The sequence below is a fragment of the Vibrio sp. 10N.261.46.A3 genome (genome assembly GCF_041472995.1).
Taxonomy (GTDB): domain Bacteria; phylum Pseudomonadota; class Gammaproteobacteria; order Enterobacterales; family Vibrionaceae; genus Vibrio; species Vibrio coralliirubri.
Window position 1 is genome coordinate 1 of sequence record NZ_JBFRRH010000079.1, and the last position, 55908, is coordinate 55908.

Consider the following 55908-nt stretch of genomic DNA (forward strand, 5'->3'; position numbering starts at 1 on the left):
CTTCTCTCTTCTCTCTTCTCTCTTCTCTCTTCTCTCTTCTATACAGGTATATACAGTACTTTTCTGTCAAAACCACTGTATACACCTGTGTAAAGCTCACATTTTTTCAACTTATGAGACAAAACAGCAAATTCATTCAAATTTAATTTATCAAATAATTTCAATGGCTTAATTACATTTCACCCATAATTCCAGACAAAATCGTCCAATAATCCCGCAAAAAACGCTTGATCTTATAAGTAACTAAAACTACTGTATACACATACAGCATGTATATAAGGACAGCAAAATGATTCAAGCACACGTTAAAGCCCAACACTCTAGCCCGCTAGTTCACTGCGCATTTACATCAGTTTCTCGTAAAAGCAAAAATTCAAACGAGGAAGCGTTGTTTGCAAGAATGGCGTTGCTGTCCAATCAACACCAGTGGCTACTTTTTACGGCTCAAACACCAAGACCATCGGCTAAGCAGCTTAAGCAACATAATGTTTGCTGCGACCGTGTTATTCATATGAAAGCCTCTCATCAAATGACTGAAGTAGAAACTGTTGAGAAAGCAATCCGCTCTAAGAATGCAAGCGCGATAGTTGCAAGTTCATCGATTGATCAGTTCAGCCAACAGTACCTAAGAACATTAGGGTTACGCTTTCAATGTGAAGTCTTCTTTATGGATGCAAATTCAGAGCGTATTCACTAGGCTATATTGCTTAATAACATTTTGGCTCAAAAACATGGTCCACAAACTTAGCTTAATCTTTTAGCTAACAAACTTAAGTTAACTTAATAAACAATTCGCCAAAACACAGTCCAAACATACTGCCTTCCCCTGCCCTACAATTCGCCAATTTTTTAGCGGATTGTTAGGCGGGGGTTTTTATTTAAACAATAGATTTAGCAATCGTTTGCTTTTTCTCTGGAAGCAAATAGTAGATTGGGTATAATGCCCGTCTAATCATGTGCACACCGCACTTCTCTGTATGACGTTTGATAAAAGATAGGAATGTCTAAATGAGCCTTGCTGATCAAGTTCTTGCCGTAAATGATGACCTACCAATCCGTACTGATAAACCTGTCCACAGCGGCAAGGTTCGTTCGGTCTACTGGTTAACTGAAGAAGATAGCCAACGACTAATTAAAGAGAAAGGCTACGATGTAGCACCAGATGCGCCTTTAGCAATCATGGTGATCAGTGACCGTATCTCCGCATTTGATTGTATCTGGCGTGGTGAAGGGAATCTTAAAGGTGTTCCAGGTAAGGGAGCGGCTCTGAATGCTATCTCTAACCACTGGTTCAAATTGTTTAAAGACAACGGACTTGCTGACAGTCATATTCTTGATATCCCTCACCCGTTTGTATGGATTGTACAAAAAGCTCGCCCAGTCATGATCGAGGCGATTTGTCGTCAATACATCACAGGTTCAATGTGGCGTGCATACGCAAACGGCGAACGTGAATTCTGTGGTATCGAGATGCCTGAAGGCCTTGAGAAAGACAAGAAGTTGCCTGAGCTACTTATCACGCCTTCAACAAAAGGGATTCTGAAAGGTATTCCTGGCGTTCCAGAAGCTGACGATGTGAACATCACACGTAACAACATCGAAGATAACTTCGCAGCATTCAACTTTACTCAAGCAAGCGACATCGCGCATTACGAAAAACTTCTTAAAGAAGGCTTCAACGTAATCAGCCAAGCGCTAGCAAAAGTAGACCAAACCTTTGTTGATACCAAATTTGAGTTTGGCTACGTCAACGATGCTCAAGGCAAAGAAAAGCTTATCTACATGGATGAAGTGGGCACTCCAGATTCATCTCGCATTTGGGATACTCAGGAATACAACAACGGCAACATCGTTGAGAATTCAAAAGAAGGCTTCCGTCAGTTCTTGCTTAACTACTTCCCTGATGCCGACATTCTTTTGAACAAAGAACGTATGCCAGAACGTGAAGCATTGGCTCGTGACAATGAACTTCCACTGGATTCACTAATGTCTCTGTCTCGCACTTACCTTGATATCGCAGCGAAAATCACAGGTGCGGAGATCGTACTGAGCGAAAATCCGAAGCAAGAGATCATCGATGTACTACGCGCTGACTATGGTCTAATCGACTAGTTGCTTTATTGCTTTATCTCAAAATAGAAAGCTAATAAGCTCGTAGACACAAGTTTTAGATACTAAAAGGGCCTCAATATTGAGGCCCTTTTTACGTGTACGTTTTACTATTCCTGAGAGAGGTTATCGGCGAACTGAAGTTACAGCCTAATCGTGAACTCTTCTCCAGAATTACCCGCAATCACTAAATGACTGCGCGATTCAATATACTCGATCTGATCTTTTTCAAGTGAATATGGCATCACCACTTTAAGCTCATTGATCCCTTCCAGCTTAGCAAGCTTGAGTAAGGTAACAATGTTCGACTCATCACTTTTACGCGTCGACATTGATTTCAATGCCATCTGCCATAAACGATCTTCAGGGCTTGCTAGCTCTTTAATGCTATCTCGCCAGACGGTACTGAACACTGGCGCAATTGTGGTGAGTGCTTCCAGAAAAGTCCATTTTTTACTGCATGAGGCGCCAAGAAATGTTGTGTAATCGAACTCTACACGCGTCTCTTCCTGTTTATCCATGATGTCCCCCGACACTTTGGCAACACAATATACTAAATATCTATCAACTCTTTCTTTATAGCAATAGGATATAGAAGAATAGTCTTTTATGACCTTTTGATTGGTTAAAAAGGCATATAAAAATCAAATTTGTAACAAAATAAGCACTGAAAAATCATATATGCACCTATTTGATTAATATTTTAGAGATAAAACTTATCCATCTATTTGATATCAATTATCCGGCTCGCTTTTTTGTACTGAATACGCCAGCCAGACCATGTCGGTAGCTCCCAACGTTTTGGCGATAACTTTCGACTACCCGACTGATAGTGGACGTAAATCAGCTTTCTTGCGGGCAAGTATTCTACATCGAGTTGCAAGTCGGCAAGGCTCAATGCAAACGGAAATTTTTCCGAAAATTCTGAGTAGAGCCAACTTGGAATGCCATCGAACGGTATGTCTGCATGATCGAACATTTCCAATTCGCTGACATCAGTAACACCTAGTACTTCAAGCTGCTCTATAAACCATAGCTCAAAGTTAATGTTCTCAATTTCTGGTGTGTATTGTGTGTTTTCATCGAGACCAAGTTTCACATACAGCTGCCAGTGTTTGATTTCTTGAGTGCGAGCCTTTGCAAAACCCGGAAGCTGGTCTCCATTTAACACAAGGTCGACGATAGGTTTTAACGATAATTGCCCTTCGGCCGCGACGAGCTTGGTTGTAATCGTGCGGCCTGCGTACACCAACGCCATCTCGGTAAATACGCCATCGTCATTCACGACGGTTTCACCTTGCTCCCACTCTCCTAGTTCAGCATCAATGATAAGCTCAAGAGGAATGGGTGCCGTGACCGTCGCTAAGGTCAGTGTTTGCTTAACGCCTCTTCCCGGCAAGCTGTGAGTATCCAACACCAACATCGCTTGTGCATAATCAGGGAAACGGTTCTGACGACCGAGTACCACTTCTAACGCTCCATTGGCAAACGCTTCTTTCCTTTTAAGTCGACGCACAAACACCAGTTCAGGATGCAGATTCACAATGGTCTTGAACAGTTCAATGCGTTGGAAACGTGACGCGACTTCTAGCTGAGGAAGTTCAAACACCTCCCGCATTTGCTTAGCTAGACTTTGAGCTTCATTCAGTGCCTGTTGGTCGATGTCTAAATGCGGATATTCACGACCACGCACAATCTGAATCAACAGGCTTAAATCACACCCTTCCTTCTCTTGTTGCGCGAGCGCTTCTAGATGTTCTGCATTGTTTGGTAACTGATACAAGCGAGCAGGAACGGACAACGCCGCAGTGAGATCGACCATCGCCTCTTTTAATGCTTTGGTTTTGATTCGAGTAACGATATCGGCATACAAGGCATCAATTGGTAGTGGATACAGCTTTTTGCCATGCTCGGTAACTTGATGGTTGGCGTTAATCGCTTCCATCGTCAGCAAGGTTTGAGTTGCACTGTTTAGTGATTTCTCTGGAATAGGATCAAGGAAAAACAAGCTCTCAAGCGGAGCACCACAACACGCTGCGGCCAGCATAGGTTCGGTCAGCTCTTCACGCTGCAATTCAGGCGGTGTGACTAACTCTAACGCCGCATGTTCTCCATATAGACGCACACAAACGCCATCCATTACCCTACCTGCGCGGCCAGCTCGCTGTTTGGCACTCGCTCGTGATATAGATTTAAGCATCAGTGTGGTTCTGCCATTACGTTGAACGGTGCGTCTCTCTAATCCTGAATCTATCACCACGCCAATGTCAGGAATGGTTAATGAGGTTTCGGCAACGTTGGTCGCAAGGATGACCTTTCTCAAATCATTACCTTCAGTATTGATATTCCGACCCGATAACGCTGAATCTCGCTCTTTATCACTGACCGACGCATGCAATTTAATAACTTGGATATCTGGATTTTTCGCTAAGGCTTGTTCACATTGCACGATCTCTTTTTTACCCGGCAGAAAAACCAACATATCGCCAGAAGAAGCGATCAACTGATGATTCACTTCTTCCGCAATGCGTTGCTCTAGATGTCGGATATCAGGCAGTGTTCTGGATTCGTTCGCTCTGTGCTCAATCTCAACTTGATAAGTTCGTCCTTCACAGCTTATTCGATTGGCATCCAAATACTGAGCAAGGCGCTCACCCTCAATGGTTGCTGATGTAATCACCAAACGATGACTCGCTTTTTGCTTCAGAATCGCCACCAGCAGATCAATGTCCCAGCGCCTCTCATGAAACTCATCCACCACGATCACATCAAAGTTAGCTAATCCATCTTCTGATAACCAACGCAGCGCGATACCGGGTGTCACAAAAACGACGCTAGTTTGCTCGTTGTACTCCGATTCAAGCTTAATCGCGTAGCCCACTTTGTTCCCAAGCTTCTCGCCGGATTGCTGTGCGAGATATTTAGACAATGATGTACACGCGATGCGTCTTGGCTCCACCACTAACACTCGCCCATGTTGAGAGGCCCAAAGTGGCAGGCGCGTTGACTTACCCGATCCAGTTTCCGCCTCTACGACAAGGTGAGAATTAGCGATTTGTTCGTGGAATACATTTTGATAAGCATCGATGGGAAGTAATGACATAAAAAGGGAGCGTCGCGAAAAAGTGTGAGCAAAGTATAACGAATTATCGTGTTGAAATTCGATAAGTGTGGGACAGAGGTAAGAATATCATTTTGTTTGCTCAGATCGCGGAGAAACTATTTACAATTGAATAACTAAACCGTTATCATTTTTCAGTTACCCTTTCTCCCATATTAGGCATCCAATGAACAACGATAAACGCCCTCTATATATCCCTTATGCTGGTCCTGCTCTACTAAGTACACCTCTTCTAAACAAAGGCAGCGCATTCTCTGCTGAAGAGCGCAGTTCTTTCAACCTTGAAGGTTTGTTACCGGAAACAACCGAAACAATCCAAGAGCAAGTAGGACGTGCATACAAACAATATTGTAACTTCGAAAGTGATATGGATAAGCATATCTACCTTCGTAACATCCAAGACACTAATGAAACGCTTTTTTATCGTTTAGTTCAAAACCACATCTCTGAAATGATGCCTATCATTTACACGCCAACGGTTGGCGCAGCATGTGAGAACTTCTCAAATATTTACCGTCGTGGCCGTGGTCTGTTTATCTCATACCCGAACCGCGATCGTATCGATGACCTACTGAATAATGCGACAAACCACAACGTTAAAGTTATCGTGGTTACGGATGGTGAGCGTATTCTTGGTTTGGGAGACCAAGGCATCGGTGGTATGGGTATTCCAATTGGTAAGCTAGCACTTTACACAGCTTGTGGCGGCATCAGCCCAGCTTACATGCTACCAATCGTGCTCGATGTGGGTACTAACAACCCTCAACGTCTTGCTGACCCAATGTACATGGGCTGGCGTCACCCTCGTATTACGGGTGCTGACTACGATGCATTCGTTGAAGAGTTCATCCAAGCGGTTCAACGCCGTTGGCCTGATGCATTAGTTCAGTTCGAAGATTTCGCACAAAAGAACGCAATGCCACTGCTTGAGCGCTACAAAGATCGCATCTGTTGTTTCAACGATGACATCCAAGGCACAGCAGCCGTAACGGTTGGTTCTCTACTTGCAGCATGTAAAGCAGCAAACAGCAAACTGTCAGATCAGCGTATCACCTTCTTAGGTGCGGGTTCTGCAGGTTGTGGTATTGCTGAAGCTATCATTGCTCAAATGGTGTCTGAAGGTATCAGCGATGCACAAGCTCGTTCTCAAGTTTACATGGTTGACCGTTGGGGTCTGCTACAAGAAGGCATGCAAAACCTGCTTGATTTCCAACAGCGTCTGGTTCAAACCAACGAAAACACCAAAGACTGGGAAAGCGACGGCACTGGTTTCTCTCTACTAGACGTTGTTCGCCACGCGAAACCAACCGTATTGGTTGGTGTATCTGGTGCTCCAGGTCTATTCAGCAAAGAAGTCATCAAAGAGATGAACCTACACTGTGAACGCCCTATCGTGTTCCCACTGTCGAACCCAACAAGCCGTGTTGAAGCAACGCCGAACGACATTATACGCTGGACTGATGGCCAAGCACTTGTTGCGACAGGTAGCCCATTTGAGCCAGTCGTTCACAACGGTACCACTTACCCAATCGCTCAGTGTAACAACAGCTACATCTTCCCAGGTATTGGCCTTGGTGTATTGGCTGTGAATGCTTCACGCATCACTGACGAAATGCTAATGGAATCAAGCCGTGCACTTGCAACGTGTTCTCCACTAGCAATCAATGGCACAGGCGCTCTACTTCCACCATTGGAAGAGATCCACACCGTATCTAAGAAGATTGCTCTTGCTGTAGGTAAGAAGGCGATTGAACAGGGCGTTGCTCTAGAGATCACTGAAGATGCACTGCAACAAGCGATTGACCAGCACTTCTGGCAGCCAGTTTACCGTCGCTACAAGCGCACGGCATTCTAAATAAAGAGCGTTAACTACTCTTCTAAGAGCCTCTGCAATTGCAGGGGCTTTTTTCTTTACACTGTCTTGTCTTTTTAACTGATTTTTCTCATTTTTATTTGGTATTATCGAGCACTCAAAAATTAATGCTCAGTGAAAGGACCATACCGAGAGTGAAATTTGATTCTCACATTATCCGTAGCTACATAAAAAAAGCTTACAAAAAACTGCAAGGTTTTCTGTTTGGCGCTTTCCTCGTGTTCTTAGTTGGCAGCGCTGCGGTTATTGCGATCGATTATTGGGTTTCATGGCAAGCGGAAGATCGCATCATCTACGATATTGATGACGTGCCCGAGCTTGAGGTCGCAGTTGTGCTTGGCACGAGCAAATATTTGGGTAGAACACTCAACGACTATTATAAGCACCGAATCGAAGCCGCGATTGAACTCTTCGACCGTGAAAAAGTCGACCAGTTTCTGTTAAGTGGCGATAACGCTCATCGCTCTTACAATGAGCCGTGGACGATGAAACGCGACTTGTTGAAAGCTGGCGTCCCCGATGAACGTATCAATCTAGATTATGCTGGTTTCAGAACCTTAGACTCGATTGTTCGCGCCAAAAAGATATTCGATACTGATAACTTTCTGATCATCACCCAAAAGTTCCACTGTGAAAGAGCACTGTTTATCGCCAATTCTTACGATATTCATGCGCAGTGTTTAGCGGTTTCAGGACCGACTCATCACTCGGGAACCTCAATACGTTTACGTGAAGTGTTTGCACGCACAAAAGCATTCCTTGATCTGTATATTATGGGGACAACGCCAAAGTTCCTTGGACCTAAAGAGCCGATTCAACCCAGTCCAAAACCGGAATCATTTCCGATCCCAAACCCTATGACTGACCCCACTGTAAACCCTGTTGTAGACCCTATAACAAGCCCGATTGCAGACCCAGCAGAGACCGATGTGTAGAAAACTACACATTTTGAATTTGTTGCCTCACACTTCCCCATTGTTAAGCAAAAACACACCAACACTCCTTTATTAACTTGAGTAACATTCTTCCAACAAAGTCTGACCCTACATCAAGCTATATACCTCGAAAATAATAAGCACAACTCAATGAAGTCGTGCACCAGTACAACGAGGATAAACAAAAGGAGCGTCTTATGACGGCACTTGTTACTACACTGAAACACTGGTTGTTTACCCGCAACAGCATGATATTAATTGGTAATTTCACGCTATTTGCAGTTTTGCTCAATACCCTGCCATTCGAAGCGCAAGTGAATACAGGTTTAAGTATTCTCGTGTTCGTTGCCATTCTATGGTTAACAGAAGCTATTCACGTCAGCATCACCGCTTTGCTCGTTCCCCTATTGGCTGTCTTGTTTGGTGTATTCAACACGCCCGCAGCGCTGGCTAACTTTTCAAACCCAATCATCTTCTTGTTCATGGGTGGCTTCGCATTAGCAGCCGCACTGAACAAACAAGAGCTAGACAAAGCAATTGCTGACAAAGTACTGCTGATAGCAAAAGGCAGAATGTCGGTCGCTGTGTTCATGTTGTTCGGTGTGAGTGCGGGTCTATCCATGTGGATCTCAAACACGGCCACCACTGCAATGATGCTTCCTCTTGTTCTTGGCATCATGAACAAAGTCGACCAAAGTGAAGACCGCAACACCTACGTGTTCGTGCTACTGGGTATCGCTTACTGTGCTTCAATCGGCGGCATCGCAACCTTGGTTGGTAGCCCACCAAACGCAATTGCGGCGGCAGAAGTTGGCTTGAGCTTCACAGAGTGGATGGCACTTGGCCTGCCTATCTCAATGATCTTACTGCCAATCGCGATGATTATTCTTTACGTGATGACTAAACCAAAGCTTGACCACAAATTCGAGCTAGACCACGCTCCCGTTGAGTGGACAAACAGCAAGAAAATCACACTGTCTATCTTCCTTTTAACCGTAACGCTTTGGATATTCGGTAAACCAATCAACGCAATGATTGGCGGATTCTCTAAATTTGATAGCTTAGTAGCGATTGGTGCGATTGTACTGCTTGGTGCTTCTAGAGCGGTAGAATGGAAAGACGTTGAGAAGACAACGGACTGGGGTGTACTTATCCTGTTCGGTGGCGGTATCTGTTTAAGTAACATTCTGAAAGCGACAGGAACCAGCGTATTCCTAGCACACTCACTAAGCGGATTTTTAGAAACAGCAGGCGTACTGCTTACGATTCTAGCCGTGGTAGCGTTTGTGGTATTCCTAACGGAATTTGCAAGTAACACAGCAAGTGCAGCATTGTTAGTACCAGTATTCGCAACCATTGCTGAAGCGCTGGGTATGTCTCCGGTAATCTTGTCTGCACTGATTGCGGTTGCTGCATCTTGTGCCTTCATGCTGCCAGTAGCGACACCACCTAACGCAATTGTATTTGGCTCGGGTCACATCAAGCAGAAAGAGATGATGCGAATCGGTATGGTGTTGAACCTAGTTTGTATCCTAGTTCTGACTCTGTTCGCTTGGATCTTCTGGTAAACACTAACGTCCTATAAGCGCATGCTTACAGGAATGCTCCCCTAAACTGGTTGAACTTCCCCCGGTTCAACCAATACAAAAATGCCCGTTCAGCGTAAGCAAGCACTGAACGGGCACATAAAAACAAGAAACGCTTTTCCCTTTTGGTGGCCCCGCGTCACCTTTTTTGTTTTTGGCTATTGGCTATTGGCTATTGGCTATTGGCTATTGGCTAAAATAAACAACTCATAGCACTTCAGAACAACAGCATTAAATTGCGCTTGGTACCAAACGCGTCCAACCTAGCAACAGCATAGAAGCACACAATACCCAAACTAAGGTCGCTAACGAGAGCGTCGATACCAAGTTATAGCGATAACTGAACACGTACACTGCGCCAAGATAAGCGGCGTACGGCACAAGCGAAAACAGACCAAACAGCGCTGTGGTGCGCAACTCGACCATGGTTTGTTCCGTGCCAACTATGTAGTGAGCAATCAGAGCAAAGGTCGGAAACAGCGGCACTAAACCAGAGATGTAAAAACTCTTACTCTTCGACAATAGTGCAATCAACAAAACCGCCGCGGCACCCAGCAGACATTTAAAGAACAATGAGATCATTTTTATACGTTATCCAAGCAAACCAACAAAGGCTCTAGAGGGTAAACTCATCGAGCAGCCATAAAAACGCCACACGTCACATGTGCACGTGTGGCTTATAAACTCATCAAAACAATTTTCAGATTAGTGACTCAAGATCACCTGATTTCGACCTGAATGCTTTGCTTGATATAAAGCTTCGTCCGCGCGAGCAATGGTCTCTGTCACCCGCTCTTGCTTCATCTCGGCAATACCAATACTGCATGTAAGTGGGTCGCCATGAACCCAGAGGTGTTGGCTGACTAAAAGTCGGATTTTCTCGGCCTTTCTTTGTGCTTCGCCAAGATCAGTCTCAGGGCAAAAAACAATGAACTCTTCACCGCCCCAGCGCACCAATTTATCTGTCGCGCTGATCGAACTGCCCACAACCATGCTGAACTCACGTAAAATATGGTCACCCATTTGGTGTCCGTACTTGTCATTCACGCTCTTGAAGTAGTCGATATCGAGATACAACATACCCAACTTGCCATGTCCTTGCTTCACCTGTTGTGACTGCATTTTCAACCAATCACGAATCGCGTGGCGGTTTAGTATTCCGGTTAATTCATCACGGTGAGCCTTTTCAGAAAACTCAAAATTTTGCTCTCTCAATGCTCGGTTGACGTTCTTTAGATGGTTGTGTCTCTTTTCAACAATCACCATGCGCTTCCTAGAACGGTGCAATTCTGAAATCAAGAACACGGTGCCCGTCCCCACCCAGATAAACAGCAAAATTAAGAACAAGCTCTCGCCAGTGATATAAGAGCCTTCAAACTCAATGCTACGGATAACGATTCTATGATGGCCAAGCTTCGCCCCGGACGCAGTAGCAAACTCAACCATATTCACGTTCGAATATTCAGGCGCGGAGTGCTCTAACGCAATATCGTTATCCGCTAACCACCATGTCATTACTTGCAGGTTTTTGATCGGAATCTCAATCACACCGCCATCGACTCCTGGAGAAAACTCCATCCCGTTGTATTTATGCGTGTACTCGTCATCAGGAACCGAATAAGCAGGATTATAATTACGCAGGTAAGTTCGCAAACGACCGCTAGAATCGGCCTCCGCATGGTAATCAATATTGACTCTAAAGGTGTGATATTGGGAAAGATCAAGACCCGCGGTGATGTCTCGGTTGATACGAATCGATAGGCCGCAATAAGGCCACGGATACTCAGACTTTTTAAGCTCACAGTCGAGAATATACTGGCCATTTTGATAAGATAATTGGGACGTACTGACTCCTCTATCTACTTGATCGCTGGTCGCGATAAACTCATATTTATCAGGGGTAATTGCCGTTATCACACGATTTCCGCTCACACGGTAATACTGGACAATCGCCAGCGTCGTGATAACTAAAAAGATGACTATTTTATGGATCCACTTCACGTCTAAGCTTCCGGCTTAAGGTCCCTATAGTTGGGATTTCACGATAGAAAATAAGTTAGGTAAATTAGTGATCTTAATGCCAATAATTTACTAAAAAACGTTATATCACGCCTGAACAAAATGTCATACCATAATTTTGAGCGAGTGTTTGCTCATCAATTATCCATCGCAATAATCAAGTAATATTGCGTATAAAAACAGGCCCTATTTGTTATACTCATCGCATAATCATCGTTAACCGTATCGCCTGTTCACAAGGCGAGCGAGTGGACGAAATAATAATCAAAATACAACGAGTAATGTCATGTCTTTATTAGCAAAAGGTACACTCAAGAAGATGAGTGCTTCCCTTGATGGTGCGGTTACTTACCGTTTACCTGTAGGTGAAGAGTTTGTAGAACTAAACCCTCTGATTGGTAAAACCATCAACCTCACCCATACCGGCAATATTTTTTGTTGTTCGTGTGGTAAGAAAACCAAGAAAAGCTACTCTCAAGGCCACTGTTTTGTGTGCATGAAAAAGCTAGCAAGCTGCGACATGTGCATCATGAAGCCAGAGACTTGCCACTACGATGAAGGCACTTGTCGTGAGCCTCAATGGGGTGAAGAGAACTGCATGGTTGATCACTTCGTTTACCTATCGAACACATCAAGCCTAAAGGTGGGTATCACTCGTCACACTCAAATCCCTACCCGTTGGATTGACCAAGGCGCGACTCAAGGTTTGCCTATCTTGAAGGTAAAAACACGTCAGATTTCTGGCCTGATCGAAGTAGAGTTGGCAAAGCACATTGCTGACAAAACCAACTGGCGCACGCTGCTAAAAGGCGACGGCGACGATATGGAGTTGGTAGAAAAAGCCAAAGAACTGTTGCCATTGGTTGAGGATAAAATCCAAGAGATCAGAGCTAAGTTTGGTGACGATGCTATCGAGATTCTGAGCGAAAACATCACTTCATTGAGCTACCCAGTTGAGCAGCACCCTGTGAAGATTGTATCGCACAACTTTGATAAGAACCCTGAAGTGACCGGTGTACTTCAAGGTATTAAAGGTCAATACCTAATCCTAGATACTGGTGTGATTAACATCCGTAAATTTGGTTCTTACGAAGTTGAGGTTTCTGCTTAATCAGCTGAGCGCCATCACAAGTGAGATACAAAAATGCCCTGACGCTTTAGCTTCAGGGCATCTTTCATTTCAGATGAGACGATCAGCTTTAATAAAGCAACGTACAAATACTAGAGCGCAACCACATCTCCGTCGACACAATTCTTGCCATTGGCTTTCGCGCGATAGAGAGACTGATCGGTTAAATTCACGAGTGCGTCAATAGTGACACCGTCTTCACAAGCTCGACTATCACTGATTCCGATACTGACACTCGAATTAAATCGAACCTGTTCATCAATTTTGAACTCAACGTGATGGAACTGTTGGCGAATCTCTTCTGACACCTCGTATGCTAGTTCAAGAGACGCATTTGGGATAAAGATAATGAACTCTTCACCACCCCAACGGCCTGCGACTCCACCCACTCTATCGGCATTGCGCTTGGCAATATTAGCCAAAGCACAAATGACCTCATCACCGACCATATGACCGTAAGTGTCATTAATCGACTTAAAATCATCGATATCCAACAACATACACACAAGGTAATTTTCAGAGATAATATGCTCTCTTAGCCATTCATAAATAGCCCTACGATTGAGCAAATCCGTCATTTCATCGTAATTAGCTTGGTGAACCAACTGCTTTTCCAACATCACCTTTTGCGTCACATCTTCGAGCACAACCTGAACCGCAGGCTGACCTTTCCACGTAATCGCATTGTCGTAAATATTGAAAAATCGATGCACACCGTCAAACCCAATGTTTTCGACCACAGTGCTCGTTCCAGACAACTCACCAGACATAAGCGCATGATAGTGCTTATTGATGCCATCAGTGTTCTGCTTGGGTACCAACTCAAGGATCGAATCCAGCGCTAATACTTGCTCTATGGACGATCCACCTTGTAATTTGACCCACGATTGATTGACCATCAAAGGTTTAAAATCTCGGTGAACCAAGATTCCCTGCCCTGATTGCATGATCATGTCGTGATACATCTTATCTTGCTCACGCACCGCATTTTGCAGCTGAATCGCAGGGGAAAGATCGATAACCGTGACTTGCAGTGCAGGCCTTCCCTGCCACTCCGTCACATGGTCGATAGAAAACACGGTGAACTCTCTGCCGTTACGATCAACATTGGTATAGGTATGAACCTGAGGGTCGCGTTGACCACTCACCGTTTCAAGGTAATTTTGATAGGCTAGAACATGGTAATCTTCTGAGATTAAATCTAGAAAGCTATCGATATTAGAAAGTAGTTCTTCGGGCGATTGGTATCCGTAGATGCGAGCATAGTTAGCATCAACACTAACTACATTCATATCTTGAATAGTTATCACACCGTACGTGGATTCGAAATTTATTGAAGACATTGCCAACTCCGCACTCTAGCTACACTTCATAAACTGGAGCATAACAACACATCCTGCCAACGCTTCCACAGAATCTTTCACGCGTTAGGGACATTAATATGGTATCTAGTATATCGTACTGTTGCGGGCTTCTCTACAATTCAATCACTAACACGAGTTATCAAAAGTAGACAAGCATCTCAATCCTATTACGCGCGTCAAAAAACAAAAAAAGATAATGTATATCTATGTAAGCATTAACTTTTCTGTTTTCGGCTTTAAAGTGCGTAGCTAGAGTTAATCACGACTCTTTCCAAATCCCGTTCAGTATTAACTTCTGTCTTGTTGGCTGCCAGCTTGAAACCTTGTCGCTTATTCATTCCAATCCGAAAAGTATGCGACTAAGAAGTCGATCGCCAGTCGTGCTCTTTGGGGTAAAAAACGACGGTTTTGGTATACGACCCAACTGCTGGTTCCTGCTCCCCAATACTCTTCAAGCACCGGGACCAGCTTTCCATTAGTCAGACCGCCATTGAAACTGCTTTTAGGAAGATAAACAATCCCAAGTCCCTCTTCACATGCTTTGAGTACTGCGCTCGAATTGTTACTGCGCCAGCGCCCATGTACTCGTACTGCATTTAACGATTTTCCCTCTTTCTCAAATAACCACTGATCACTGTTAGCGATAATACAGCTATGCATTTTCAACTGCTCTGGATGAGTAGGCGAACCAAATTGCTCGATATAGTCTTTACTGGCTGCAGCCGCCATTGGACGATCGACCAACTTTCTTGCCACCAGCCCTGAATCGTCTAATCGACCATAACGAATGGCAAAGTCGATACCATCTTCGATGAAGTTCACCATCTTAGTATTGAAGTTCATTTCTATGGTGAGTTCAGGATGATCTTTGGCAAATTCCATCAGCGCTGTCGCAACATGATTTTCTGCAAATGCACCCGCAGCACTAACACGTAATGTACCGCTAAGCTGAGTTTGTTGAGACGTGACTTGTTCATTCGCTTGTTGCAGCCCAATGACCAAGTCTTTGCACTGCTGATAATAGGTATGACCCGATTCGGTCAGGCTCACCATCCGTGTTGAACGCGCAAGCAACGCCACGCCAACTCTCTCTTCCAACCTTGAAACTTGGCGACTGACATGACTAGTACTGCAACCCAACTGTTTTGCTGCTGCAGAAAAGCCGTGACACTCGGCTACCGCAACAAACTCATTAATACCTTCAAAGCTGTCCATACTTAATCTACCCGTATCTTATCTTTGCTATATAGCAACAATGTTTTGCCTGTTTAGTATATTATCACCTAATTGGTTTGGAACTAGTATTAGATACAACAAGACGGCGATAGCTAAGTAACAACACGATACCTAGCGCTTAACGAAAAGCGTCAGCATCTAATTACAGGCATCGTTTCTAAATAAAAAAACAGCAGCTCAAAGGGATGAATCATGAAAAAAATACTAATTCCAGTAACTAACCACGCAACACTTGGCGATACAGACCAAGCGAACGGTACTTACGCTCCAGAACTAACCCACGCTCTGAAAGAGATCATGGCTGCTGGATTCGAATACGACATCGCTTCTATCAATGGTGGCAAAGCCCCACTCTACGGAACGGATATTGAAGGAGATGTGGTTAACGCTGAGATCTTGGCTGATGATGACTTCCAGAACCGCATCAACAATACGATTCCAGTAAGCCAAATCAATACTGAAAGCTACGATGCTATCTTCTACCCAGGTGGATTCGGTTTGCTTTCAGATTTAGCAACCAATGAACAGTTCGCTAGCATCGCAGCAAAGCATTATGAAGATGGTGGTATTGTCGCGGCAGTATGTCACGGCCCTGCGGCGCTGCTTCCGATTGTTCTGAGCAACGGCGAGAAGCTACTAAGCTCTAAATCGGTGACTGGCTTTACACGTGAAGAAGAGATCGACTTTGGTACGATCAACGACATTCCATTCCTACTGGAAGAGTCGCTTGCTCGTAGCGCAGCACGTTTCAACAAGGTTCAACCTTGGCAAGAGCTTGTGATTGTTGATGAGCGAGTCATTACAGGTCAGAACCCAACCAGCGCACATGCTGTGGGTGTCGCCATTGTTGAGCAGCTGTCTTGATTAAAAGCGGTCTTAATCGAATCACTGGCGTTACGTAAATAAGTAATAAGCGCTGTGAAACGAAAAAGAGCATACTCCCACCTCAATATTATTGAGAGAAGCATGCTCTTTTCTAATTCTGTCGATATTAAGTGCTAGTAACTTCTCGCTAGTGACTTCGCAAGATCCCTTCAAGCACATTGAACAGTAAGTCGATCTCTTCAATCGAGTTGTAATGCATACAACCAATACGCACCACGCCCTGCTCTTCAATACCCAACTGCTTCACCAACCCTAATGCGTAGAAGTGACCATTCCACACACAGATATTATGCTCACCCAGCTTCTTAGCGATGAACTCTGGAGAATGGTTTTCAAAGGTAACGGCAAAGGTTGGCGTTCTTAGGTTCGAGTCAAACTCGGTTTTTCCATAAAGCTTTGCCCCTTCAAGATCAGACAAGCGTTTAAGGAAGTACTCACTCAGTTGGCTTTCATGCTTATTATAAAGCGCGTAGCTTTGCTCTAAACGAGAACGCAATGAGTCGGTTGGCTCGCCTAACTGCGCCAAGTAATCTACTGCTGCAATCACACCGGCAAGGCCTTCAAAGCTTTGCGTACCTGTTTCAAAACGGCCTGGGCCAATGTTTGTCGCTGGCTCAACCTTATAAGGCTTTAACGTGTGTAGCCATTGAGGTGCAACATAAGCAATGCCCACATGCGGGCCAAAGAACTTATAAGCTGAGCACGCTAAGAAATCACAATTCAGTTGCTGAACATCGATCAAGTGATGCGGTGCGTAATGCACGGCATCGACATAAACCTGCGCACCATGCTGATGTGCAAGTTCAATAACTTTTGCCATGTCGACAATAGAGCCTGTCGTGTTCGAAGCAAACGTCACCGCGACAAGCTTGGTTTTCTCGTTCAGCAGCGACTCAAAATGCGCCATATCCAAACTGCAATCCGACTCGTCTACTCGAACTTGGCGAACAATCGCGCCTTTGTCGTCTGCCGCTTGCTGCCAGCTCGATACATTCGAATAATGATCTAAAGCCGTGACGATAACTTCATCGCCCTCTTTCCAATCTCGGCTGATCGCTCGGCTCAGTTGGAAGGTCAGCGATGTCATGTTCGCACCGAACACAACGTTGCCAGAAGACTCCGCATTAAGCAGTGCTTGCGCCGCTTCTCGCGCTTGCTGCATTAAGCTTGTGGTCTTTTGGCTAGAAAAATAGTGTCCGCCTAGGTTTGAATTGAAATGCCCTAGGTATTCGGTCATTGACGCTAAAACATTCTCAGGCACCTGAGAACCACCCGGCCCATCAAAGAAAGTGACAGGCTTACCATTATGATATTGGCCTAACGCGCTAAACTGTTGGCGCACATCATTAAGAGTGAAGGACATTGCGCGCATCCTTAGCCGTTAGAACAAACACATCCATGTAGCCCATCTCGCCGTGGTCTATGGTACGAATCGGTTGTGCATTGTGCCAAAGCTTACTATCTGCAAGCATTGCCACTTCGCCATCGCCTAACACTTTTCTAAAGAATGGTGCTTCGTGGCTATCTTGATACAGCATCACTTCACCACCAACGATGTTGTGACGAGTAACACCAATGATCGCGATGTGGTCAAAACCGTCTTGGTGAACACCTTCTGGGGCAACCTGAGTTTCTTCAAAAATAGCGGCAATGCGGATTTGATGGATTTCGATTTCTTGTCCGTCTTCAAGCCCGTTGGTTTCAATAAACAGTTCACACATCTCTTGCATGCCTTCGCTGCTTAGAATTTGTGCTTCAATCGGCTCGAATTGACGAACAACGTCACCTTGAAAGTGATTAATGTCTTCAGACTGAACAAAGTTATGTTTGTCTAGCTCAACGACTTGTCCATTACTGAATTCAACCACTGAGTACCTTCTCAATCGGAACTGGCCATCCGCATGCTCTGTGCTTGGTAGCTTAGAGAATGAAGGTGACAACTCCTTAACCGCGTGGTTACTGAGGTGGGTAATATGTAGGGTATTTTCGTGAGCATGTAACATCATCGACTCCTTAATGATTGTTAATTAACTTTCGATATTTAACGTTTTATTTACATAAAGGATACTTGAAGATCTTGCCAAATCAACATTAAACAATCATTTATCCCGTCAGATTTAATAATTCAGACGCTAAATCTAATTTAGAAATAAAAAGCAGTGTATAACACCAGAATAAAAGATGACCAACTCTTAAAACTAGCACACTCCACTAGCTAGTTATAAATCCCTACAAATTTAAATTTAACGATATTATTAACTAGCAAGCCAGGTTTCATATTGTGTCAGCCCTTGCCCTTTAATACGCCAGCATCCTTGCCTGAGTTCAGCCCTCACACTCGTCATCATTCATTTCTATGCTTTTGCACAACGAAATACGACCTACCTATCAATTGCCAAGCTATTGATTATTTACACAACAAACTGAAATTGGTTAATTTATGAGTACGCCAGAAACCAAACGCCTTTGCTTGCGCGTCTGGAACAGGTCGAGTTCGGGGGGAACTCGGCCGCCCTCAAATGGTTTACTTCTTTTAAGAGAGAGAGTTGATGGTTCTCTCAGTCGCGAAAGTGCTTCAAGTAGAGTAATGTGAAGGGATTTACTTCATGGTTGTTGGCAAGCGAGAGTTTGTAGCTTCATAACAACTGACACCACTTTGAACTCATCAGCAGGGTCTCACAAATATTAGATAATATTCGCTAACACATTTATGTCCCTTAGCGAGTTAGAGACAAATAGAAAGACGCGAATCGATTGTGTTTCCTGCTAGTCTGGTAGTGGGTATGGTCTACCAGATAACTGTTGTAGAGCATCAATTTTAAATTTTTGAGAATCAGCTATTTTAGGTGACTTTAATATATCAAAAGCTAACTCCATTCTTATTGAATTAGGGTCATCTAGAATATCATCAAAGATTTCTCGATCCACACAACGACGGTATTCATACCGTTCATGAAACTCCATAAACCATTCTTTCGAAGAGTCTTGATTATAAACATTTTCAATTTTGAAAAAATCTATATTGTTATCAATTTGTTGCCCTAATTCATTTACAGTGATATTTAAATTTTCTTTTTCGTACCCATTATGAAACGAAAAATTAAAGTTAAAAAGGGCATCACTACCAACTCCATCCAAATATGGGTGAACTTTGTTTAACATTATTTTCGATTTCTTGTATGTCTGATTGCAACGGTGTCCCGAAGGAATTAAATTAGAAAGAGTTAAAGCAAGAAAAGGAAATTTTGATTTAGGATGAAAATGGTCGAGATCAGGTCTTGATCTAGCAGATGCGGCTGTTATTGTCTCGGTATTTTCTTGATTGCAGTAAGGACAAAAGTTTATATGTAAAGAACTAGTCATTTCATTACCAAAATTTTTAGCCATCTGATTATAATTGAATATATTTGCAAATTCATTTACCCAGTTAGGGAAAAGAGCTTTTTCTTCTCTGGATAATAAATTATTTCCTGACATCATACTTAGTAGTTTTTTTAAAGTTATCCTGAGCCTTGAAGCCCGGTTTTCCGATCTTAAATCATCAATTATTCTCTGTATTAGTACTGATTCTCTATTTTCTATAAGTAACAATAATCGGTCAACGACCCTATCCCTTTCTTCTCTCATCCATATTTTATTTTCATTAGGCATCAAGTCTATATCAACAATATTTTCACTTAGAACTAAACCTTCTAAATAATACTCAATACAATACCTTTCAGATAAAATTGGAACCGAATCATAAATATCTACAATTTTATCTACTAACTCCTCTGGATCTAAAAAAACAATATCATGTAGAGATTCATTACAAAATAGCCTACGCATATTTTCTTCAAAAGGGAAAGGAACATCACCTAGTAACTCGTTAAAAGCTGGATATAAAGTTTCAGTCAAGATGCTTTGAGTGTAACGTGTTATAAAGTCATCGCTATAATTCAACTCAACTTTTATCATAATCCCCCCAAAATCATATTTTGAATGTTTTTGCTCTTAATTTTTCTTACCAAGTCTCTATCATTCTCCGTGAGTTTTCCTGCATTTCTATTATCAATAATTGAAGAAATAACTTTTTTAGAATGCTCACCAAAAGTTGAATTCAAATGCATTCCATCAAGATAAAGATCTGTAATATGAGTTCCAAAACCAAATGACTCAACAACCTTTGTCTGACCCTGTTCATTTACATCCAGAGAAACAATATCCTCAGGTAGAAAGTCTCCAATAATTATTGGGGAGTGGGAACTTAATATTAACTGTACGCGATCTTGTGGAAATTCACTTTTTAAAAAATTAAGTAGCTCAGAAAAGAAAGTCCGCTGCCAATCAGGATGTAGGTACAAATCGGCCTCATCCATTACTATCAAATGATTTTCATTGCCTTTTATTTTCTCATCATTAATATAATTGTATAGCTCAGAAAAAACATTTAACTTTGCAAATTCACCTGTACTTAAACCAGACCAACCATAAGAGAAATTACTTGATATATTTGAAGGCAAGCATGAAATAAGGTAAGTCAAATCAATTATAAAATCGGTATTAAAAGACGAAACTTCATCTTCTTTATGTATTTGATATAGACTAGGGTCATGTGTCAACAAATTAGATATATGTGTATATACTTCAACAATTTTATTATATCTATTAGCAAGAATAAATGAATCTACACTGCTAAATACTGAGTCATTTCTTCTGTAAAAATCGGAACCTTTTCGTTTAATTAAATCGCTAAGTGAATCAACATTAAAATCACTCTTAATAAACAATATTAAAATAGCAAGAAAAAATGAATCCCTATTATTTTTTTCAATACAAGTTGATTGTGATATATTTCTTAGAATTGAAAGTATATTGTTTTTAAATAACGTATAAAAAGTAAAATCAGGATAACCTATTTCTAAAAATTGCTCTGGCTCTGACGGATTAATGAATTTTTTTATGGAGTCCAGCTCTTCAGAGTACTCTGAGACGAGTTTTTTATTGCTTAATAAAGAATTAACATATGCATTGGAAGAGGATTTGAATTTAAAGTTAAATTTAATTTTTGTTCTCTCAAAGCCATCAAACCAACGACTTTCACTGAAAAAGCGCATCAATCGATTTGTTCTTTTTATAAGTGTAGTTTTACTACCACTAGTATATTGAGAAAGTGAAAGATCATTTATAAAACGGCCTGAATTTTTACGTGATTCGAAAGTACTTTTTTCTACACCCGTTAAATTATTAGACTTAACAAGTCTAATTTTATTACGATTTATAAACAAACGATAATCAGGATCTATAGCGTATTCAGTAGAACTATTTATACAGTCTTCATTTAAGGCAAAGTTAATGGGGCAGATGTGATACTTACCACCTATTGAATCAAAGAAAACAATCAAACCACTTGAATCTGTAGTTTCATATGATGATTCAATAAAATTTAAAATTGTACTTTTTCCAACACCATTCTTTCCAATTATTGCACTGCAAGATAGTCCATTATAATAATCGACTCTATCTGATTTTTCATTTAATGTTAGAGTCCCATTTGAATACTTTCCAAAATGATCACCATTGATAGGGATATCAATATTGCTAAGTATCTTATGCTCCGCTATAAATATATAAGCTAACTTCATTGAATTTGATTTTCTACTCATATTTCACTCAAATAAAAATGGGGGATTATCTAATTATTAAATCACTAATAAAATAGATCCTGTCTTATTTACATATTTATCCTTATTCCTAGTTGCAACTTTAACCTCTTAAGGTTTAAACGTGCAGGAACTAATCTAGTGTTTTGCCATTTCGTTCATTATTGATAGATAATTAATAGGGAGAGCTTCAACAAAGAACTAGACCAAAAGTTCTAACTCGCCTGTTAGTCACATCTTTCGTTAGCAACTGCACTTGCTTTTGCCAGCAGTATCTCATTCTTTTGTTGCTCCAACTTTGTTTTGGTTTCTTCACAAGATGTGGCAGCTTTTAGACCATCTAGAAACTCGACTTTATCAGTGTATTCTCTCTTGTGATTTATCATTCTTACTTTGTAACGCAGGTAAGAAAGGAGGATGGTCATAGAAAATGAAATTAAACCGGCTGAGAATGCAATGGTTTGCTCGCTGACATAATGAGTGAATACAGACTCTTCAGTGAGTGTTTTTGACCAAGTTAAAAGTACGAATGTAGCAACACTTGTTAAGGTTGCGCTACTTGCTACGTCTGTTTTGTTAATGCTTTTGCCACTGGTAGCCAAATATTTAGACACTTTGGCTCCTTTTGTGACTTTCTATGGTTTCCCAAAGCGGGTCATCCTGGTGCAGGTACAGTATCTTTGAGCTTTGTTTACCATCAATATCAACAACAATTTTTACTTTTCGTGTTTTTAAACGATGCGCAATCAATGGCTTGAGATACCAAACCAAGATTACGATTACAAAAAAAAGTAGAATTGCTATATGAGCTTCCACTGTTTATCCTCTGCCGGTAAGTGCTGTTTGACCTCTGTGACGGTGTAATTTGTTGTTACTTTGCCTGTCAACTTTGTTTTTTCTTTAAACCACACACCATCAATCTCTAGTAAATCATCTTTTGCGAATATCTCTTTGTTGTCGGATACTCGCTTGAGAAACGTTGGGTCTGATATCAAAACTGTGATGCTTCGTGCTGGATTATCGCGGTCGATTAGCTTCCATTTTGACTTTGGGTTGTAACTCAATGTATCAATATAGTAAAACCCAAAAAGTTTGCCTTCATCCTCGATATGTTTATGGTTACGCCTAATCACAAGCTTATCTTTGTCTTTCTTGTCAATCTTGATTGATTTCAGCTCTTTTGAACCCTGATTAATTATCAGCGAATCTATACCATCTTCCGTTAGTGGAGTAGCGACATCACTAATTGCTGCCCTGATTTTGGAGTTTGTAAGTATTGCGCACTCAAGTTCATCAAGCACAACGCGTTCACCATCAATATCAATGTTGTACCCATTGTTATCATGCTTTATCACAATCTCAGTTGTCGATAAATCCATGCTCTTTAGGACAGTAATGACTTTATTTAATGAAGTGTAGACAGAATTATAGATTGAAGGCTTATCAATAGATTGTTGTGATTCAGATTCTGCAGTAAATAGCTTTAGCAACCACCATAGCGAGCCATCACGAAACCCGCCATCGAGCAGTATCTCTGTAGATATCTTTGAGTTGTATATACGATTGGCTTCTTTGAAAGCTTCCAAGTAAATAGTTTCAAGGCCAGACATACTGCCAGTCACATGCGACACTTTCATTTGATGATGCTTGATTCTTTCGCCGCTACCATCGTAGTGCACTTTTACTGATTGCTCGTTGCTATTCATTAAGCTTACGACGTCAAATTGTTTGAAATATCCTACAAATATGCCACTTTTCAGATAGTAAGAGAATGTGTATGGTCAATTTATTTCAACTTATGGCTCTCAAAACCACATTTTCGTAAGCGAAGCAACCTGAAATATTTAAGAGTATTTAAAGAACTTTTAAGTAATTTTGTCATCTCATACTGCCGACAAATCTTCGCCAGCTGAGTCCATGTATGCACGTTTTGGACGCAGAGTACTCTAAATTCGTTGGCTATATAGTCCAATTGTGAGCTTCAGAACCTACCCCCCCTCTTGCACCTGCTAAAACATACAATTTTCTTCAAAGTCGATTTCAAAATCAACGGGCGGTAGGTTTACTAAGTGCTTGTTTGTAGCATTCAGTTGTTCGACTTTCGCGGGCTTCCCTACTTCGTTTGTGTAGATGGTCGCGAGGTAAAGCTTGTCTGAACGGTGGAACGCATCGTGAAAGCCCACTTCTTTGTTTAACAAGCTGGCCAGCAATGGTTTGGTTATCGGAATGTAAGCCCACTTGATGCACTGCCCGTTGTCGTAGTCCCCACTCCAATACACCATAAACCTTTGGGTATTTTCATTCTTAACCGTGAAGCACTTCGGCCCTAAGATGTCTTGATACACTTCCAGTAGTTCCAATTTACCTAACTGTGTGCCTGTTGGGAGTAAGTTCATCGCTCGTTCCTCATCTTTCTAACGTTGCCTATCAAACCTCGCCTATAATCTTATAATTAAATACTGTTTTTATATACAGTTATTTGGGCGTATTTTGGTATGCCGGTTCGAAACCGAAAAAGCGGCAGCAACAATCCATGAGGAAGACGGTGGTTTCGCCGATCTTCCAGCCACGAAAACGTTTGTCTCCATTAAGTTCTAACGTATAACGATTAATTACACTTCAGCCCTTGTTTAACCTTTTATTGCCTCCATATTTTCCATACAATCCTAAGCGATTATAAATAAAAACAATTTCAATTTCGGAGTCCTCATGAGCGACGTAAAGCACTGTAATTTATTGATTCTTGGTTCTGGCCCTGCTGGCTATACAGCTGCAGTTTACGCTGCTCGTGCAAACCTAAACCCAGTACTTGTGACAGGTATGCAGCAAGGTGGTCAGCTTACAACCACAACAGAAGTGGAAAACTGGCCGGGTGATGCTGAAGGTTTAACGGGTCCAGCACTGATGGATCGCATGAAAGAGCACGCAGAGCGCTTTGAAACAGAGATCCTGTTCGACCACATTAACGAAGTAGACCTTTCAAACCGCCCTTTCCGTCTTAAAGGCGATTCTGGCGAGTACACGTGTGATGCGTTGATCATCTCAACGGGCGCATCGGCTAAGTACTTAGGTTTAGATTCTGAAGAAGCATTCAAAGGCCGTGGCGTTTCTGCTTGTGCTACATGTGATGGTTTCTTCTACCGCAACCAGAAAGTTGCAGTTGTTGGTGGTGGTAACACGGCTGTTGAAGAAGCACTTTACCTGTCTAACATCGCGTCTGAAGTTCACCTAGTTCACCGCCGTGATACGTTCCGCGCTGAAAAGATTCTAGTGAAGCGTTTAATGGACAAAGTAGAGAACGGCAACATTGTTCTTCACACTGATCGCACGCTAGACGAAGTTCTGGGCGACGACATGGGCGTAACGGGCGTTCGTATTAAAGATACTCAGTCTGATAAGACAGAAGACATCGAAGTAATGGGCGCGTTCATTGCTATCGGTCACCAACCAAACACTGAAATCTTCAAGGGCCAAGTGGACATGAAAGATGACTACATCATCGTTCAGTCGGGCCTTGAAGGTAACGCAACACAAACCAGCATCCCAGGCGTATTCGCTGCAGGTGATGTAATGGACCACAACTACCGCCAAGCAATTACTTCTGCAGGCACGGGTTGTATGGCTGCATTGGATGCTGAACGCTTCCTAGATGGCCTTAACGATAAGTAAATCTGAGATTGCAGATTTGATTATCTGAGCTCTCGCCTCAGTAGATGCAGGGCATCATCACAATTTGTTGTAAATCCCTAGAGCCCAGCGGTATATCCACTGGGCTTTCTTTTGTATACTACCCGCCCTCAACAAATAATAATTATCATTAAGCCTTCATAATGGATAAGAAAAAACAACGCAGCTTGAACAAGTGGCTTAAGCAACAGAGTAAGTTAGCGAAACGCTGGCTTATGATTGCGATTAGCCTTGGCGTACTTTCAAGCGTGTTTTTAATTGCTCAAGCAGCTCTTCTCGCCTCTATTCTTCACCAGCTGATCATCGAGAATGTCGATAAATCTGAACTGGTTGGTCATTTCGCAGGCTTGGCATTATCGGTCGTTGGCCGTGCTGGCTGTACATGGGGGCGTGAGATCGCAGGTTATCGCTGTGGTGAACAGATCCGTGTCTACATCAGGCAACTCATCCTTGATAAGTTACGTGAGCTAGGCCCTGCTTATATCAAAGGCAAACCTGCGGGTACATGGGCAACCCTATTACTAGAACAAGTAGAAGACATGCAAGACTTCTTCTCTCGTTACTTACCTCAGATGTCTTTATCGGTAATGATTCCATTCATTATTTTGGTTGTGGTGTTCCCAGTAAACTGGGCAGCAGGACTGATCTTCTTGATTACTGCTCCACTGGTGCCGATGTTCATGGCACTTGTAGGTATGAAAGCAGCCGATGCAAACCGTAAAAACTTCAAAGCACTGCAACGTCTTTCTGGTCACTTTTACGACCGTTTGCAGTCAATGACAACCATCCGTTTATTTGACCGCACAAACGCTGAAACAGAGGTACTTAAAGGTGCATCTGAAGTGTTCAGAACGCGTACCATGGATGTGTTGAAAATCGCTTTCTTGTCTTCTGCTGTACTTGAGTTCTTCACGTCGATCTCTATCGCAATGACAGCGGTTTACTTTGGTTTCACCTACATTGGTGAGCTTAACTTCGGCCACTACGGCGCTGGCATTACGCTATTCGCAGGTTTGTTTATCCTTATCTTGGCGCCAGAGTTTTACCAACCTCTGCGTGACTTAGGTACTTTCTACCACGCGAAGCAACAAGCGGTTGGCGCAGCCGAAAGTATTGTCGAGTTCCTAGAAACAGACATCACTAAAGTTAAATCAGGCGACACTCAGTTAGACCCGGCTCAAGGCATCAATATTGAAGCTCAAGATCTGAAAGTATTGAGCCCTGAAGGTGTTCAACTGGTTGGTCCTATCTCGTTCGCGCTTAACACTCGCCAATCGACTGCGTTAGTTGGCCCAAGTGGTGCAGGTAAAACAAGTTTGATCAACGCTATTCTTGGTTTCATGCCTTATGAAGGAAGCTTGAAAATCAATGGCGTTGAACTGCGTGACCTAGACTTAGCCTCTTGGCGTAAAACCATTAGCTGGGTTGGTCAAAACCCGTTGCTACTGCACGGCACAATTCGTGACAACGTCACTCTGGGTAAGCACGATATCACTGACCAAGTTGTCGAGAATGCACTTGAGCAGTCTTTTGCTAACGAATTCGTAAATGAGCACGGCTTGGATTACATGATTTCTGATCGCTCTGGCGGTCTGTCTGTGGGTCAATCTCAGCGTTTGGCTCTGGCTCGCGCAATGATTCAAGACGGCCAGTTCTGGTTGCTCGATGAACCAACAGCTAGCCTAGATACTCGTAGCGAACAGTTGGTAATGAAAGGCATCAATAGCAACATCGAAAGCCGCACTGCCCTGCTTGTGACGCACCAACTTGCCCCGCTTCAATCGGTCGATAACATTCTGGTTATGCGCGATGGTGGTCTGGTTGAACAAGGTCATTACTCTCAGCTTTCGACTGCGGGTGGTTTATTCGAAGAGATGCTTAACGCTAACTTAGCTCAACAAGACAATAAGGGTAATTTAGATGCGTGATTTACTGCCTTACCTGAAACTCTATAAAAAGCATTGGTTTGGCCTATCGCTAGGCATGCTATTGGCTTTTGCTACTCTGTCGGCTTCTATCGGCTTGTTAACGCTATCAGGCTGGTTCATTTCAGCTTCTGCGGTTGCAGGCCTTACGATTGCACGTGAAACCTTCAACTACATGCTACCAGGCGGTGGTGTACGTGGTTTGGCAATGAGCCGTACTGCAGGTCGTTGGGGTGAACGTGTTGTTAGCCACAATGCGACATTCAAACTGTTAACTGATCTCCGTATATTCTTCTTCAAGAAGCTGGCTCCGCTGATCCCAGGTCGTATTTCAAACCTTCGTGATGCTGATCTTCTCAACCGTTTGGTTGCTGATGTCGATGCCATGGACCACGTGTACTTACGTTTAGTAAGCCCTGTGACGGTAGGTGTGTTCGGGATCTTCTTCCTGACTCTGTTCTTGATGTGGTTCGATAGCTCACTAGGTTTAATCTTAGGTTCTATCCTTCTTATCATGCTGTTGGTTTGGCCAATCTTGTTCTACAAGCTGGGAAAACGTAACGGTGGTGAGCTAACACAGAACAAAGCGGATCTTCGTGTGACTACGCTAGATTGGATTGAAGGCTACAGCGAACTGACTCTGTTCGGTGCGGAAGAGCGTTACCGCAATGCAATTCTAGAAACGCAACGCAAGCTGATGGCGAATCAGTTTGTGAACGCTAACCTAACCGGTATGGCTTCAGCAGCGCTAATGCTTTTCAATGGTTTGACGCTGGTTCTTATGCTTTGGCTTGCGGCTGACGGTGTGGGTGGTAATGCACCAGACCCGTTCATCGCACTAATGGCCTTCGCAACCATGGCAAGCTTCGAGCTATTAATGCCAATTGCAGGTGCGTTCCAGCATTTAGGTCAAACTCTGTCTTCAGCACGTCGTTTGAACGAAGTGATTCTGTCTGAGCCTGAAGTTCAGTTTGCTGAAGAGAAGCTCGACATCAACAAGCCACTTGATATTACGTTCTCAAACGTGACGTTCAACTACCCTGATTCTGAGCGCAATGTTCTGAACGCTGTCGACCTAACGATCCCTGCAACAAACAAGGTTGCGATTGTGGGTCAAACGGGTTCTGGTAAATCGACTCTGATTCAGCTTCTGACTCGCTACTGGGATCCTAAGAAGGGTTACATCTCAATCGCGGGCATTGAACTGACTCAGTGGAATGAATCACAGCTTCGTGAATCAATCAGTGTGGTAAGCCAACGTGTCGACATTCTAAATGGTACTTTGCGTGACAACTTGTTGATTGCAAGACCAGAAGCAACCGATGATCACTTAGCAAATATCCTAAAAGATGTTGGCCTAGAAAAGCTGCTTGAGAATAACGCGCTTGATAGCTGGTTAGGTGACGGAGGTCGTCAACTGTCTGGTGGTGAGAAGCGCCGTATTGGTATTGCACGTGCAATCCTTCATGATGCCCCTATCCTGCTTCTAGATGAGCCAACAGAAGGCTTAGATAAGCAAACTGAGCAGAGCATCATGACGCTGTTCGAGAAGCACTTTGAAGGCAAGACGGTTATCTTCATCACTCACCGTTTGATTGGTCTAGAGCCGATGGATTCTATCGTTCTGATTGAACAAGGCGAGATTGTTGAAAACGGCTCTCACGAGACACTATTAAACGAAGAAGGACGTTACTTCCAACTTCGTCAGGCAATCTAGCTCCTTCATAAGTTATAAAGAAAACCATTCAAAGCCCGAGTTTAGACTCGGGCTTTTTGTTGTCTGTGATTCTTGTTTCGAGCAGCTCAAACAAATAACCACCGCCAATCACTTATTGCTTATTTGTAAGCATTATTAATACATTACTTACAAAAGCTTACTAAGAGCAAATGCCATTTCTTGTAACATGCTGGCTTTATAGCTTGCAGATAACTTGGTCCCCTATGGTATACAAACTCACAATTCCAACTCTAGTTCTGACTACGATGCTCACCGCTTGTGGCGGAAGTAGCGACGGTAACGCATCAAAGAATGTCATCGACGCATCAAGCGCTAGCTCAGTGGTTAGCTTAGGAAGTAATTACTCACTGCAATTCAGCGTGAAATCGATTGCTGCGGGTACAGACAAGAACGTGAACATTGATATTACTCAGTATGGTAATAATCTAAAATCTAACGGCAGCTTCGCACAAGTTCACGGCGTTCCTGAGCGCAACTACAAAACCCAAAACGATGCTGATATTACCTTCTCTGTGACGGCAACAAACTCTGCGGGTAAAACGTTTAACGTTCATAATTTCGATATTTACTACGAGAACTTTAACTCAACAACGACACCTGAAAAGCTTGCTATCGCTGAGGTTGAAAACGACATAAACAACGTCATTCGATGGAAAAAAGCAGACACCGTGACCATCAATAAGCAATTCATTATTGATAACAGCGGCATCAAATTTAATATCGACCAAATGAGGCCTATGAACCTCTATGTTCGTGTTGGCAACACTCTGAGTAATGGCATTCAATTTGTTCCATCCTTCGCTCAAAGCGCCTCAGAGACATTCTCACGAGTGCCTACGGCTGACTGTTCTGTTATCTCAAACACAACGGGTGAACTGCTTAAAAATGGCATCAATCAACGAACTTGCGTAGAGGCTCATGGCTACAAGATCCCACTGTTGATCGAAGATAAATCTGCAAACAATTCAGAGGCAAAAGTCGCTCATGTTAAGAACATCATGGAGTACTACCTTGATAGCTTCCCCGCTGAAGTGACTAAGGCTATTTACGACAGCAAAGCAGCGATGGCATTTCTATCAGATGGCAACTGGGACAAGAGAGTTGGTGACTTCTTAGAAGAAAATTACCGCTTCCAAGATCTGTTCGCGACTGAAACCACAGACACAACAACAGGCGAGAATAAACCGGACCTAGTCACTCAACGAGACGCTGCGTTTGAAGAGATCATTCACTTTGTTCACGATTACGGTGTGATGAACCTAGCGGTACAATCTTCTTCGTCGAACTGGGGTGTGATGCAGAAAGGGCTAGATGAACTGAATGAGAAAGCGATTCTTTCAGGCTCTTACTTTCCGAACGGTAAAGACTCGACTAAGGATGAAGCAGACTTAGATGCAGAATCTTATGATCAAGAGTACCTAGCCTATTCTCTGTATGCCTACTACGACCTGAACTATAAGGGTTACAACGCGCAAGAGTTAAGTTCAGCAACATTCACAGAGCTACAAGCGAACGACCCTGCGATGGTGAAGTTTATGGAGCAGTACTTCCCAACTCGTGCAGCGCTTAAAGCTAAGTTTCCAGGTTACCCGAACAACTAATTTGGGTTCATAACTCTAACTAGCACGCACAAAAAAGCCGAATGTGATATTCACATTCGGCTTTCAAATTATCAGTTAGCACTTACAGCTTGAAGCGGCTGATTTCGCTTTCTAGTTCGTGAGACAGTTCAGAAAGTTGAGCGGCTTGCTCTGCAGCTTGGTGTGCTTCGTCAGCTAGCTCGTTAGACACGTCACGGATTCCTTCAGTGTTACGAGTAATCTCAGACGTGACTGACGCTTGCTCTTCTGCAGCAGAAGCAATCTGTGTTGCCATGTCGCTGATGCGTTCAACAGCAGCATGGATTTGCGTTAGGCTTGCAGCCGCTGAGTTCGCGTCATCAACACTGGTTTCAGCAAGTGTACGGCTATCATTCATGATGTTAACCGCTTTGCCTGTTGTACCTTGTAGCAATTCAATCGTTTGTTGAATTTCTTGCGTTGAACCGTGTGTACGTTGGCTCAGAACTCGAACTTCATCCGCTACTACTGCGAAACCACGACCTTGCTCACCGGCACGTGCAGCTTCAATAGCGGCATTAAGTGCAAGTAGGTTCGTTTGTTCTGCAATACCTTGAATGTTAGACAAGATAGCGTTGATGCTGTTGCCGTGCTCTTCAAGCTCTAGAATCACGTTGGTTGCGATTTGAACTTCTTGAGCAAGGTTTTGGATAGAACTTTGAGTCTGTGTTACTTGACCAGTACCGTGCTCACACGCGCCAACCGCTTCAGATGAGTTCTGTGCAGTGTGGTCTGCGTTACCTGCGATCTCTTGTGTTGCTGCAGCCATTTCGTTAACGGCTGTTGCTACCATGTTGATCTCGTCTTGTTGCATTTGGATACGAGCACTACGTTCTTCAGCTTGAGAAGCCGTTTGACGTGCTTGGTTGCCTAGCGCAGCAGATACTTCGCTTAGCTTGATCACCATAGTCTGCATGTTGCCCACAAAACGGTTGAAGTTTGCAGCAAGCTGACCAATTTCGTCGTCGCTCTTAGGCTCAAGGCGTTGAGTAAGATCGCCCTCACCTGAAGCAATTTCTTCAAGTGCCGCTGAAACGCGGTTTAGGTCGCGGAATAGGAAGCTCACTAGCCAAGACACAAGTACGATTACGATGAGCGTAATAACGACAGCAGTGATGATCAGCTGAGTAAGTAGCGTTGAGTGGTTCGCTTCTTCTGTTGCTTTGTCCATCTGAACCGCGAAGATCCAGTTAGTGTTAGGCACCTTCGTGAAGTAAAGCAGCTTGTCAGCGCCGCGCTCTTTGATGATCTCGATGCTACCCGTACGCACTGCGTTTTCGATGATAGGCATAGAAATATCGTTTGAAAGCTGGCTTACCGGCTTCAAGCTTAGTGCTGAATCTGGGTGTGCTAGGAATGTGCCGTCAGAGGCATCAATTAGCATTGCGTAAGCGTTGTCACCAACATCAAGGCTGATTACATCGTTAACTAATTGGTCGATAAGTACGTCTGCACCAACAACACCAACAAGTTGGCCATTGTGGCGAACAGGCTCTGCGATCGTTACTAGCAGTGCTTTGGTGATTGCATCTTGGTAAGCCGTAGTAATGATTTGCTTACCTGCAGCGTTTGCTTCTTGGTACCAAGGACGTTGACGAGGATCGTAATCTGCACGATTACGTTCAGGGTGTGAACGGTACATTCCACCTTCTGGAGTACCTAAAAAGATATCGTCAAAGCCACCCGCTACACGAGCTTGCTTAAGGAAAGGAACAACATCATCCTCTCGTGAAAAGTCATTAAATGCTGATGCGATATCCGTGCGGATATCAATCCAGTTTTTAATCCCTTCAGATGCTGCTTCAGATACGCTTTCAGCTCGTAGGTATACGCCATTACGAGTCTGTTCAAATAATTGGTTTGCTGACAACCAAGTCAACGCTGTAGCCATAACGACAACAGCAGATAGGCTAGCACCTATCAACTTCTGCTTTAGTGTTAGTTTCATGTCAAAGTTTCACGAGTGGTGGGAAATCTCGCGCATACTACCCAAAATCAGTATTAAATTCGAGCGATTTTATAATTTAATATCGGAATATAATTTTAAGCAAACCATAAGCTTACCTAATGTCAATTCCTTGGCTTGTCGCCAAATTTAAGGCGGCATTATCTCTACGGTTATTAGAATTTTTATCGCACTTCACATGTTAAAAAGAGACAAGAAAACACGGTAAAGAAGAAACAAAAAAGGCAGAAGAGTTTCCTCTTCTGCCCTCATATTATTTACCGTTCTACTGCGTATAAATTGCAGTAGATTTCAGCTTAAAAAGCCTAGCGTTTTTCTGTACGCATACCCATTAGCAAGCTCACACACATCAGTAATAGAATGATGGTGAATGGCAATGCCGTCGAGATTGCACCCGCTTGTAGAGCTTGTACTGCTTCAGTACCACCAACCCACAATAGAGCCACAGCAATAGCACCTTCAAGGAACGCCCAGAACACACGTTGAGGCACAGGCGTATCAACTTTACCACCCGCGGTGATGCTGTCGATTACTAGAGAGCCTGAGTCAGACGATGTAATGAAGAATACTAGAACCAATACAACCGCAATGATTGAAAGCAGCGTACCGAACGGCAGTGCATCAAACATTTGGAACATTGCTAGTGATACATCTGTTAGGCCGTCTTGACCAAGAATACCAACGTTGTTCACGATTTGGTCAATCGCCATGCCGCCGAATACTGACATCCAGATGATAGTTACTGTAGTCGGTACAATCAGTACTGCTGTGATGAACTCACGAACGGTACGACCTTTAGAAACACGTGCGATAAACATACCTACGAATGGAGACCATGAGATCCACCAAGCCCAGTAGAATACAGTCCAACCGTGCATCCACGTTTCATCTTCACGACCGTGAGGGTTACTCAACGGAATGATGTTTTCAATGTACGCCATCAATGTTGTTGGGATAGAGCCTAGAGTCACCGCATAGCCGATTAGAGCCACTAAGATAAGCAGTAGGAAAGCAACCAACATGTTGATGTTACTGATAACTTTAACGCCACCATCAATACCACGAAGTACTGATACTACCGCCAATAAAGTCACCGCTGTAATCACAATAACTTGCAGACCTAAGCCCGCTTCAATACCGAATACATGCTGAATACCACTTGCCGCTTGTTGTGCACCAAGACCTAACGATGTCGCCAGACCAAATAGCGTTGCAAGTACAGCAAGAATATCAACAATGTGACCTGCCCAGCCCCAAGCTCTATCACCTAAAATTGGGTAAAAGATAGAACGGATAGAAAGAGGCAATCCCTTGTTGTAAGAGAAAAACGCAAGTGACAGTGCTACTACGCCATAAATCGCCCAAGGGTGTAGACCCCAGTGATACATGGTTGCACCCAATGCCAGTTTTGCAGCTTCTGGTGTATTTGGTTCAACGCCTAACGGAGTTTCAAACCAACCCGTGAAGTAAGCCGCTGGCTCAGCCACACTCCAGAACATCAAGCCGATACCCATACCTGCGGCAAACAGCATCGATAGCCAAGAGAAGAATGAGTAATCTGCCGTCGCATCAACACCACCAAGGCGGATTTTGCCGTACGGAGAAACAATCAAACCTAAGCAGAAAATTACGAAAATATTACCCGACCAGATGAAAAGCCAATCAAACGAATTGATAATCTGGCCTTTAACGCCATCTAGTGCAGCCTTTGCTGAAGCGGTATCTGTAATAAGAACACCGATCAGGAACAAAGCGATAAGTCCCGCACTGATACCAAATACTGGGTTATGAACATCAAAACCCCATTTTTGGACGTTATCTTGACCGACAGTGTAATCCGTACTGTCGATACTATATTTATCTATACCTTTAGTCATTATCCCTCTCTACGGAATACTATTAGGGTCTATTGACCTCGTATTCCTTACTTACCTGCGACTTAATCACAAACTCGAACCTACGATCCAAGTAGTACAAGCTGTTGTCACAATAATTCAAATACTTGGATGTCTGAAGTTTAGCAGGTTAACTTGTTGTTTTCAGTAAACCAGAATCGGTTCGATGGAATTTCAAACAATATTCACGTAATTACTCAAGTTTATGACGAAAAAAAGGTCGACCCTGTCGACCTTTTTATCAAAAATACTTTTAACTCAAAGCATTTTGGTGCTTAACCAATTGATTTTCAGTTCGTAAACCTAGCAATAAGCTTAGGCACATAAGCAATAATATGAAGGCAAATGGTAGCGCCATTGATACCGTTCCAGCTTGCAGTGCTTGAATTGATTCCGTACCACCAACCCATAGTAGAACCGCTGCAATCGCGCCGCCCATCAACGCCCAAAATACACGTTGTGGAACCGGTGCATCCACTTTACCGCCAGAGGTAATGCTATCGATAACCAATGAGCCTGAATCAGAAGAGGTGATAAAGAACACCATAATCAAACCAATCGATACCACTGAAAGCACAGAGCTCATTGGTAGTGCATCGTAAGTATGGAAAAGAGAAAGTGTAATATCTTGCAGACCATTCACACCAATCTCGCCCACCTTGTTCGCCACTTGATCAATCGCGATGCCACCGAAAATAGCCATCCAGATGATGATTACTGTCGTTGGGATGAACAATACAGCAACGATGAATTCACGAATCGTACGACCTTTAGAGATACGAGCGATGAACATGCCTACGAATGGAGACCAAGACATCCACCATGCCCAGTAGAATACTGTCCAACCTTGCATCCACGTTTCATCATCACGACCATGAGGATTACTTAAAGGAATGAAGTTTTCAATGTAGCCCATTAGCGCGGTTGGGATAGCTTTAATACCCGCCATACCACCAGCGATGGTTACGAAGATAAGCAAGCCCAAAGCAACCAGCATGTTCACATTACTCAGAAGCTTTACGCCACCGTTAATGCCGCGAACCACTGACATTGTTGCTAAGAAAGTGACCACAGCGATAACAACCAGCTGCATGCCAATACCGCCATCGGTACCAAATACATGGTTAATACCACTTGTTGCTTGTTGCGCACCTAAGCCCAATGAAGTTGCAAGGCCAAATAGTGTTGCAAGTACAGCGACGATATCAACGATATGGCCAAACCAACCCCAAGTTCTATCACCCAAGATAGGGTAGAAAATAGAGCGGATTGATAGAGGTAAACCTTTATTGAAGGTGAAGAAGGCTAGCGCTAGAGCAACAACAGCGTAAATCGCCCAACCGTGAAGACCCCAATTGTAGATGGTTGCACCAAGCGCCAACTTAGCCGCTTCAGGAGAGTAAGCTTCAACACCTAATGGCGTTTCATACCAGCCAGTGAAGTAAGCCACTGGCTCAGCCACACCCCAGAACATTAAACCAATACCCATTCCCGCGGCGAATAACATCGACATCCAAGATAGGTTAGAGTGCTCTGCTTTGGCATCATTGCCACCAATACGTATCTTGCCATACGGGGAGACAATGAGGGCAAAACAGAAAATTACGAAGATGTTTGCTGCCCACATGAAGAAACCATCGAAGTTACCAATGACTTTCCATTTGATTCCATCAAGCGCCGCTTTTGCGGTTTCAGGGTCTGCGACTAGAAGTGCCAACAGGAAGATAATGATCGCCCCTGCACTGATTCCAAATACTGGGTTATGAACATCAAAACCCCATTTCTGAACGTTATCTTGTCCTACTGTATAATCGGTATTTTCAATACTATACCTATCTTTTACAGGCTCCATGCTTCCTCTCTAATTTGCAGCGCACAGTTTGCAACATTGCATTCGGCGCTTAAATTTAGAAAAGAAGAATATCAACCTGTCGCAAAAATACTAAAAAAACCTCCATAAAGGAGGCGTAAATTACACATTTAGTAATTAAATTACACATTTAACGTAATTTAGCGTAAGATCAGTCCACAAGCCCGGAGCTGACCGCATATTTTGCAAGCTCTGCCGTAGAGTGAATATCGAGCTTATGCTTAATATTTTGCCTATGGGTTTCTACCGTTCGATAGCTGATATTCAGCGCCTTCGCGACCTCTTTACTGCTCTCCCCTTTTGCGACTAATTTCAGCACAGCCTCTTCACGTCTACTCAATGGATTCTTGACCGATGGCGTAGGAGTAATCGGCTGAGTAAACAAATTCTGCGTGACTTTTTCACAGAAATAGGTCGAACCTTGATTGACCGTTTTGATTGCCTGCACCATTTTTTCAGCCGAAATCTCTTTCAACATGTAGCCGACAGCCCCCGACTGCATCACCTTCATGATGTATTCACGGTTGTTATGCATGGTCAGCATCAGTACCTTGGCTTCTGGGTCTTCTTCTTTGATCAGATGGGTGGCATCAATGCCATTCATGATAGGCATGCTGATATCCATCAACACCACATCAGGGCGCAGAGACTTAACCACCTCTACCGCTTCTAGCCCATTACTGGCGGTACCTATCACGCTAATATCTGGCTCGAGTTCCAATCTCGCCATAAAGCCATCCAGTACCACTTGGTGATCATCAGCAATCACAACTCGAATAACTTCACTCATTCATTAATCCCTCTAGTGTCAGTAACACTGTAATTTCCGTTCCGAGGCCAATCTCACTCATCAATTCAAAGTCACCACCGATGAACTCCACTCGCTCTCTCATGTTACGCAGCCCGATCCCTCGTTTTTCCATCGCTTTATAGGTGTTGAAACCGACACCGTTATCTTGAATCAGTAGCTGCAGCACATTACCAATTTGCTGCGCGATAACCGTTACTTTGGTCGCTTGCGCGTGTTTCTCGATATTATTCAGCGACTCTTGTACCACTCGATACAAAGTTGTCGCAGCCTCAGATTTCAGCTTGCCCTGTTGAGTGCTAAACAAGGTTTCCACTTCAATACCCGAATGCGCCTGAAAATCTAATAACAGCGAAGATAGCGCCGCTTCTAAGCCTATGTCATCCAATGAACTTGGACGAAGTTGATGTGAGATGTGCCTCACTTCCTCGATCGCTCGCATCAGTGAATGCTGCGACTTATTCAAATGTGCTTTAAGGTCTTCATTTTGTAGCTTATTACCGAGCAGTTCTAAGTGGCAACGACTCGACACTAATAATTGGTTAATACCATCATGCAACTCACGCGCTAGATGCTTCTTCTCGTCTTCTTGGAACATCACCGTTTTGTGCGCCAGTTCCTTTAGGTTGTTATCCGCAATCCGATGTTCATGCATGTTAATGGCCAAGGTCAGCACGATGATGACAGCGACCGTCACACTCAGAATCACCACAATCGAAAAGAACGTGGTTTCAATATTGTTGTTAATCGCGGCCTGCATCGAGGCCACTTCTTGGTGCACGTCTTCAATATACAAGCCGGTGCCAATCATCCAGTCCCAACGCTCTAACCAAGCGGCGTAGCTCAACTTAGAGACCACCTCACCCGTCGACGGTTTTTGCCACAAATACTGGTGAAACCCGCCTCCGGTTTGCGCTTCTCTTAACAGAGCTTCTATCAGAAAGTCGCCATCTTCATCTTGCAGTTGGAGTAGGTTTTGGCCTATCAATTCTGGCTGAATTGGATGAACCAAATTGGTTCCGTGGCGATCGTAGGCAAAGAAATACCCATCCGAGCCATATCTAAGTTTAGACAATATGGTTCGAACTTTGTTTTTGGCTTGAGCTTCTTGGATATTTGGGTCGTTATAAATGTGTTCTATGGCGTCGAACGCGAGGTCAACCGTATCTTTGAGGGCGTTTTCACGCGACTTGATTAGGCTATCTCTAAAGATCTCGACTTCTTTAGCACCTAACGTTTTAGTCTGGTGCAGCGAGATCCAACTAATACTCGCCGTTACGAGCAGCAACGGGAGCAGCGTCAGCAAAATCAGCTTGGCTTTTAGAGGCATTCCTTTCCCTCACAAAAAACGGCTTACTGAACATCAATAAGCCGTTTTACTTTAGCAATTTATAGATAACCGTTGAAACATATCATTCACATTCTAGGCTTCACTCACATTCCATAGAAAGATGGGAAAGCGAGAAGTGATCCAAGTACGAGGATTTGAATCAGAATGAACGGCATCACGCCTCGGTAGATGTCCTTAGTTGTCACACCTTTTGGTGCTACGCCTTTTAGATAGAACAGACTAAAACCAAATGGCGGCGTTAAGAATGAGGTTTGCAGGTTCATCGCGATAAGGATAGCGAACCAAGTCATATTGATGCCCATCAGTTCAGCAACTGGCGCAATGATCGGCACGATGATGAAACAGATCTCTACGAAGTCGATGAAGAAACCCAGAATCAGAATCACCAACATGGTAATGATCAAGAAGCCCCATTTCTCACCTGGCAGTTGTAGCATCCACTCTTCAACCAGATAATCACCACCAGTGTAGGTAAACGCCATTGAGAATGCCGTTGCACCCAACAAAATAGCAAATACCATCGCGGTTACTTTCACCGTCTCTTTCGACGCGTCGTACACCATCGACCAACTAAACTGACCGTAAAGCAGTGCAAGAATCATCGCACCCGCGCCCCCTAATGCCGCTGACTCTGTTGGCGTAGCAACACCTGCGAAGATAGAGCCCAGTACAACAATGATGAGCGCTAAAGGCGGAAGAATCGCTTTCAGTGCATTAAACACTTCTTGCTTACGGCTGATGGAGTCATCACGTTCAATCGGTTGAGCCGCTTCAGGGTGTAGCTTCGCGTATATCAAGATATAAACGATGTACGCGCCGACCAGCATCACGCCCGGCCAAATCGCCGCTTGGAACAAGTCGCCTACTGGAACACCTAGAACGTCACCCAATAGAATCAATACGATGGAGGGTGGAATGATCTGCCCTAGCGTACCAGACGCACAAATAGTGCCGCAGGCTAAGCCTTTGTCGTAATTGTACTTGAGCATTACTGGTAACGAGATAAGCCCCATCGCCACTACCGAAGCCCCTACTACACCGGTTGAAGCCGCAAGCAGTGAACCTACTAATACGGTTGAAATCGCGATACCACCACGAACGCCACCAAACAGTCGCCCCATAGACTCAAGTAGCTGTTCAGCAAGCTTAGTCTTTTGCAGAACAAGCCCCATGAAGACAAACAATGGAACGGCCATTAACACCGTATTTTCCATGATCGATTGAATTCGATATGGCATAAAGGCAAACATTTCGATGCCTTCAGCCCAAACACCAAAGATTAAGGCGATACCACCAAAGGTAAACGCCACTGGGAAGCCAAGTAACAGTGCAAACAAGGCTACAAAAAACATTACTATTCCAATCATGTTCAGCCTCTACTAATTCTTTGTATGAGTATTGTTTGCATGGATAAGGTGCGGATTAAAAATCTTGTTGAGTGAGTGCAGGATCAAACCCACGCCACTGAGTGCCATTAAGAAGAATGACAGCGGGATCATGGCTTTGATGATCCAGCGATATGGCAAGCCACCCGGGTCACCTGAGGTTTCGCCGAGGTTATAGCTCTCTTTGGCCACATCAATACCAAACCAAGCAACCAGCAAACAGAAAGGCATCAGAAAGATAAGTGTGCCGAGCAGGTCAATAATCGCTTGCGCCTTGAAGCTCAGTTGCTCGTAGAACACATCCACTCGCACATGACCACCAGCCTTTATGGCATAAGGAACACCTAATAGGAAAACGGCTGAAAAAAGATGCCATTCCATTTCTTGGAAAGCGATAGAGACATCGTTGAAGGCATATCTCATGACAACGTCATACACAACGTTGGCGATAAGTAGAATAAACAACATACTGGAAAGCCATCCCAGTGCATCACCGATACGATTAAACACGCGTTCAATATAAATTAGACTTCGCATTCCCGACTCCATGGAATTTGAAAGACATCGCGCAGTACAGCTAACCCAACTAAAGACAATTCAGTTTATAGCTAGCAATAGGCACGACGTAGAAAGGGTTCTTGGGATCTTGTTACAGGATTTATCCTGCTTAGTTATTATGTTGAAAATGAACCCGCCGCTTATCTGTTTAGGTACTTAAGCCCTTAGACTTAAGCTATGTAACAGTACGTTTGCTTTGGGTTCACTTAGCTTCAGTTCAACAACTGTCGATTATTTCGCTTGGCTATTTAGATAAGCTCTGTGTGAAATATCCGTCCATGACCGTACTTGCTCTAGGTAGCTTGCTTGTGAAGCTTGTATCTCTTTCGCCAACTCATCTTTCTCAGCGTGCTCAGCAAGAAGACGATCGTTCGCTTCTTTCAGTGCCGACATTACCTCTGGTGGGAAATCTTTAACTTGTACATCTGGGTATTCTGTTTTCATTGAAACCCAGTTCTTACCACTTTCGTGCGTAGCTTGTGTGTACATGTCATAAGCCGCTGTACGCATGGCAACACGCAAGATCTCTTGTAGGTCTTCAGGAAGCTTGTTCCATGTACGCTTATTCACTAGGAATTGAAGCTCTGAACCCGGCTCATGCCAACCTGTGTAGTAGTAAGGCGCGATTTTGTGGAAACCCATACGTAGATCAAGTGATGGGCCTACCCACTCCAGTGCATCGATTGTGCGACGCTCCAAAGAGGTGTAAAGCTCACCTGGGGCAATGTTTGTCGGCTTAGCGCCTAGCTCTGCAAGAATCTCACCCGCAAAGCCTGGGATTCGCATTTTCAGACCTTGTAGATCTTCAACGCTGTTGATCTCTTTTTGAAACCAACCACCCATCTGAATATCCGTGTTACCGCCCGGGAAAGACATCAAGTTATGTGGAGAGTAAACCTGCTCCATCAACTCCATACCACCACCGTGATAGAACCACGCGTATTGTTCTGCTGGCGTCATACCGAAAGGCATAGAAGTGAAGTAAAGAGTGTTTGGAACTTTACCTTTCCAGTAGTAAGAGCCTGAGTGACCCATGTCGTATTGACCAGACTTAACCATGTCAAAAACGCCAAGAGGTGCTTTGTGTTTGTTTGCTGAATCGATTCTGATTTGCAGTCGACCATTCGACATCTTCTCAGCCATCGCCGCCATGTTTTTGGTTGCATCACCGAAAACTGGGAAGTTTGGCCCCCAAGTTTCCGCAAGTTTTAAACGGTAAACCTTATCAGCGGCTGTAGCACCAGTAGCGACCAAAGCTAAACAAGCCGCAGCAGTTACTGCAACGTTTTTAAAAACTCGTGTGAGGGAGTTAGAAATGAGACTCATGTTCACGTCCTTTGTTGGGTTAACACTCTTTCTATGAGCATTTTTTATGATTCAACATAAGAGTGCACCGAGATGAGGCAACAAGATATCAGGGAGAGCACGCACGACGGGCGCACACAAACTGCGTATTAGACCAAAGGATTACGTAGAACTACGTAGGAGATGATTAGGTAAAGTCGATTTTAAAGGATTGAGGCCATTCATCAGAGAAATACTTATTGATGAATACCTAAGTATTAATAATTAAATACTCTTAACAATTGATTACCATTTCGTGATGAAGCTCTATTCATTGCTGTATTTTAGGGAAAACAATCAAGGCTTTGCTCTCTTACTCTACCTAGCTAACGCCCTACTTTAGTGCTTGCTGATTCGAAGCTCTGACACGAGACAACAGTAATCAGTTAAGCCGTATATCGAATTGGAATTGAGATTATAGAGCCTAGGTTTAGGCTTGGATTTAGATTTGGGCTTGGGCTTGGCATAATGTGCCAGATACAAAAAAGCCTCGAAAATCGAGGCTTAAAAACTTAACGAAGCGAATGTAATCCCACAGGATTAGATAGCTTTGTAGATAACCTTGTTACCTGCTAGCTGCTCTTTCGCTACTAGGTTTTCTTCAAGAAGTTTTTTCAATGCGCCTGTTGCCCATGAAGCTGCTTTCGCGTCTTCTTGACCAGCTTCTAGGCCGATACCTTTAGGGTTAATGCCTTCAGCATTGCTAACAACGATGTCTAGAACTTGTTGTTGCTTAGGAGTCAGTGCTACTGCAACTTCTTTAGTTGCTGCTACTGCTTTCTCTACCGCTGGTTTTGCTGCTACAGTTTTCTCTGCTACAACTTTCTCTGCGACAGGCTTCGCTTTTTTCGGCGTTGCCACTGCTTTAACTACAGCCGCTTTAGTGCGTTTCTGCAGTTTAGCCTGCACCTTACGCTTATGAGCAAGTCTCATTGAATATTTCTCCAGTTCACTGCTCTTTTCGCAGTGGTGAAAATTTGAAGCGCGATTTATACCAAAAAACAGGAGCTATTTGTAGAGTGAAGCGTCGAAAGTCGACGAAAAATACCGATATTGTCTACTAGCGTCTATTATTTAAACATCGACTTATCAATTCAGGGTCATATACACTGGTTATCCATCCAGACAAAAATATGAAAACTTGGTGTTGCCTATGGACACTCGTCACCTTACTAATTTCTCTTTGCCTTCATTCACTCGCTCGTACCGTATCCTCGCGGTTATTTTAGGCTTCATTTGCTTGATCGTTGCGCTTTACAGTGACAATCCAAAGTTACTGATCGTGGGTGCTTTTTGTAGTATTGCGCTTCTGGGAACCGGCTACTATTTGATGCTGCGCAGCCGAGTGATGTTCACACTTACCCCGACTCATTTTCAGCAGCACTTTTACAAAGGGGGTTGGGTTTTAAAATGGAGTAACATCCAAAAAATTGGTCTTTGCACTTATGAACAAGATGGTTGGCATCAGCCTCTGCCCTGGGTCGGAATTAAGGTAAAGGACTACTCGCCCTACCTAGATTCAATTTGTCCTAAAATCACGTGTGAATTATTACTCAGCCAACGAGCACTTTTGTACTTAGGAGCCAAACAAGCAGGCAAAGAGTCCAACTTTGAAGATATGGTTCTCGACTCATCACATTACCATGCGCGTTGTACTGAAAGTGGCTGTGTCGAACTAACCCAATATAAAGAGTCACAGAATATCGACGACGTTAATTTCAACGATAACCAATCACAAAACAACATTGATTCACCGAGTGAGACAAACAGTCAAAACGCGGTGATTAAAGACTATTCTGGATTACAGGCGATGCTTGCCAACAGAATGAAGTATCAAAGGGGCTTCCACGGTTATGACATTTTCATATCAACCCATGATTTGAATATGAGTGGAGAAGAGTTTGTGGGGCTGGCTCGACGCTACTTGGCTGCCGCTGAACGTCTTTCTGATTAAGGTTTACCAGTAAGTTCACACACAATAAAAAAGCTTAGCTTTCAGGACAAAAGCTAAGCTTCATTTTCAATCAATCGACACAAATAGTCGGTTGGAAAATCAAAAATTTAATTAGTAAAGAGGCATTTCATCTGCGACGAACGGGTTTGATGCACGCTCGCGACCGAATGTCGATTCAGGGCCATGACCCGGAACGAATGTTACGTCACTGCCTAGCGGCCAAAGCTTAGTCTTGATTGAAGAGATAAGCGTATTGAAATCACCTTGTGGGAAGTCAGTACGGCCAATTGCGCCGTTAAACAATACATCACCCACAAATGCTAGACGAGCTTGCTCACTGAACAGTACAACGTGACCTGGAGTGTGGCCCGGCGTGTGAATCACATCGATCACTTGATTACCAAAAGTGACTTTGTCGCCTTCTTCTAACCAAGTGTTTGGTTCAAAAGCTTTACACAGAGGGAAACCAAACATCTGACTTTGATTCTCTAGACCTTGTAGCCAGAAGTTATCAGCCTTATGTGGGCCAACAATATTCACCTTCAAGATCTCAGCAAGTGGTACCGTACCGCCAACATGATCTAAGTGACCGTGCGTCAGTACCAAGTTCACAACCTTAACACCGAGTTCTTCAATGATAGCCGCGAGTTGTTGAACATCACCGCCAGGATCGACAACGATGCCTTCCATGGTTTCATCACACCACACAATCGAGCAGTTCTGAGAGAAAGAGGTAACAGGTACAACTTGATACTTAAGAGACATATACAAACCTTAAAGAGCGAATCTGGTGAACAACTCGAATATCGCTATGTTATTGGTAACAAACCCTGCAATAACAAACTAAACAGCAACAAACTGAGCAGCAATAAACCGAGTTATTAGAACAAACTGAAATTTGGGCAAACTATGACATTGGATGTCTACTTTGACAAGTGCCTACCGTATCACTCAATAACTCAGCTTAGCTCTACCAGCTGCGGACTGGACCAGTATCGATATGGATAAAGTTGCTACGCGCATAATAACCGACACCACCCGCGTTCAAGCTTTTCGCTACGTCTCTCAACTCTTTAAGGTCAACACCATCGATACGGAAATCGATCGCTTTACCTAGCATGTGGTAACTCTTCTTAGCGACACCACTCGACTTAGAACGAAGGGCTTCATTAGTCGCCGGAGAACGATAACCAGAGATCACCTGAACTTCTTTTTGAATACCCAACACGTTTTGAATCTGAGTGATCTGATCAAACAGATTCTTATCCATTGGGTGGATTTCATTGCGACGGAAATCGCGGCATAGTTTGCTAAGACGTGCCATCTCGTCACCAACATAGTTAGTGCCATCGAAATAACAAGTCTCTAATCGTTCACCAGTGTGAAGATTATTCATACTAATCGTTCTTGGTTGATCCGGGTATGAAGCGAAAGCGATAGAAGGAGTAAGAGAGGCGACTACAGCAGTACCACCAGCGTAAGTCAGAAACTGACGGCGTGAAAATAAACTTTGAGACATACAGCAAAAAAACCAATTAAATCGAACGAAAAATGCACGATACATAATGAAATTTGCTGCGTCAACGTACAAAAACCGTGCAAAACGTTAGTATTTGTAACCTTTACACGGTTAGTTATTGATACTCATTATAATTTTATCAATAGAAGCTTACTTGTCATTTTTCGGTCAAGATCACCTTTATTGGTCGTATTTTAATCAACCGCCCTCTTTATCATATTGGTAGATATCGCCGCGGTATTGTATACCTCCTTCTTCAAACAACACGGTTTGATAGATGATGTGCACTGGAATTCGCTTCTTGAGACGAACCTTGGTGTTCGGCGCAAGGTCGCTATTTTGGTTCGGAACCTTCCTTACCTTGGTGGCAAACAACAACTCAGCCAGTTCTTCTGCATGTTCAACACGTATACAACCTGAGCTATAAGCTCGGAAGTCGTCATTAAACAGACCTTTACTTGGTGTATCGTGTAGATAGATCGCGCGCTTATTGGGAGTGTTGAACTTGTACAAGCCTAATGCATTACGTGAACCTGCCTGCTGACGCATTCGATATGGGAAAGAATTGAAGTTGATGGTCTGCCAATCGATCTCTGTGGTGTCGACCGTTTCCATTGAACGCCAACCGTCAATCACTTGGAAGTTGTTCGTTTCAAGGTAACTTTCATCAGCTTTGACCTTAGGCAAGATGTCTTTGACCATGATTTTCCATGGCACATTCCAAGTCGGGTTTAGAATGACCGAATCTAGGTTTATCTCTAAAAGCGGCGTTTTTCGTGATTTTCTGCCTACCACGACTTTCGACTCAAACACCTCTTCGCCATCTTCCCAATACTTCATATCAAAGCTAGGCACGTTGACCACGATAAGAGAGTCTCTGTCTCTTGGCCATAAACGAACGCGTTCTGCATTCAGAGCCAAAGAGCTCAACCGATCATCAAAACCCATATTGATCCACTTGATCGTGTCTGGCCCGATGATCCCATCATCCGTAAGGCCGTGCATGCGTTGGAAAGATTTAATCGCCTTTTGCAGATCTCGATCGAACTCAGGGAAGTCGACCGCGATCATCGAGGTATCAACGCCGACCAATGCAATACGCTCAACCAAAGTCGCTTTGTCCGAGAGCGAGTCTCCCAAGCGTTTCAATCCTTTCTGTCTGTATCGTTCAATATTGAGTTCAGACGCGGTTTCCAACACGGAATAGGTCGCCTTGAATTGGTCAAAGTCCCCAACAGGCGGCGCGTAAGACAACACCATCTCTAATAAGTAATCATTAGCAACGCTGCTTTTCAGTCTCATCAAAATATGTGGCGAAGGTTGAGGCAATTTAGAATGCAACTTACCCGAGAAGTACCACTCTTTACCGGCAAGCGGCGCGTTTTCAACGTAGCTAAGATAATAGATAAAGGTATCAGTGAGTAAGATGTCTAACTCTTGCCATTGACGACGAGATTGATACTGGCGGATTTGCTTGAGTTGTCGTTCAAAAAGCGGTGCCATTTGCGCTTGTTCAAGAAGCGACAATTGGAACTCAAACGCTTTAACCAGCTCAGGAGAATCCCAAAGGATAGGCAGAGAAGTGTCTTGATAGATACTCTGTGTCAGCTCTGGATATATAAGCATGAAAGAGAGTTCTGAATCAGCCGGAATGAAGCGGCTCTCGTCAGAACTCGTATAGCTCCATGCATGCACAGAGACTAAAACTAGTATTCCACAGAAGTATTTCGCGAACATGCTTAACTCCATCATCAATCATCCCATAAGTATGGCAAAGATATAGGAGTAAGCATGTTATTTTTAAGCGGCTTTATAAATCAGATAGAACTCCAATGGTTATCCCACTGGACCGATGATTGCTGAGTTGATTTCTCATAAGGCTTGCGTTGGCTGACCACACTACCCGCCCCAGAGCTGAGTCGAAACTCTCCATCAAGTAACACGGCACCAGAGGCATCTGACAGCGCAGAAAGCTCGACTAATTCTTTGCTCTCTTTAGACCAAATACCGTAGCAACTCCCTCTTGGCGAGGTCGCGATAATCCAATCATCTGACGCCGCAATGCTTGCGATATAGTGATTAAATCTTGCCCATTGCTCAGGCTCAGCGTTCAGTGATTCAAACTGCCCGCCTTTGGTATGCATCGCCAAAAGCGAAGGATACTCGTCTGGCTCACCACGATATTGCTGACCACAAAGCACGGTTTCAGCACCATCATGGGCTAAGTGTCGAATACTCAGCTTCTTGTCTAGCAATTCAACCTGATCAAGCAACACACCTTCAGGAGAAACATAACTCAAACTCGGTTGCATGGAGTCCAAATTTTTCGGTGTTCTGCCATCAGTATGAACGCCACCAACGCCAATCGCGAGATTACCATCAGGCATGATGATCACTTCATGTGGGCCGATACCGAAACCAGTGAACTCCTCAACCTTACGATAGCCTTGCGCGACATCGTACACGCCAATTACGCCTTGGCTGCTGTCCGTTTTCCCTTCGGTGGCATACAGTAACTTACCATCCAATGAGTAAACGCCATGACCATAGAAGTGGCGGTTGTTACCTTTGACGACCATTTTGATCTGCTGACCACTTTTATAGTCAAACACCATAAAATAGTCACCAGGACGACGAGCAAAAACCACCGCATGTGATGATGTTGGGCAAATTGCTACGCCATGACCACGATCGGGGATCGGAAGTTGGCTCAGTGGCATACCAAATTCGTCAGCCACAACCGCTGAATATTGACCACGACCATTAAGAGCACAACCAATCAACTGGGGATCATTAGATGTGCTCATGCCATCCTTTTGACTTGCACACCCAAATGGAAGAACCGGAACAGCTGCGCAACCCAGTACGGCCTTGAGTAACGTTCTTCGTGTAGTATCAGTCACCATCGGTAGCATTAAATCCTATTACCACGCCAAGCTCTATCGCTACTTCTTCATGAATCAGGTACTTCAAACGTTCTAGTTTGTTGTATTGAGTCAGCACATCTCGGTAGCCTTCTTTGCTCTGTAGTAGAGTAAACAAGCTAGAATCTGTAGGCCAAGTATCTAACGTTAGAGCGAACTGGGCTGCTACACGATCGGCAAGGTCATTTAAGTCCTTGTCTCTCAATAAACCATCAAGACCATTACCATCAGCTAAGTACAACTTCTCTAGCGCGGCTACGTTCGCTTTCAACTGAGTCATTGAGGTTTGAGCTCGCCAAGATTCAGAGAAATAAGGGCGTGGGTGACCAATTTTAGCCATTGGGCGACTCAGCTTTTTCATGCTGTAATCAAGTTGGTTAGTTAGTAAAGCGATGTATTCAGATTCCCAACGCATCTCGTCTAACGCTAACCAAGGGTTAACCTGCCAAGCCTCAGCAATAGAGGCCGATTTCATCGCCAAGTTTTGTGCGATAGCTTGTGAAGATAGACAGCCAGACGCTTTATCTTGCAGTAGTGGAGATTGCTCGTCGTACAGAGACCACTCCAACGCACCTAACCCTTGAACAGTCACACTCTGCTGAGCAATTTCATCTTGAGACCAAGCTTTATCTTGCTGAGTCAGCTGGCGCATTTTTAGGCCGGTAGTGTTCTTTTTGTCTGGCCAGAATTGAACATTCCAGCTCTCTTCTAATGCCGCTGTTGGGCCTCTTTCTTGTCCTTGCAGTGCCATCCAACTGTTCATGGTGAGCTGCCACTGATTTTTCAAAGCATCTAACTCAACATCATTAGTTTGGCAGTACCCTTGCATCAAGACTTCCAGCTCGTTGGCTTGCTTGGCGAATAGGACGGCAGAATTAAACTCCTGCTGATAAACACTGCGACTAATATGATTCGTCGTGTCTGCTTGATAAGAGACACCGTTAACCTCAGATGAAGCGGCTTGCTCACCCGATGATTGACAGCCTGCTATGACTAATACCGATAAAGGCATTAACAAAAATTTATGTGCCATGCTGTTACCTTACTTCCTAGTTTTTCTTTTAATTATATGAGTTCAATAAATATGAAACGACCGCTGACCTCGTATTGCTACAAGTTCAGCGGTAGTCAGTCTTTTGTTAGCGGCTTTCTTAAGTAACTAAGCCGTTGGCTTAACTGAATTCAAGACAGCCTATAATGAGTCCAAAAACGCTAGTAGTGCTTCGCGTTCACTGCTACTCAAAGCTAATACTTTTTGTTTTGCCATTTCTGCTTCGCCACCATGCCAAAGTACCGCTTCCATAACGTTTCTTGCGCGACCGTCATGAAGTAAGAACGTATGACCGTTCACTTCTTTGGTATAGCCTAATCCCCAAAGTGGTGTGGTACGCCACTCTTGACCATTAGCAAGATATTCTGGGCGATTGTCGGCTAAACCTTCACCCATATCATGCAAAAGCATATCGGTGTATGGGCTAATCAACTGTTTCGAAAGAGCAGGCAGACCCTCACGTTCTGCTGTGCGAATTTCAGCTTGGTGACAGCTTTGACAACCAATCTCTTTAAACAGCTTTTTACCTTGAACAACCGCTGGGTTCTCGACATTACGACGAATAGGTACCGCGAGATGCTGCGAATAGAACTCAACAAAATCTAAGATGTTGTCGCTAACTTCTGGCTCGCCACCATTTGGGAAATCATCACAGGTTGATTGCGCTGATGTGCAGTTTTCATTCGGGAATAAATTGCTTGTCAGGCCTAAGTCGCCGTTAAATGCCGCCGCGTTTTGCTGCATTAAGTTTGGCTGCCCAGCTTTCCAACCAAAACGACCTAGTACCATTTCATTGGTTTGAACATCAAGAACATAGTTAGCTTTACCCGACACGCCTTGCTTGTCAGCCAATTGCTGCTCTGCAAATCCTAGAATCGTTTCTTGTGGGATACTTTCAAGCAGACCAAGGCCAACCATTGGCGGCGCGACTCGAGCTGAGAATTCTGTTTTAGGGTGCATTTCACCGAAAGCAAGTTCAGTAATCTTTAAAATGGGTTTACGCAGAGTAACGACAGTGCCGTCTTTGAACTCAACAGGAACATCCGTGTAGCTAATATTCACTTTGCCCTCTGGTTTTACACCTTGAAGCGCAAAATCTTGTAGCTGGCCACCGTAGGTCGGTTCTGGAATACCGCCATCACGAATGAAGGCTTGTCTCTGCTCTGGCGTTTCTGCTGGAATGCTTAAGCGAACCAGCATTGAAACCGCATTCTCATCGCCTTTTTCTGGCGCGTGACCACGGCCATCTTTGATGTGGCAATTTTGACAGCCGTTGGTGTTGAACAGTGGGCCAAGTCCATCACGAGCATCGGTTGATGAAGGCGCGGGTACCCAAGGGTTTCTAAAAAAGCTGTTACCTACGCTGAAATCTAAGCGTTTACTCATGGGTAAATTGGCAGCAGGAAGAGAAAAAGCGTTCGCTCCCTCTTTCTTCACGGTCGTTTTGCCACCAGAGTAGGTTTCATGGGCGTGTAGCGGAGATAAGAAAAACAGTGCGGTTAATAGTGAGGCTGAGAGATACGACTTCATACATTGCCTTGCTGTGTTTTTGATTTTAGTTTTTATGTGGAAATGACTTTCTTAATTAGCAAACAATTAAGGGCCCTATGAGAGCCCTTATATTTGTGTTCGCTCGGGTTCTTAGAACTCGTGATCCGCTGTGTCTGGGTTTAGGCTATCAATGCCAATCACACCCGCAGCACGCTCAATAGCAGCTGTTTGAGATACTAGCGCAACAATTGTTTTGTTAACTAGTGCGTTACCCGCAGCGTTGTCAGCAGCGATTAGCTGATCGAAGTGCTGGTTGTTTTTCTCTGCAGACGTTACTAGTTCGCCTACTTGTGCACGCGCTAAGTCAAACTGCTTTTGAATCTCTTTCGCAGCTTGCTCATCTTTTTGCTCTACTAGGTCGAACAGGCTTGGACCTGAAAGCAGAGTACCGTCTTCACGCTTGTATAGACCCGTGTAAACGTTGTAGATGCCTTGCTCGTTGTAGTAGTGAGAGTTGTGCGTGTTATCAGAGAAACAATCGTGCTCGTCTTCAGTAGAGTTTGCTTCTAGTGCAACCTTCATACGCTCACCCGCTAGCTCACCTAGAGACAGTGAACCCATGCCGAACAGCATTTTACGAAGACCATTCTCGCTAGATTCAGAAAGAAGCTCTTGACGGTAGTTGCCTTTCTCGCCTTCAGCCCACTGCTTTTCCATCCACTCTAGGTCTTGAATAAGTAGCTCAGCTGATGCTTTTAGGTATGCGCCACGACGGTCACAGTTGCCGTTAGTACACTCAGCACCAACAACGAAATCAGTGTAAGCACGCTCACCTGCACCGCTGTTTGTACCGTTTAAATCTTGGCCCCAAAGTAGGAATTCAATTGCGTGGTAGCCAGACGCTACGTTCGCTTCAGAACCGCCGATCTCGTTCAAGTCTGCGATTAGCTCTGGAGTAATGTTAGTTGCATCAACCGTAGTCTGACCAATTTGGAAAGTCTTATTAGCCACGATGTTTGCGCTAGCGCCTTCGTTACCAAGTTCATATTGGTAATCAGTCGAAACGTAATCAATCAGGCCTTCATCTAGTGGCCATGCGTTTAGTTGGCCTTCCCAATCATCAACAACAGCGTTGCCGAAGCGGAATACTTCTGACTGTTGGTATGGTACGCGAGACTCAAGCCAAGCTTGTTTTACTTGTTCGAAGTTGCCAGCAGAAGGAGAAGCTAAGAAGGTATCAATAGAAGAGTTCAACGCCTTTGCTGTAATTACTGAATCTGCAAACACTGCATGCGCAATATCTGCGTAATGTTCTACAACTTGATCTTGAGTTACTGCTGCGAAAGAAGAAGCAGAGGCAAAAATGAGTGACGAAGTTACGGCTTTTGTCACTAAAGATTTAATGGTCATGAAGCATCCTTGTTGAGCTTTAAATTATTATTCGTAGTAATAGTGCAAACTATTATCATTTACACTACGGATTGGAATAATACAAACTTACAATTTTATTGCAAGATAAATACAAAAAAACCTCACATTTGTGAGGTCTTTGAACATTTTTGTGTTATGCGCAACAAAGGAGGCTAATCAGATATCCAGGTTATGCTTACCGTGTGAGACTTTCGCCTTTAGGTAGCTTTCATTACCCGATTTGATATGAGCAGAGGTATTCACCACTTCTTCAATCTCAATACCAAAGGATTTTAGCTCATTGATCTTCTTAGGGTTGTTGGTGACTAAGCGGATTTTTGTGGTACCTAAAGCGCGTAGCATTTCAGCAGCTTCAGTAAAATCGCGTAGGTCATCGCCAAAACCTAGGTGGTTGTTGGCTTCATAAGTGTTCATGCCTTCGCTTTGCAGACGGTACGCATCGATTTTGTTGTACAAACCAATACCACGACCTTCTTGACGAAGATAAAGGATCACGCCACCCGTCTCACCCATAATTCTAATGGTTTCGTCTAGCTGCTCACCACAGTCACAGCGAGAAGAATGGAAAACATCACCAGTAAGACACTCAGAGTGCATACGAACAAGAGGTATGTCTTGTGTTTTATCTGCTGATTTAAATATCACAGCAACATGCTCTTTATCTGTTTTCAATCCATGAAAAGACAGAAGTTCAGCATCAATACTGCTTGTTACCCCTACTTTGAAATCTATTCTGGCACGTACTTCCGCCATAGCTATACTCACTTGAAAATTCGATGTATTTAACAACACTACATGATATGTCTAGGCAATATTTTGTAGTGGACTATCTAATGATAGACACTATGAGGCTGTTAACAATTTTTTTCAAGGTCGACCTCGTACAAATTGTTATAATATAACAATTATTTTTCAAGTAAGAAAAAACCCCACATTGGGATGACCAACATGGGGTTATAAATTAATCAGTTGCGGCTAAAACTGCATTTTTACTGAACGCTCAACTTACTTGAGTTTGCTTCCAGATGACAAGTTGCACCCAAGCATTCTCTAATTCAGTTAGCTCTTCTTGCGTAAGCGTAGAAATGCTCGACTTAGCACTGTATCTCTCTGCCCATTTATCTGACTGGACACGAGTATGGAACTCTTTCTTTAAATTTGAGATTACGTTATCCACAGATACATCCTTATATAGCAGTGCTTAGCCTTTATAATCGGTTAATGTTACAAAATACAGGTCAATTGGTAAACAGTAATACACAATTTTTATGAGCTCTTCCTAACACTTTTTACTGATAAATATATAAATAAGAGAAATAATAGGCTCGGTAGCAACCAAAGTAATAGATTTGAAACCTTCATCGCCGGCTTATAAAGTACAAATTCACCAAATCTTTCCGTCATATATTGAGTAATCTCATTATTACTCTTCCCTGCTTTCACCATATTGAACACAACAAGACGTAAGTCTTTTGCTATTGGTGAGTTGGATTCAATCAGATTTTGGTTTTGACATTGTGGGCAGCGTAACGTTTTCGCCAAGCTAATAGCGCGTTGCTGTTGTTCTGGGTTTTCAAACTCAAACAGTTCAACTTGAATACTCGTCTCTTTATTACTGGCAGTAAACAGATCTTCAGCCATGGTTGGAAGGCTAATCACTAAAAGAGCTGACAGCATAAACAACGTTTGTATTAGAGATTTCATCATCCATTCACACCATCAAAATACATCGCAAGTTCATCTTTCCATACCGTTTCATTAATCACGCCCAATAGCTTTTTAATGATCTGGCCATTGGCATCAACCAAATACGTTTCAGGTGTGCCGATTACGCCCAACTCTAACGCTAACTTGCCTTGCGGGTCACTGATCACGGTTGAGTATGGGTTGCCATCATTCGATAACACGTTAATCGCAGCCCCGGAGTTATCTCGATAATTAAGCCCGACGATTGGAATGCCTTTATCGTGAAGTTGAAGCAAAAAGGCGTGTTCGGTTTTACATATCCCGCACCAAGAAGCCCACACATTAACCAGTTGATAAGGGTGCTGCGTGACATCAGCGAGCGTAATTTTCTGCTGACCACTGACGCCTTCACTATTTACTAACGCACTCGATGTAAATTCTGGAAATGCCCTTTGTTGTTCAGACACAATGGTCGACTGCTGCTTATTATCAAGCGCAAAGACAAACCCCAGCACCATAATCAATGCTAAGGCAATTAGACTAATTAGCTTGTTACGAACGCTGGTATGCATATTGAGACGCCTTAACGGTTTTCTTTTTGCGATGAGTCAATGAGAGCAAAGCGCCGATAATGGAGAACAGCCCACCAAACCAGATCCAGCGCGCATACGCCTTATACTGAACACGAAATGCGTAAGCGGTGGAATCGACTTTCTCGCCCATGGTGATATAAACATCACCATGCCAGAACCACTTCATTGCGGGTTCACTCATGTTCATGACTCGAACTTGGTAATGTCTTCTTTCCGGCGAAATAGAAAAGCGCTGCTCGCCAGACTCTAGGCTGAGTATCGCTTTTTCTGCGGTAAAGTTTGAAGCGACATACAGCTCAGTATCACGATGAGAAAGCGTCCAATCCATGAATTCGACTTCTATGCCTGGGCTTAACTTATAGCTGCGCTCAAACGAGTGGTAGCTATTCATGGCAGCACCGACCGCTAACACCGCAACCCCAACATGGGCAAAGGTCATCACCCAGACTTTGCGTTGGAACTTGGAACTGTTTGTTACCACCAAGCCATACACATGAGTGAGTAAAACCCAAAATGCGAGTGACCATGTCATTAGTGCCATCACTTGGATCTTCTCTACTTGCAAAGCGTAACAGGCGAACCCGAGACCAATAGATACTAGAGCGATCAACGTAATAACGCCTTTCGATGCTTGAGGCTTAATACTCAGCAACGGGGCAAGGCCGACGACAGCCAACGCAAGCAAAGCCAAAGGTGCAATCAATAGATTAAAGTAAGGCGCACCGACCGAGATGTTTCCTAGGCCAAGCAACTCAAAGACCATTGGATAAAACGTGCCGAACACCACGACAGCAGTCGCCAGAACAAAAATAAGCACCGCAACTAAGCTCAAAAAGCTTTTGCTGACGAAGCTAGTAATCGGATTAGATTCAAAAGACTCTCCTCTGACGATAAGCAGAGAAAATGAACTCACCAGTACCAGAACTAGTATAAGAAGCAATGCGATACCTTTGGTTGGGTCGACGGCAAAAGCGTGTACCGATGTGAGTACACCAGAACGAACAATAAAGGTGCCTAAGATACTCAAACAAAACGTAATGAAAGCGAGACTGAGAGACCATTTCAGTAACTGTTGTTTGCCCTTAGCAACGCCTAGACTGTGCAGTAAAGCGGTCGAAGTAAGCCACGGCAACAAGCTGGCATTTTCAACCGGATCCCAGAACCACCAGCCGCCCCAACCTAATTCGTAATACGCCCACCAAGAACCAAGAATG

General features: G+C 43.6%; 46 protein-coding genes. 12 read left to right on the forward strand and 34 right to left on the reverse strand.

Features of this window, described 5'->3' with window-relative positions:
* Positions 1–289 precede the first annotated feature (289 nt).
* Both AB4484_RS18500 and AB4484_RS18505 read left to right on the forward strand, forming a co-directional pair.
* Entirely contained in the window at positions 290–697 is a 408-nt protein-coding gene (locus AB4484_RS18500) for a SulA-like leucine-rich domain-containing protein (RefSeq protein ID WP_017072931.1), read from the forward strand.
* Positions 698–1008: 311 nt separating this feature from the next.
* Entirely contained in the window at positions 1009–2112 is a 1104-nt protein-coding gene (locus AB4484_RS18505; RefSeq protein WP_017055177.1) for a phosphoribosylaminoimidazolesuccinocarboxamide synthase, read from the forward strand.
* A 140-nt stretch (positions 2113–2252) separates the two neighbouring features.
* On the opposite strand, the gene AB4484_RS18510 is transcribed toward AB4484_RS18505, so the two are convergent.
* Both AB4484_RS18510 and AB4484_RS18515 read right to left on the reverse strand, forming a co-directional pair.
* Positions 2253–2630, reverse strand: a complete 378-nt coding sequence (locus AB4484_RS18510; RefSeq protein ID WP_065677387.1) for a transporter — start codon at positions 2628–2630, stop codon at positions 2253–2255.
* Positions 2631–2833: 203 nt separating this feature from the next.
* The gene (locus AB4484_RS18515; RefSeq protein WP_372079712.1) at positions 2834–5212 is read right to left on the reverse strand and encodes a helicase-related protein; all 2379 of its coding nucleotides are present in this window, start codon (positions 5210–5212) and stop codon (positions 2834–2836) included.
* A gap of 184 nt (positions 5213–5396) precedes the next feature.
* Here AB4484_RS18515 and AB4484_RS18520 point away from each other — a divergent pair, with 184 nt between their 5' ends.
* The 3 genes from AB4484_RS18520 (at position 5397) to AB4484_RS18530 (ending at position 9606) form a co-directional block, all read left to right on the forward strand.
* On the forward strand, positions 5397–7085 hold the full coding sequence (locus tag AB4484_RS18520; protein WP_048613210.1) for an NAD-dependent malic enzyme: 1689 nt from the start codon (positions 5397–5399) through the stop codon (positions 7083–7085).
* Between the two features lie 152 nt (positions 7086–7237).
* A complete protein-coding gene (locus AB4484_RS18525) occupies positions 7238–8038 on the forward strand; it encodes a vancomycin high temperature exclusion protein (protein ID WP_372079714.1) in 801 nt (266 codons plus the stop codon).
* 197 nt (positions 8039–8235) lie between these two features.
* Positions 8236–9606 carry a DASS family sodium-coupled anion symporter gene (locus AB4484_RS18530; RefSeq protein WP_048607137.1) on the forward strand — a complete coding sequence of 457 codons (1371 nt, stop codon included), beginning with the start codon at positions 8236–8238 and terminating at the stop codon, positions 9604–9606.
* A 249-nt stretch (positions 9607–9855) separates the two neighbouring features.
* Here the strand turns inward: AB4484_RS18530 and AB4484_RS18535 are convergent, their stop codons facing one another.
* Both AB4484_RS18535 and AB4484_RS18540 read right to left on the reverse strand, forming a co-directional pair.
* Positions 9856–10206 carry a GlpM family protein gene (locus AB4484_RS18535; RefSeq protein ID WP_048607138.1) on the reverse strand — a complete coding sequence of 117 codons (351 nt, stop codon included), beginning with the start codon at positions 10204–10206 and terminating at the stop codon, positions 9856–9858.
* 123 nt (positions 10207–10329) lie between these two features.
* Entirely contained in the window at positions 10330–11625 is a 1296-nt protein-coding gene (locus AB4484_RS18540) for a GGDEF domain-containing protein (RefSeq protein WP_372079716.1), read from the reverse strand.
* A 304-nt stretch (positions 11626–11929) separates the two neighbouring features.
* Between AB4484_RS18540 and AB4484_RS18545 the strand changes: the two genes are divergently transcribed.
* Positions 11930–12754 (forward strand): DUF2797 domain-containing protein, encoded by an 825-nt coding sequence (locus AB4484_RS18545; protein ID WP_017063586.1) that lies wholly within the window; start codon positions 11930–11932, stop codon positions 12752–12754.
* Between the two features lie 110 nt (positions 12755–12864).
* Here AB4484_RS18545 and AB4484_RS18550 read toward each other — a convergent pair whose 3' ends face one another.
* Together AB4484_RS18550 and AB4484_RS18555 are read right to left on the reverse strand one after the other, a co-directional pair.
* Positions 12865–14115, reverse strand: a complete 1251-nt coding sequence (locus tag AB4484_RS18550) for a sensor domain-containing diguanylate cyclase (protein ID WP_048659548.1) — start codon at positions 14113–14115, stop codon at positions 12865–12867.
* 351 nt (positions 14116–14466) lie between these two features.
* Complete coding sequence (locus AB4484_RS18555) at positions 14467–15351, reverse strand: LysR family transcriptional regulator (RefSeq protein ID WP_102433135.1); 885 nt, start codon at positions 15349–15351, stop codon at positions 14467–14469.
* 213 nt (positions 15352–15564) lie between these two features.
* Between AB4484_RS18555 and AB4484_RS18560 the strand changes: the two genes are divergently transcribed.
* A complete protein-coding gene (locus tag AB4484_RS18560) occupies positions 15565–16236 on the forward strand; it encodes a type 1 glutamine amidotransferase domain-containing protein (RefSeq protein WP_372079718.1) in 672 nt (223 codons plus the stop codon).
* Between the two features lie 148 nt (positions 16237–16384).
* Here AB4484_RS18560 and AB4484_RS18565 read toward each other — a convergent pair whose 3' ends face one another.
* The 7 genes from AB4484_RS18565 to AB4484_RS18595 all read right to left on the reverse strand — a co-directional run bounded on the left by AB4484_RS18565 (position 16385) and on the right by AB4484_RS18595 (position 24295).
* The gene (locus tag AB4484_RS18565; protein WP_372079720.1) at positions 16385–17620 is read right to left on the reverse strand and encodes a cysteine desulfurase-like protein; all 1236 of its coding nucleotides are present in this window, start codon (positions 17618–17620) and stop codon (positions 16385–16387) included.
* Entirely contained in the window at positions 17604–18260 is a 657-nt protein-coding gene (locus AB4484_RS18570; RefSeq protein WP_048607150.1) for a 2OG-Fe dioxygenase family protein, read from the reverse strand. The genes AB4484_RS18565 and AB4484_RS18570 overlap by 17 nt, the downstream gene beginning before the upstream one ends.
* A gap of 763 nt (positions 18261–19023) precedes the next feature.
* A complete protein-coding gene (locus AB4484_RS18575; protein WP_372079722.1) occupies positions 19024–20214 on the reverse strand; it encodes a hypothetical protein in 1191 nt (396 codons plus the stop codon).
* The gene (locus AB4484_RS18580; RefSeq protein ID WP_372079724.1) at positions 20211–21902 is read right to left on the reverse strand and encodes an AAA family ATPase; all 1692 of its coding nucleotides are present in this window, start codon (positions 21900–21902) and stop codon (positions 20211–20213) included. Before AB4484_RS18580 ends, AB4484_RS18575 begins: the two co-directional genes overlap by 4 nt.
* Positions 21903–22126: 224 nt before the next feature.
* Complete coding sequence (locus tag AB4484_RS18585) at positions 22127–22513, reverse strand: hypothetical protein (protein WP_372079726.1); 387 nt, start codon at positions 22511–22513, stop codon at positions 22127–22129.
* Between the two features lie 186 nt (positions 22514–22699).
* A complete protein-coding gene (locus AB4484_RS18590) occupies positions 22700–23605 on the reverse strand; it encodes a hypothetical protein (protein WP_372079728.1) in 906 nt (301 codons plus the stop codon).
* Positions 23606–23908: 303 nt separating this feature from the next.
* Positions 23909–24295, reverse strand: coding sequence for a DUF6575 domain-containing protein (locus tag AB4484_RS18595; protein ID WP_372079730.1), 387 nt, complete (start codon positions 24293–24295; stop codon positions 23909–23911).
* Between the two features lie 313 nt (positions 24296–24608).
* On the opposite strand from AB4484_RS18595, the gene trxB reads away from it, so the two are divergent.
* The 4 genes from trxB to AB4484_RS18615 all read left to right on the forward strand — a co-directional run bounded on the left by trxB (position 24609) and on the right by AB4484_RS18615 (position 30850).
* The gene (trxB, locus tag AB4484_RS18600) at positions 24609–25568 is read left to right on the forward strand and encodes a thioredoxin-disulfide reductase (protein ID WP_004733400.1); all 960 of its coding nucleotides are present in this window, start codon (positions 24609–24611) and stop codon (positions 25566–25568) included.
* 161 nt (positions 25569–25729) lie between these two features.
* Positions 25730–27514 (forward strand): heme ABC transporter permease/ATP-binding protein CydD, encoded by a 1785-nt coding sequence (gene cydD / locus AB4484_RS18605; protein ID WP_050652178.1) that lies wholly within the window; start codon positions 25730–25732, stop codon positions 27512–27514.
* Entirely contained in the window at positions 27507–29228 is a 1722-nt protein-coding gene (gene cydC / locus AB4484_RS18610) for a heme ABC transporter ATP-binding protein/permease CydC (protein WP_372079732.1), read from the forward strand. The genes cydD and cydC overlap by 8 nt, the downstream gene beginning before the upstream one ends.
* Before the next feature lie 224 nt (positions 29229–29452).
* Entirely contained in the window at positions 29453–30850 is a 1398-nt protein-coding gene (locus tag AB4484_RS18615; RefSeq protein ID WP_372079734.1) for a hypothetical protein, read from the forward strand.
* An 82-nt stretch (positions 30851–30932) separates the two neighbouring features.
* On the opposite strand, the gene AB4484_RS18620 is transcribed toward AB4484_RS18615, so the two are convergent.
* The 9 genes from AB4484_RS18620 to AB4484_RS18660 all read right to left on the reverse strand — a co-directional run bounded on the left by AB4484_RS18620 (position 30933) and on the right by AB4484_RS18660 (position 42978).
* Entirely contained in the window at positions 30933–32816 is a 1884-nt protein-coding gene (locus tag AB4484_RS18620) for a methyl-accepting chemotaxis protein (protein ID WP_372079736.1), read from the reverse strand.
* Positions 32817–33139: 323 nt separating this feature from the next.
* Positions 33140–34711: a BCCT family transporter gene (locus tag AB4484_RS18625; RefSeq protein ID WP_017060963.1), complete on the reverse strand. Its 1572-nt coding sequence runs from the start codon at positions 34709–34711 to the stop codon at positions 33140–33142.
* Positions 34712–34982: 271 nt separating this feature from the next.
* Complete coding sequence (locus AB4484_RS18630; RefSeq protein WP_048613179.1) at positions 34983–36581, reverse strand: BCCT family transporter; 1599 nt, start codon at positions 36579–36581, stop codon at positions 34983–34985.
* A gap of 169 nt (positions 36582–36750) precedes the next feature.
* Positions 36751–37389 (reverse strand): response regulator transcription factor, encoded by a 639-nt coding sequence (locus AB4484_RS18635; protein ID WP_017060961.1) that lies wholly within the window; start codon positions 37387–37389, stop codon positions 36751–36753.
* Positions 37382–38737 (reverse strand): cache domain-containing protein, encoded by a 1356-nt coding sequence (locus tag AB4484_RS18640; RefSeq protein WP_048613616.1) that lies wholly within the window; start codon positions 38735–38737, stop codon positions 37382–37384. Before AB4484_RS18640 ends, AB4484_RS18635 begins: the two co-directional genes overlap by 8 nt.
* A 104-nt stretch (positions 38738–38841) precedes the next feature.
* A complete protein-coding gene (locus AB4484_RS18645) occupies positions 38842–40125 on the reverse strand; it encodes a TRAP transporter large permease subunit (RefSeq protein ID WP_019821215.1) in 1284 nt (427 codons plus the stop codon).
* Between the two features lie 12 nt (positions 40126–40137).
* Positions 40138–40680, reverse strand: coding sequence for a TRAP transporter small permease subunit (locus AB4484_RS18650; RefSeq protein ID WP_050635125.1), 543 nt, complete (start codon positions 40678–40680; stop codon positions 40138–40140).
* A 252-nt stretch (positions 40681–40932) separates the two neighbouring features.
* Complete coding sequence (locus AB4484_RS18655) at positions 40933–42027, reverse strand: TRAP transporter substrate-binding protein (protein WP_048607172.1); 1095 nt, start codon at positions 42025–42027, stop codon at positions 40933–40935.
* A 558-nt stretch (positions 42028–42585) separates the two neighbouring features.
* On the reverse strand, positions 42586–42978 hold the full coding sequence (locus AB4484_RS18660) for a hypothetical protein (RefSeq protein WP_017060956.1): 393 nt from the start codon (positions 42976–42978) through the stop codon (positions 42586–42588).
* Between the two features lie 220 nt (positions 42979–43198).
* Between AB4484_RS18660 and AB4484_RS18665 the strand changes: the two genes are divergently transcribed.
* The gene (locus AB4484_RS18665) at positions 43199–43999 is read left to right on the forward strand and encodes a DUF2982 domain-containing protein (protein WP_372079739.1); all 801 of its coding nucleotides are present in this window, start codon (positions 43199–43201) and stop codon (positions 43997–43999) included.
* 111 nt (positions 44000–44110) lie between these two features.
* Here AB4484_RS18665 and AB4484_RS18670 read toward each other — a convergent pair whose 3' ends face one another.
* The 12 genes from AB4484_RS18670 to AB4484_RS18725 form a co-directional block, all read right to left on the reverse strand.
* Positions 44111–44764, reverse strand: coding sequence for an MBL fold metallo-hydrolase (locus AB4484_RS18670; RefSeq protein WP_050643845.1), 654 nt, complete (start codon positions 44762–44764; stop codon positions 44111–44113).
* Between the two features lie 205 nt (positions 44765–44969).
* A complete protein-coding gene (locus AB4484_RS18675) occupies positions 44970–45518 on the reverse strand; it encodes a YcbK family protein (RefSeq protein ID WP_048613171.1) in 549 nt (182 codons plus the stop codon).
* A gap of 198 nt (positions 45519–45716) precedes the next feature.
* On the reverse strand, positions 45717–47255 hold the full coding sequence (locus AB4484_RS18680) for a murein L,D-transpeptidase (RefSeq protein WP_372079741.1): 1539 nt from the start codon (positions 47253–47255) through the stop codon (positions 45717–45719).
* 80 nt (positions 47256–47335) lie between these two features.
* Positions 47336–48424, reverse strand: coding sequence for a DUF1513 domain-containing protein (locus AB4484_RS18685; RefSeq protein WP_048607182.1), 1089 nt, complete (start codon positions 48422–48424; stop codon positions 47336–47338).
* A complete protein-coding gene (locus tag AB4484_RS18690) occupies positions 48414–49475 on the reverse strand; it encodes an imelysin family protein (protein WP_172379697.1) in 1062 nt (353 codons plus the stop codon). The genes AB4484_RS18685 and AB4484_RS18690 overlap by 11 nt, the downstream gene beginning before the upstream one ends.
* A gap of 159 nt (positions 49476–49634) precedes the next feature.
* Positions 49635–51023, reverse strand: coding sequence for a di-heme oxidoredictase family protein (locus AB4484_RS18695; RefSeq protein ID WP_372079743.1), 1389 nt, complete (start codon positions 51021–51023; stop codon positions 49635–49637).
* 111 nt (positions 51024–51134) lie between these two features.
* On the reverse strand, positions 51135–52394 hold the full coding sequence (locus tag AB4484_RS18700) for an imelysin family protein (RefSeq protein ID WP_017063566.1): 1260 nt from the start codon (positions 52392–52394) through the stop codon (positions 51135–51137).
* Between the two features lie 177 nt (positions 52395–52571).
* Positions 52572–53168: a GTP cyclohydrolase II gene (gene ribA / locus AB4484_RS18705; protein ID WP_009848836.1), complete on the reverse strand. Its 597-nt coding sequence runs from the start codon at positions 53166–53168 to the stop codon at positions 52572–52574.
* A gap of 247 nt (positions 53169–53415) precedes the next feature.
* Positions 53416–53592: a hypothetical protein gene (locus tag AB4484_RS18710; RefSeq protein ID WP_017632056.1), complete on the reverse strand. Its 177-nt coding sequence runs from the start codon at positions 53590–53592 to the stop codon at positions 53416–53418.
* Between the two features lie 89 nt (positions 53593–53681).
* Complete coding sequence (gene nrfF, locus AB4484_RS18715; protein WP_372079745.1) at positions 53682–54122, reverse strand: heme lyase NrfEFG subunit NrfF; 441 nt, start codon at positions 54120–54122, stop codon at positions 53682–53684.
* Positions 54119–54673 carry a DsbE family thiol:disulfide interchange protein gene (locus tag AB4484_RS18720; protein ID WP_372079747.1) on the reverse strand — a complete coding sequence of 185 codons (555 nt, stop codon included), beginning with the start codon at positions 54671–54673 and terminating at the stop codon, positions 54119–54121. The genes nrfF and AB4484_RS18720 overlap by 4 nt, the downstream gene beginning before the upstream one ends.
* On the reverse strand, positions 54654–55908 hold a 1255-nt coding region (locus AB4484_RS18725), incomplete at its 5' end, for a cytochrome c-type biogenesis CcmF C-terminal domain-containing protein (protein ID WP_372079749.1). The genes AB4484_RS18720 and AB4484_RS18725, both read right to left, overlap by 20 nt.

Coding starts and splice junctions, on each gene's coding strand:
- AB4484_RS18500 (WP_017072931.1), top strand. CDS start 290: ATGATTCAAGCACACGTTAAAGCCCAACACTCTAGCCCGCTAGTTCAC.
- AB4484_RS18505 (WP_017055177.1), top strand. CDS start 1,009: ATGAGCCTTGCTGATCAAGTTCTTGCCGTAAATGATGACCTACCAATC.
- AB4484_RS18510 (WP_065677387.1), bottom strand. CDS start 2,630: ATGGATAAACAGGAAGAGACGCGTGTAGAGTTCGATTACACAACATTT.
- AB4484_RS18515 (WP_372079712.1), bottom strand. CDS start 5,212: ATGTCATTACTTCCCATCGATGCTTATCAAAATGTATTCCACGAACAA.
- AB4484_RS18520 (WP_048613210.1), top strand. CDS start 5,397: ATGAACAACGATAAACGCCCTCTATATATCCCTTATGCTGGTCCTGCT.
- AB4484_RS18530 (WP_048607137.1), top strand. CDS start 8,236: ATGACGGCACTTGTTACTACACTGAAACACTGGTTGTTTACCCGCAAC.
- AB4484_RS18535 (WP_048607138.1), bottom strand. CDS start 10,206: ATGATCTCATTGTTCTTTAAATGTCTGCTGGGTGCCGCGGCGGTTTTG.
- AB4484_RS18545 (WP_017063586.1), top strand. CDS start 11,930: ATGTCTTTATTAGCAAAAGGTACACTCAAGAAGATGAGTGCTTCCCTT.
- AB4484_RS18550 (WP_048659548.1), bottom strand. CDS start 14,115: ATGTCTTCAATAAATTTCGAATCCACGTACGGTGTGATAACTATTCAA.
- AB4484_RS18555 (WP_102433135.1), bottom strand. CDS start 15,351: ATGGACAGCTTTGAAGGTATTAATGAGTTTGTTGCGGTAGCCGAGTGT.
- AB4484_RS18560 (WP_372079718.1), top strand. CDS start 15,565: ATGAAAAAAATACTAATTCCAGTAACTAACCACGCAACACTTGGCGAT.
- AB4484_RS18565 (WP_372079720.1), bottom strand. CDS start 17,620: ATGTCCTTCACTCTTAATGATGTGCGCCAACAGTTTAGCGCGTTAGGC.
- AB4484_RS18570 (WP_048607150.1), bottom strand. CDS start 18,260: ATGTTACATGCTCACGAAAATACCCTACATATTACCCACCTCAGTAAC.
- AB4484_RS18575 (WP_372079722.1), bottom strand. CDS start 20,214: ATGATAAAAGTTGAGTTGAATTATAGCGATGACTTTATAACACGTTAC.
- AB4484_RS18580 (WP_372079724.1), bottom strand. CDS start 21,902: ATGAGTAGAAAATCAAATTCAATGAAGTTAGCTTATATATTTATAGCG.
- AB4484_RS18590 (WP_372079728.1), bottom strand. CDS start 23,605: ATGAATAGCAACGAGCAATCAGTAAAAGTGCACTACGATGGTAGCGGC.
- AB4484_RS18595 (WP_372079730.1), bottom strand. CDS start 24,295: ATGAACTTACTCCCAACAGGCACACAGTTAGGTAAATTGGAACTACTG.
- trxB (WP_004733400.1), top strand. CDS start 24,609: ATGAGCGACGTAAAGCACTGTAATTTATTGATTCTTGGTTCTGGCCCT.
- cydD (WP_050652178.1), top strand. CDS start 25,730: ATGGATAAGAAAAAACAACGCAGCTTGAACAAGTGGCTTAAGCAACAG.
- cydC (WP_372079732.1), top strand. CDS start 27,507: ATGCGTGATTTACTGCCTTACCTGAAACTCTATAAAAAGCATTGGTTT.
- AB4484_RS18615 (WP_372079734.1), top strand. CDS start 29,453: ATGGTATACAAACTCACAATTCCAACTCTAGTTCTGACTACGATGCTC.
- AB4484_RS18620 (WP_372079736.1), bottom strand. CDS start 32,816: ATGAAACTAACACTAAAGCAGAAGTTGATAGGTGCTAGCCTATCTGCT.
- AB4484_RS18625 (WP_017060963.1), bottom strand. CDS start 34,711: ATGACTAAAGGTATAGATAAATATAGTATCGACAGTACGGATTACACT.
- AB4484_RS18630 (WP_048613179.1), bottom strand. CDS start 36,581: ATGGAGCCTGTAAAAGATAGGTATAGTATTGAAAATACCGATTATACA.
- AB4484_RS18635 (WP_017060961.1), bottom strand. CDS start 37,389: ATGAGTGAAGTTATTCGAGTTGTGATTGCTGATGATCACCAAGTGGTA.
- AB4484_RS18640 (WP_048613616.1), bottom strand. CDS start 38,737: ATGCCTCTAAAAGCCAAGCTGATTTTGCTGACGCTGCTCCCGTTGCTG.
- AB4484_RS18645 (WP_019821215.1), bottom strand. CDS start 40,125: ATGATTGGAATAGTAATGTTTTTTGTAGCCTTGTTTGCACTGTTACTT.
- AB4484_RS18650 (WP_050635125.1), bottom strand. CDS start 40,680: ATGCGAAGTCTAATTTATATTGAACGCGTGTTTAATCGTATCGGTGAT.
- AB4484_RS18655 (WP_048607172.1), bottom strand. CDS start 42,027: ATGAGTCTCATTTCTAACTCCCTCACACGAGTTTTTAAAAACGTTGCA.
- AB4484_RS18660 (WP_017060956.1), bottom strand. CDS start 42,978: ATGAGACTTGCTCATAAGCGTAAGGTGCAGGCTAAACTGCAGAAACGC.
- AB4484_RS18665 (WP_372079739.1), top strand. CDS start 43,199: ATGGACACTCGTCACCTTACTAATTTCTCTTTGCCTTCATTCACTCGC.
- AB4484_RS18670 (WP_050643845.1), bottom strand. CDS start 44,764: ATGTCTCTTAAGTATCAAGTTGTACCTGTTACCTCTTTCTCTCAGAAC.
- AB4484_RS18675 (WP_048613171.1), bottom strand. CDS start 45,518: ATGTCTCAAAGTTTATTTTCACGCCGTCAGTTTCTGACTTACGCTGGT.
- AB4484_RS18680 (WP_372079741.1), bottom strand. CDS start 47,255: ATGTTCGCGAAATACTTCTGTGGAATACTAGTTTTAGTCTCTGTGCAT.
- AB4484_RS18685 (WP_048607182.1), bottom strand. CDS start 48,424: ATGGTGACTGATACTACACGAAGAACGTTACTCAAGGCCGTACTGGGT.
- AB4484_RS18690 (WP_172379697.1), bottom strand. CDS start 49,475: ATGGCACATAAATTTTTGTTAATGCCTTTATCGGTATTAGTCATAGCA.
- AB4484_RS18695 (WP_372079743.1), bottom strand. CDS start 51,023: ATGAAGTCGTATCTCTCAGCCTCACTATTAACCGCACTGTTTTTCTTA.
- AB4484_RS18700 (WP_017063566.1), bottom strand. CDS start 52,394: ATGACCATTAAATCTTTAGTGACAAAAGCCGTAACTTCGTCACTCATT.
- ribA (WP_009848836.1), bottom strand. CDS start 53,168: ATGGCGGAAGTACGTGCCAGAATAGATTTCAAAGTAGGGGTAACAAGC.
- nrfF (WP_372079745.1), bottom strand. CDS start 54,122: ATGATGAAATCTCTAATACAAACGTTGTTTATGCTGTCAGCTCTTTTA.
- AB4484_RS18720 (WP_372079747.1), bottom strand. CDS start 54,673: ATGCATACCAGCGTTCGTAACAAGCTAATTAGTCTAATTGCCTTAGCA.